The organism is Streptomyces sp. MBT65 (assembly GCF_016612545.1).
Classification (GTDB): Bacteria; Actinomycetota; Actinomycetes; order Streptomycetales; family Streptomycetaceae; genus Streptomyces.
Genome location: NZ_JAENRY010000012.1, coordinates 1 through 56,264, shown reverse-complemented (window position 1 = coordinate 56,264; position 56,264 = coordinate 1). Strand labels below are relative to the sequence as shown.

Below are 56,264 nucleotides of genomic sequence, written 5' to 3'. Positions count from 1 at the left end.
CGTGGCCTCGGCGACCTGTGCCTTCTCGGCGGCGTCGGTGTCGTCGAGACCCCAGTACTGGGCGAAGGCGCCCTTGACGGGGTGGGCGCCGGTGATCTGGTGCCAGGCGATCACCGTCTTGCCGTACTTGGTGACGATCGGCTGCACCCGGTCCATGAACTTGACGTAGTCCTCATGGCTGGTGGAGTGCGCCTCGTCGCCGCCGATGTGCAGATAGCGGCCCGGGGTCAGCGCGGCCAGCTCGCGGATCACGTCGTCCACGAAGCCGTACGTGAGGTCCTTGCCGACGCACAGCGAGCTGAAGCCGACGTCCGTGCCCGTGTAGAGCGGGGGTGCCACGCCGTCGCAGTTCAGGTCGGCGTAGGAGGCGAGGGCCGCGTTGGTGTGGCCGGGCATGTCGATCTCGGGTACGACCTCCAGGAAGCGGGAGGAGGCGTAGCGGACGATCTCCTTGTAGTCGGCCTTCGTGTAGTGGCCGCCCGCGCCGCCGTCGACCTGGGTCGAGCCGCCGTAGGTCGCCAGGCGGGGCCAGGAGTTGATGGCGATGCGCCAGCCCTGGTCGTCGCTGAGGTGCAGGTGCAGTTCGTTGATCTTGTAGAGCGCCAACTCGTCGATGTAGCGCTTGACCTGATCGACCGTGAAGAAGTGCCGGGACACGTCGAGCATCGCGCCGCGGTAGGCGTAGCGCGGGGAGTCCTCGATGGTGCCGCCCGCGATCCGCCAGGGGCCGCGCTGCACGGAGTTCTTCTCGACGGCGGCGGGCAGGAGTTGGCGCAGGGTCTGGACGCCGTGGAAGAGTCCGGCGGGCCTGCTCGCGGTGATGGTGACACCGGAGGTCCCGCTGACGAGCCGATAGCCCTCGGCCCCGAACACGCCCTTGGCCAGCCGGAGTTGGATACCCCCCTTGCCCCGCGAGGTGATCGGCAGCCGGTAGCCGGTGGAGGGGCGCAGGATGCCCGCGAGGTACTCGCCGATCCGGCGTGACTCCCGGGTGTCGTCGACCCGGATCCGGGTGCTGCTCGTGATCGTGTACGGGTGTCCCGCGGGGGTGACCTTGGCGGGCGCCGGGACGACCCGGCCCAGCGGGGTGACGGCGGCGGGCCCGGCAGCGGGTGCGGCGCCGACGACGGACACGCTCGCGGCGGCGACGAGCAGCAGCGAACCGAGGAGGCGGGTCGTTCTGTGGCGCTGTCTCACAAGGTGTCTCACAAGCGGTGCCTTCCTTCGAACTTCCCTTGAGCCAGGACAGGTACAGACCATTCTGTCGTCAGACCGGTGGAACAATCCCTCCTATGGCGGAAATCATCCAGAAGGACGGCACCTGGATCTTCGACGGCGACGCCCTGCGGCTGACTCCCGGGCGGGACAAGAACGTCGGCCTGTTCCGCCGGACCCTGGGCGAACTCGTCGTCCCGCTGGGCGCGTTGGCGGGCGTCTCGTTCGAGCAGGGCCGGAGGTCGGGGCGGCTGAGACTGCGGCTGCGCGACGGCGCCGACCCCCTGCTGCACGCCACCGGCGGCCGGCTCGCCGAGGGCGACGACCCCTATCAGCTCCCGGTCGAGTCGGACCGGTACGGCGTCGCCGAGTACTTTGTGGACGAGGTGCGGAGCGCCCTGCTGCTCGACGAGGTCCCGGCCGATCCGGTGGACGCGTATCTGCTGCCGGGCCCCGCAGTACCGCTGTCGGTCTCCGCCGGGGACGGCACGGCGAGCTTCGACGGCGAGCACGTACGGCTGGAGTGGAACTGGAAGACCGAGGACGCCAAGTCCGCCGCCGGCGCCCGCACGCTCGCCGTCACGGACCTCGTCGGCGTGGAGTGGCGTCCGTCGGCCGGTCTGGAGAACGGCTACATCCGCTTCTCGGTGCGCAGCGCGCCGACCAAGGCGCCGCCCAAGTACGACCCGAACTCGGTGGAGTTGTGGGGCTTCAAGAAGGACCCGCTGATGGCCCTGGTCGCCGCGGCCGTACAGGCGCGCCTTCCGCACCCCGCCGCCGAGACCGACGTACGAACCGAACAGGCCCAGCCCGCGCGGCAGTTGACGGCCGCGGCGGAGGACGGCCACGACGCGCTGCTGCGGCGGTTGCGCGAACTGGGTGAGCTGCACCGGGACGGGGTGCTCACGGACGAGGAGTTCGCGATGGCCAAACAGGCGGTCCTCAAACGCATGTGAGGACCGCCCGCCGGATGAGTCGCGCCCTGCCTTCCGGGCGTAACTCGGGCTGTTTCAGGGCTACTTGGCCTTGCGGGCGACCGTGAAGCGGTCGACCTCGGCGCCGGTCTCGGCGATGCCGCGGACCGTCAGGGTGGTCGTACGGCCCTTGTGGGCGGGCTGGACGTCCACGCGCAGGAACGAGTAGTTGAGGTAGCGCACGCGCGACCAGGCGACCGTCTCGTTGACCTTGCCGTCCTTCGTGTTGACGAAGGCGGCGACCGAGTCGACGTCGGCGACGTGACCCTCGTAGGAGTCGGGGGCGGAGAACGCGTACAGGCTGCGGCCGGCCGCGCCCGCCGTCACGTAGACGACACCCTCGGTCTCCGGGTACGCCGTGCCGCCGATCGGGAGCTTCTTGACGACGGCGTTCTTCTTGATGACGTCGGTGCGCTCGTACTGGTGGTTGTGGCCGTTGATGACCAGGTCCACCGTGTACTTCTCGAACAGCGGCACCCACTCGTTGCGCACTCCCCCCTCCGAGGAGTGCGCGGTGGAGGTGCAGTACGCGCAGTGGTGGAAGAAGATCACCACGAAGTCGATGTCCCTGGACGCGCGGAACTTCTTGAGCTGCGCCTCCAGCCACTTGGTCTGGGTGCCGCCGGAGATGCCGAGGTTGGCCGGGATCTCGAAGGACACGTCGTTGGCGTCGAGCGAGATGATCGCCGTGTTGCCGTAGACGAAGGAGTAGACGCCCGGCAGGTTCGTCTTGTCGGGGCCGTTGTCCGGCAGGTTCCAGCGGGCGTCCTCGCCGCCGTAGCCGTTGGGCGAGTACCAGGCCTCCATGTCGTGGTTGCCGTAGGCCGGCATCCACGGCACGGACTTGGCGACCGACTCGGTCTGCGCGAGGAACAGGTCCCAGGTGCGCGAGTCGAAACCGGCGTCGGCGGTCTGGCCGGCGCCCGCGGGGTCGGCGTAGCAGATGTCGCCGGCGTGCAGGTGGAAGGCCGGGTTCTGGCCGAGCAGCAGGCTGTTGTTGGCCAGGCCGTGGTAGCCGACGCCCTCGTCGCCGAAGGCCGTGAAGGTGAACGGCACGGCGCGGTCGGGGGCGGTGGTGAAGGTGCCCAGCGTGCCGAGCAGGTGGGCCTCGGCCGGGTCGAAGCCCGCGTGGCCGACGCCGTAGTAGTACGTCCTGCCCGGACGCAGGTGGGTCAGCTTGGCGTGCAGGTAGTACTGGGTGTGGTCGCCGCTCGCACCGACGCCCGCCGGGGTGTAGAGCGTGCGCACCTCGGCCTCGATCTTGCGGGAGAGGTCCCAGGGGTGCGCGCCGATCCGGACGAACGGCTTCTTGACGTTGGTCGGGACCTGCCAGGAGACCGTGACCTCGGTGCTCGGGTCGTTGCCGAACGCGAGGTGACGGCCGAACGGGGCGACGAGGGCCCCGTCGACCGAGGACGCCGTGGAGGTGGCGGCGTAGGTGGCGGAGGCCTGGCTGGGGACGGCCGCCTGGGCGACCGCGCCCGGGACGAACACGCCGCCGGCGACGGCGCCGAGGGTCACGGCGCCGCCTCTGATCATCGTGCGCCGCGAGAATTTCGAGCGTAGGTACTCGTGCTGCTCAGCCATGCTCATGCGCTCGGCGAGCTCTTCGGGTACTCCCATACGAGGAATGTCCATGGCGTCTGAAACTCGTCCATATGAGCGACGTAACACAAGACACAGGATGGACAGCTTGCGAACAGAGTCCCATAAGACATTCAACAGGCCGCTGCCCGATATCGGGCAGGATTCTTGCAAACCTTCCCTCGGTACCCCAGGATCTACCGGGTGCACGACGAACTCGTTGATCATCTGACGCGCTCCTCACCCCTCAGCCGGGGCGAGGCACTGCGGGTGATCCAGGACGTGCTCGCCTACTTCGACGAGACGACCGAGGACTACGTCCGTCGCCGCCACCGCGAGCTCCAGGCCCAGGGCCTGGTGAACGCGACGATCTTCGACCGGATCGACGCGGACCTGAAATACCGGGCGGTCGCACCACCGGAGCTCACACTCCGGCAGTTGCGCCGCATCGTCTACGGCTAGGAATGCTTATACATGTGCGGAATCGTCGGATACATCGGCAAGCGTGACGTTGCTCCCCTTCTGCTGGAGGGGCTGCAGCGGCTGGAGTACCGCGGCTACGACTCGGCGGGCATCGTCGTGACGACCCCGAAGACGTCCGGCCTGAAGATGGTCAAGGCCAAGGGCCGGGTCCGTGACCTGGAGGCGAAGGTTCCGGCGCGCTTCAAGGGCACCACCGGAATCGCCCACACCCGCTGGGCCACGCACGGCGCCCCCTCCGACGTGAACGCCCACCCGCACCTGTCGGCCGACAACAAGGTCGCCGTCGTGCACAACGGCATCATCGACAACGCGTCCGACCTGAGGAAGAAGCTCGAGGCGGACGGCGTCGAGTTCCTCTCCGAGACCGACACCGAGGTCCTCACCCACCTCATCGCCCGCTCCCAGGCGGACACCCTGGAGGAGAAGGTCCGCCAGGCCCTCCGGGTGATCGAGGGGACGTACGGCATCGCCGTGCTGCACGCCGACTTCCCCGACCGCATCGTGGTGGCTCGAAACGGCTCCCCGGTGGTCCTCGGGATCGGCGAGAAGGAGATGTTCGTCGCCTCGGACATCGCCGCGCTGGTGACGCACACGCGCCAGATAGTGACCCTCGACGACGGCGAGATGGCGACCCTCAAGGCCGACGACTTCCGGACATACACCACCGAGGGCACCCGCACCACGTCCGAGCCGACCACCGTCGAGTGGGAGGCCGCCTCCTACGACATGGGCGGCCACGACACCTACATGCACAAGGAGATCTTCGAGCAGGCCGACGCCGTGGACCGCGTGCTGCGCGGCCGCATCGACGACCGCTTCTCCACCGTGCACCTCGGCGGCCTGAACCTGGACGCCCGCGAGGCCCGGCAGATCCGCCGGGTGAAGATCCTCGGCTGCGGCACCTCGTACCACGCGGGAATGATCGGCGCCCAGATGATCGAGGAGCTGGCGCGCATCCCCGCGGACGCCGAGCCGGCCTCCGAATTCCGGTACCGCAACGCGGTGGTCGACCCCGACACCCTGTACATCGCGGTCTCGCAGTCCGGTGAGACCTACGACGTCCTCGCCGCGGTCCAGGAGTTGAAGCGCAAGGGCGCCCGCGTCCTCGGTGTGGTGAACGTCGTCGGCTCGGCGATCGCGCGCGAGGCGGACGGCGGCATGTACGTCCACGCGGGCCCCGAGGTCTGTGTCGTCTCGACCAAGTGCTTCACCAACACCACAGTGGCGTTCGCCCTGTTGGCGCTCCACCTCGGCCGCACCCGTGACCTCTCGGTCCGCGACGGCAAGCGCATCATCGAGGGCCTGCGCAAGCTGCCCGGCCAGATCTCCGAGATCCTCGACCGCGAGGACGAGATCAAGAAGCTGGCGGCCGAGTACGCCGAGGCCCGCTCGATGCTCTTCATCGGCCGCGTCCGGGGTTACCCGGTCGCCCGTGAGGCCTCCCTCAAGCTCAAGGAGGTCTCGTACATCCACGCCGAGGCCTACCCCGCCTCGGAGTTGAAGCACGGCCCCCTCGCCCTGATCGAGCCCGCCCTCCCCACGGTCGCGATCGTCCCCGACGACGACCTCCTGGAGAAGAACCGCGCCGCCCTGGAGGAGATCAAGGCCCGCAGCGGCCGCATCCTCGCGGTCGCCCACCAGCACCAGGAGAAGGCCGACCAGACGATCGTGGTCCCGAAGAACGAGGACGAACTGGATCCGATCCTGATGGGGATCCCGCTCCAACTCCTCGCCTACCACACGGCGTTGGTGCTGGGCCGGGACATCGACAAGCCGAGGAACCTCGCGAAGTCGGTGACGGTGGAGTAACCGGAAAGGCCCCCCACGTGTGCCTCGTACACGTGGGGGGCCGCTCTGCTGCCGGTCAGCCGGTGGCCGTCACGCCCCGACCCGCAGCCCGACGAGGAAGAACCGTCGGCCAGTGTGCGAGCGCCGCCGTCGCCGAGTACCAGGCGACGGCCCCCGCGGCGACACCGAACCACCCTCCGACCTTGCCCAGCCCGTCGTTGCCGGCGAACTGCGCGATGGCGAGCAGCACGAGGGAGAGGAAGAACAACCCGTATGTCCCCTGGGTGAGTTGGTCCCCGCCCGCGAGAGTCACCGAGAGAGCGACCAGGGCGAACAGGACCAGGAACAGCCCCGCCGCGTTGTCCGACACGGAGTTCCCCGCGCTGACGGCCCAGGTGAACCAGAGCGCGCCGAAGGCGGAGAACGCCGTACCGTTCGCCGTGTCGCCGTCGCGGAACGCGAGCAGTCCGACGACGAAGAGCGCAACTCCGCCTACATAGTGGGCCAGTGACACGGCGTCAGCCGTGGAGACCCCGTCGATGACATTCGTGTAGCCGAGGCCGAAGGCCAACAGGGTGATTCCCAGGGCGAGTCGGCCGACGATCGAGGTGGTGCTTCCCGCAGAGACGTCATTGTCCACGGCGGGCTCCCTTCATGCATGTGCGGTTGTGCGGTGTGACCGATATATGCCCTTCACAAGGACACAAACACCTCTGCACAACGCCCAATCGGGGAGCCGACCTGTGAGTTCGCCCGCGGCCTACGGGATGACGACGACCGGCCGCTTCGCCCGCTTCGCGAGCCGTCCCGCGACGGAGCCGAAGATGCGCCCGACGATGCCGTGGGTCGAGCCCACGACGATCGCGTCCGCCTCGTACTCCCGCCCCACCTCTTCGAGTTCATGGCAGATGTCGCCACCGCGCTCGACCAGGATCCAGGGCACTTCGGCCAGGTACTCGGCGCACGCCAGCTCAAGACCCAGCACCTCGGTGCGGTGGTCCGGCACATCGACGAAGACCGGTGGCTCGCAGCCCGCCCACACCGTGGTGGGCAGCCGGTTGGCGACATGGACGATGACCAGGCCCGAGCCCGAGCGATGGGCCATGCCGATCGCGTAGGCGAGGGCACGCTCACTGGACGTGGACCCGTCGAAGCCGACGACCACGCCGTGCTTGAAGGCTGGATCGCAGGAATGACGTGGCTGTTCCGCCGCCAGGGGCTCGGCCGCCGTGGGATCGGCGACAGGGCGCTTGCGGTCCGCTGGTTCGAAAGATTCGTGACCGGCCATGGGTGTCTCGGCTTTTTGATCCTCTTGGGAGGGGACAACAGGGTGCGCGGAGCTGTGTCCGGGAATCATCTTCCCAACCCCATACCCCCAAGGGTACGGCGGCACTCCTCCTTAGCCCATATCCCGCACATGCTCCGGCGGAGTTCCCCGGAGCATGCACGAGGGGGCGCCCGTAACGCAATGGTTGCTGCCCCGTACAGGCGGTTTGCACAGGATTCACTTACCGACGGACTGCCCTACAGTGACCGACGCATCGAACACGCGTTGAACCCGGCGAGCCGCCGCCCCAGGGAGCACGCCATGTCCGGACACCGCACGACCTCCGAAGGACACCCCCACTCCGACAGCGCGACCGATGTGGTCCGCTGGGCGGTCTTCAGCTGCGTCCTCGTCCCCGTCGTCCTCCTCTGGTACGGCGGCTCGCTCGCCGGCGCCGCCGGTACGGCGCTGGGCCTCGCGGCCGTCACCGCCGCCTGCCGGGTGCTGCTGCGCCGGTCCGAGCGGAGCACGGTCCCGCTGTTGGCCGAAGAACATGCCCCGCCGCCGGCCGCGGAAGAGGCCCCGCACCGCGGCCACCGCCACCGGGCCGGGGCGGGGGCGCACAGGGGCGGGCGGCATGCCGGGGGAAGTACACCGGTCGACTGACCGGTTTCCGCGCACGCGCCCGACGCTTTTCAGCCAACTTCCGGCCACTGTGCATCTGTTGTCCGAACCACCCCCCAACCCCCGTTCCACCTGCACCGAAAGGGTCTGGGGGGCCTTGCGCACCCTACGGGGATTGGCCACTACGACGAGGCGCACTTCCCTGCACGCCCCACGAGTGCAACGCTTCGTGATCGAATGCTTCACGCCAAGTTGCCATGTCGACAATGTGCCGGTTGCCGAACTGGTCACCCCGGCACCACTGGACACAGTAGATTCGATCTTGACGTCTTACGGCGGGGGACTCGTGCAGGACCGAGGGGAAACGTGCAGGAGCGACACAACCGAGGAGCCGCGACCACCGAGGGGGGCTTAGCAGTATGAGCCACGACTCCACTGCCGCGCCGGAAGCCGCGGCCCGGAAGCTTTCCGGGCGACGCCGCAAGGAGATCGTCGCGGTGCTGCTGTTCAGCGGCGGCCCCATCTTCGAGAGTTCCATACCGCTGTCGGTGTTCGGAATCGACCGGCAGGACGCCGGAGTTCCGCGCTACCGCCTCCTTGTGTGCGGCGGCGAAGAAGGTCCGCTGCGCACCACCGGAGGGCTGGAACTCACCACACCGCACGGCTTGGAAGCGATCTCGCGGGCGGGCACCGTCGTCGTGCCGGCCTGGCGGTCGATCACCTCGCCACCGCCGGAGGAGGCACTCGACGCGATCCGCCGGGCGCACGAGGAAGGGGCCCGTATCGTCGGCCTCTGCACCGGTGCCTTCGTGCTGGCCGCGGCGGGCCTGCTGGACGGCCGTCCGGCCACCACCCACTGGATGTACGCGCCGACGCTGGCCAAGCGCTATCCGTCGGTGCACGTCGATCCGAGGGAACTCTTCGTCGACGACGGGGACGTGCTCACGTCCGCCGGTACGGCGGCCGGAATCGATCTCTGTCTCCATATCGTGCGGACGGACCACGGCAACGAGGCGGCCGGCGCGCTCGCCCGGCGCCTGGTGGTCCCCCCGCGCCGAAGCGGCGGTCAGGAGCGCTACCTCGATCGGTCTTTACCAGAGGAGATCGGCGCCGACCCGCTCGCGGAGGTCGTCGCCTGGGCGCTGGAGCACCTCCACGAACAGTTCGACGTGGAGACGCTGGCGGCACGCGCGTACATGAGCAGGCGTACGTTCGACCGCCGCTTCCGCTCGCTCACCGGGAGCGCTCCCCTGCAGTGGCTGATCACGCAGCGGGTGCTCCAGGCACAGCGTCTGCTGGAGACGTCGGACTACTCGGTGGACGAGGTCGCGGGGCGCTGCGGCTTCCGTTCGCCGGTGGCTCTGCGCGGCCATTTCCGGCGCCAGTTGGGCTCGTCGCCGGCCGCCTACCGGGCCGCGTACCGGGCCCGCAGGCCGCAGGGCGACAAGCAGGTGGACGGCGACGGCGCTCCGGGGCAGCCCGGTGGTCCGGGGTCCCTGGGTCCGGCCGGGCTGCCGCCCGCGCTGCACCCGGACGGCCCGGTCCCGATGCAGACCCGGCGTACGGCGGCCAGCGCGCTGTCCTCGGCGTCGGCCGCCTCGGCGGAGAACGGCCGTGAGGCGTACGCCACAAGTCGGGCGGCGAGCCTGCCCGGCCAGCGCAGCGCGCCGTAGGGCCGCAGTACCCGCGACGCAGGAGCGGTAAGGCTCCCGGAGGTTTCCGTCAGGGGATCTCCGGGGGTTTCCGCATGCCCGGGACCACAAGGTCACCGCACGGTCGGCTCACCTGAGCGGCGCGCACCTTAAGGTTAGACACATGAACGATCGCATGGTGTGGATCGACTGCGAGATGACCGGCCTCTCGCTGTCGGATGACGCTCTCATCGAGGTGGCCGCCCTCGTCACCGACTCCGAGCTGAACGTGCTCGGCGAAGGGGTGGACATCGTCATCCGCCCGCCGGACCAGGCGCTGGAGACGATGCCGGACGTAGTACGCCAGATGCACACCGCATCCGGCCTGCTCGACGAGCTGGCCGGCGGTACGACGCTCGCCGACGCCGAGGAGCTGGTCCTGGCGTACATCCGGGAGCACGTCAAGGAGCCGCGCAAGGCCCCGCTGTGCGGCAACTCGGTCGGCACCGACCGCGGGTTCCTCCTCCGTGACATGCCGACCCTGGAGGAGTACCTCCACTACCGCATCGTGGACGTGTCCTCGGTGAAGGAGCTGGCCCGCCGCTGGTACCCCCGGGCGTACTTCAACAGCCCCGAGAAGAAGGGCAATCACCGCGCCCTCGCCGACATCCGCGAATCCATCGCCGAGCTGCGCTACTACCGCGAGGCGATCTTCGTCCCGCAGCCCGGACCGGACTCGGAGACGGCCCGCACGATCGCCGCGAAGCACGTCCTGCCCACCTCGTAAAAGGCGTGCGCGAGCACCCCTTCGGACCCTGTACACTTTTTCTCGGCCGGTCGGAAACTCGCAGAGTGAACGACCGGGCATGGTGGGTGTAGCTCAGCTGGTAGAGCACCTGGTTGTGGTCCAGGAAGTCGCGGGTTCAAGTCCCGTCACTCACCCTCTTCTGAGAGGCCGTTGACCTGCGATTGGCAGGTTGGCGGCCTCTTTTGGCTCCTCTGTGGCCACACCGGTGGCCACCCGGGATCTTGAGAAGGGTCCTAACTTCTCACTCATGGCAAGCATTCGTAAGCGCGTCCGCAGGGACGGCAGCACCGCGCATCAGGTCCGGTGGCGTGAGGGTGGCGCCAGGGACGGCGCCCCTCAGTCCGAGGTCTTCGACTCCGAGCCGGAGGCGAAGCAGTTCCAGAGTCTCGTGGACGCCCCCGGGCAGCACTGGCCGCCGGGGTGGGTCAAGGGCGAGGGCTTCGTCCAGCCGGGCGAGGACGGCGAGAACAAGAGCGTCGTCTCCTTCGCCACGTGGGCCGAACACTTCGTGGAGACCCTCACCGGTGTGGAGATCCGCACCCGGTTCGACTATCGCCGGGACATACGCAACCACTTCATCCCCTTCTTCGGGGACAAGGACATCTGCGACGCCGAGGCCATCACCTCCAGTGACATCCGGCGCTGGGTGAACGCCCTGGAGTCCGGGGAGCGGGACAAGAAGAACAAGGAGGAGTGGGTCCGCAAGCCGCTGAGCCCGAAGACCCTCGCCAACCTCCACGGGACCCTGTACTCGATCTTCCAGTCCGCCGTGGAGGCACAGCCGCAGCTCCGTGCCGCCAACCCCTGTGCCCGGACCCGCCTCCCCCGCGTGGACAGCGGCATCGAGGACGAGATGGTCTTCCTGGAGCGCGAGGAGTTCGAGCGGGTCAAGGCCGCCATGGCCGGAATCTGCAAGGGGGACGCGGTCGACCTGATCGACCTCATGGCGGGAACCGGCCTGCGCTGGGGCGAGGTCTCCGCCCTCCAGGTCCGCGACATCACGGTCCGGGGCCAGCACAGCGTCCTGCGGGTCCAGCGGGCGTGGAAGCGCCAGGACGACAACACCTTCCTGCTGGGCAAGCCCAAGACCAAGAAGTCCCGCCGGACCGTCGTCCTCTCCCCCGCCCTGGTCGAGATCCTCCAGCGCAACACCGAGGGCAAGAAGGCCGAGGACTTCGTCTTCGCCACAGCATGGGGCAAGGCGTGGCGGCACTCGAACTTCTACTACCGCCGGTGGCAGCCCGCCGTGGCCCAGGCCCAGACGGACGGCCTCATGAAGAAGCCCCGTCCGCACGACCTCCGCCACACCCACGTGGCCTGGCTGATTGCCGCCAACGTCCCGCTGCCCGCCATCCAGGCCCGCTTGGGCCACGAGTCCATCACCACAACCGTGGACCGCTACGGACACCTGATCCAGCAGCTCGACGACGAGGTGGCCGCCGCAGTGGAGGCCGCCATCGGGCAAGCGCCAGAGCCTCCGCCTGGCCTCCTGAACACAGCGAAGCCCCTGACCGAATCTCGCCGGTCAGGGGCTTCGTCATGCGGTCAGCTCGTCTTGCGGCGCCGGGCCCGGGAGGGGACCAGACCCGGCAGGGGGACCACCGGTGCGGGGGCAGGGAGAGCCTCGGGGGTGGAGACGGGCGCCGACCGGACCCGGCAGATCTTGAGGATCACGGCTAGGTCGTCGTCCGTGAAGAGGACCCGGCGGCCGATCTTCACGTGAGGGAGGCGGGAGATGTTGCGGCGCAGCCACCAGTCTGAGGGCTGCCGCAGGATCTCGGCGGCCTCCTCGTAGGTGTGCAGCGCGGGCCCTTCGGTCATCACACGAACTCCGGCTCGCACGGGACGTACGTGGACTCGCCCGCGTGGTTGGTCCCCGGGACGTTGCACCGAGGTACTGGCGGCCTTCCTGCGGGGAGACCTGATTCCTGCGCCCTCCTCCTGGTTCGTTCAGAGCCAGCGGAAGGTACAGGAAGCTGACGCGACGAGAGCAGCTCGCGCCCGAGCAGCAGAGGCCAGCAACGCAGGGGCAGCCCCGTCATAACAGGAGCTTGACGGGTAAACGGCCATGACCGCATAATCGCGATCAGCAGGACCGCTGTGTCCGCGTGCAGGCCCCGACTCCCCAGGAGGACGGGGCCTTTTCGTTTTTCAGGGAGGCCGTCATGGAGGACGAGACCTGGCTGACGGTCAAGGAGGCCGCACTCTTCGTGGCCGTGGACGTCCAGACCGTCTACTCCTGGGTCCGTCGAGGCCACCTAAAGGTCACCGGGCTCGACGACCGAGGCCGGAAGCTCTTCCGTCACCTGGACGTCGCTCAGGCCGAGTTGGCCACGAGGGCCAAAGCCCAGCGCGTGTTGACGATCGGCGCTTGACCCCAAGCGCATCAGAGAGCGAGAAGCTCTCGCCACCACATCGGGTGCTCCGACGTGATCAGGCGCATCGAGGGACTGTGGTCCAGCATGAACTGGCAGAAGTCTCGCCAGTCCTCATAGGACTCCGATTCAGGAATGCGACGAGTGGACATAAGGCCGCATTCCAGCGCATCTGCGAGGAGTTCCGCGAGAATCAAGACGCGCTCACGCTCCGGACCGTGGTCGGGCAACGGCTTGGCTTCATAGAAGTAGGCACGCATGCCGGGGTACTCCAGCATCTTGAAGTAGATGTCCCGAAGGTTGGCAATCGCCACGTCCAGCGCGTTGTTGCCCGCCATCGTGTTGCTGGTGTGTACCTGGGCGACGGCGGCTTTGGTCTGTTTGGCCAAGTACAGCAACGAGACGATCAACCCCGCTAACCCGCCGATGGCGGTCACCAACGTCACCACGGTTATCACGACTACCCCCGCACTCAAGCCGACTGTGGAATCAGCGACGCCCCAATACGCGTAACGGTTCCTGATGACCGTCAGCTCACGTGTCGTCCCACGCACACAACCGCCTCGTAACCGTCTGACGCCCCTTCCGGAGCGCCAGACGGCCGGCTCGCTCAGCTCTCGTCCTCGACCTCCTCGGACACCTGAGACCTACGCTGTTCCCGGCGGTCACGAAGGAAGCGGAATATCTCGGCTCCGAGCGCAAGGGCTGCTGCGGCTGCCCCGAGGGCCGCATTGAGGGTATTCACTGCGGTGGTCCCTTTCTCCGGGACCTGGGCCGCTTCAGGCGTGCCAAGGTCCCGGCACGCCTGTACATGCCTGGGTTCTTGGTCACGCCCGCCGACTGGGACCTCCGCCTTGCGAAGAATCCGGATCAGTCGTTGCTTATAGCGAGTCGCGTTTTCGGACTACCGGCGCTTACGCCTTCTCCGTGGAAGCCCTTCCGTTGCTGTTCTACCCACGCCTGCGCACCCACATTCCTTGGATTGAGGCCCCTTGACGGCCGTCAGGAAGTCGGTGACTCCGGCTGCTGGTGCGGAACCGCCCCGTTGACGCTGGGTTCCTGAAGGGCCTCGGCCGACTTCAGGACGCCATTCAGCTCGGGGAGCGTCGCTGCGGAGAACTTCAGGATCAACGCCGCCTGGAGATGGGCCTTGAGCGCGGAGTCCGTGACGTCCTCCAGCAGCTTGATGGCCTGACCGGCGTCCCGCTCGATCTTCATGTCCTGGCGGAGCGACTGGGTCTGAGACTCCATGTGCTTCAGCGCCAGGTCCGCCCTGCGATGGAACAAGGTGCCAATGACCGTCATCACGAGGCCCGCCACGCTCGCCGTGACGGAGGCGTACTGGTCCCCGGTGCTCTCGGCCTTGAAGATCGCCATGCCGACACCAGAGATCAAAACTAGGCCGCCCAGGATGGAGCAGGACAAGCTAACGCTGAAGCTGCGGCTCGCCTGCGTCAGGCCATAGGCGTAGTACTCGATCAGGAGTCGCGCGAAACGCGTGTCTACGATGCCGTGAGATGAATCGGCAAACGCTCTTGCCGACGTTGCCTCGTCTGCGCCGTCATCCTCTGACTCCCCAAGAACCTCAGCACGAAGTCGGCGGCGCTCATTGTCGACGTTCCGCCCCATGAACTTGCGCCCCAACACCCATGCTACGTAGGGCAAAGCAAGGCCGGACAGCGTGCTCAGCAGGCTTAGGAAGATTGACAGTGCGCTCACCAAGTCCACCAGCCAACTGTCTCAGAAGCCAGGTTCGCCCGACAGCACAACACCCGACCGCTCCAGTTGACCGGTCACCCGTCACAGCACGCACGTGAGGGGGTGAGCCGGCCGTGGCCCGCACCTTCTCCTCCGAGGACGAGGAAACGCTTCGTCAGCTCCACGCTGACGGCGTCAGCCGCAACGAGATCGCCCGTCAGATGGAGTGGTCCGTCGGCACCATCACGAACCACGCTCAGCGTCTCGGACTGTCCTTCGCGCGGGAGGGCGTCAGGGCCGCGACGGAGGCCCGTCAGCTCGACCTGAAGGACCGACGGCAGCGGATCCAGGGACAGCTTCTCGACCTCGCCGAGCGGGCGATCGAGCGGACCCGGAGCGAGTACGTCATGACGGCCTTCGATCATCTCGGCGTGCCCGTCCACGAGTTGATGGCCCAGCCTCCGGCCAAGGAGACCAAGGACCTGACGACCGCCGCGACTTCCGCCTTGGCCCGGTTCGACCAGAGGGCCAAGGAAGAGAGCGGGGACGTCGAACAGGAACAGGCCGCGGGCCTCCTCCAGAGCCTCAGTGACGCCATGGCCTCTGCTGCCCGGGAACTTGGGGGCGACGATGCCGACGAGTACGGCTCGTAGCACCCAGTTCCTCCTGGAGCACTTCAGCCCGAAGCAGATCCGGAGCATCGCGGCGGCCAACCGCTGGATCAACGTCTGGGAGGGCGCGGTCTCCTCCGGGAAGACCATCGCCGCGGCGTGGGCCTGGTTGCTGTTCGTCCCCCAGGCGTCCACGGCGGGCGAGCTGGTGATGATCGTCAAGACCCGGGACGCCGTGTACCGCAACGTCCTCCAGCCGATGATGAACCCAGAGATCTTCGGGGAGTTGGCCGCCCAGATCGACTACACACCTGGCGCCCCGACGTGCCGGATCTTCGGACGCCTCGTCCACGTGATCGGCGCGAACGACGTCAAGTCCGAGAACAAGATCCGGGGCATAACGTGTGCCGGGGCGTACGTGGACGAGGCCACACTTCTCCTGGAGCCGTTCTGGGACATGCTCCTGACGCGCATGCGCGCCCCCGGAGCGAGGATCTACGCGTCGACCAACCCCGACAGCCCGGCTCACTGGCTGAAGGCCGAGTTCATCGACAACACGGTCCGCCGGGCGTCGATGAAGGTCTTCAGCTTCGAGCTGGAGGAAAACGTCCATCTGGGCGCCGAATACATCGAGCGCACCAAGCAGATGTACTCCGGGCTGTTCTACAAGCGCTTCATCCTCGGCGAGTGGTGCGTGGCCGAGGGCGCGATCTACAGCATGTTCGACGACTCCCGTCACGTCGTGGACATCGTCCCGACGATCGCGCAGTGGATCGCGCTGGGCGTCGATTACGGCACAGCGAATCCTCTGCACGCGATCCTCGTGGGCCTGGGGACGGACGGCCGGCTGTACGTCACGAGCGAGTGGCGGTACGACGGCCGGGCCTCGATGCACCAGCTCACGGACACGGAGTACTCCGAGCAGATACGCGGGTGGCTCTCCGCCCTGCGGCCTCCCGGAGCCCTGACGACCGGCGTGCACCCCGACTACGTGGTGGTGGACCCCAGCGCCGCGAGTTTCATACAGCAGCTCCACCGCGACCGGCTCACGCCGTATCCGGCCGACAACAGCGTCCTCGACGGCATCCGCACGGTCAGCTCCCTGCTGGCCACAGGGCGGCTCCTGATCCACCGCTCGTGCACCGAGCTGATCAAGGAGATCCAGGGCTACGTCTGGGACCCCAAGGCCGCCCTGCTGGGCGAGGACAAGCCCCTCAAACTCAACGACCACGGCGTGGATGCCCTGCGGTACGCGCTTCAGACCACCGAGTCCTTGTGGCGCTACCGGATCGAGGAGGTGGCCTGATGCCACTGCCGCTGAACGACATCGCATGGCCGCCCGTCGACCCGTGCGTACAGACGGCGCTGGCCGACTGGGACGCCTGGTACTCCAGCGACCCTGACCGCCTCGAAGCCCGCTACGCGGGTCGCGGCTACCGCAAAGCCGTCGACCGTCCCTCTCAGTACCGTGGCGGGGTCGTCGGGAAGGTCGCCCGCTGGTTCTGGGGCAACCCGACCCCCGAGGGCGAGAAGCGCGACAAGCTCCACGTCCCGCTCGCCAGGGACATCGCCCGGACGTCCTCGGAGCTGCTGTTCGCCGAGCCCCCAAAGCTCCTCGCCGCCGAAGGTGCCAGCGAGGCCACTCAGAAGGCCCTCGACGCCCTCATGGAGGACGGCCTTCAGGCCACGCTCCTGGAGGCCGGGGAGATCTGTGCGGCGCTCGGTGGCGCGTATCTGCGGGTCGTCTGGGACGACACCGCGTCCGACCGCCCCTGGATCGACACCGTGGCGGCAGACCGCGCAGTCCCCGAGTTCCGGTACGGCCGCCTCGTCGCCGTGACCTTCTGGACCGTGCTGGAGAGCGAAGGCACCAGCGACAAGCGGGTGTTCAGGCACCTGGAGCGCCACGAGAAGGGCCGTATCTACCACGGCCTCTATGAGGGCTCCACGACGAGCCTCGGCGCCGTACGGCCGCTCGCCGACCACCCTCAGACGGCCCCGCTCGCCGCTGAGGTCGACGCGTACGGCGGTCTCGACACGGGCGCCCCCGACCACCTCACCGCTGCGTACGTGCCCAACCTGCGTCCCGCGCGCGCCTGGAGGCATATCCCCACGGCCGCCTACTGGGGTCAGTCCGACTTCCAGGGCATCGAGGGCCTCATGGATCAGCTCGACGAGACGTACAGCTCGTGGATGCGGGACGTCCAGAACGGCAAGGGACGCATGGTCGTACCTCAGTCGATTCTGGAGTCCTTCGGCCCCGGTCAGGGCGCTGCCTGGAACGAGGAACGCCGCATCTACACCGGGCTGAGCATCCTTCCTCAGCCCGGTGACCCCAACACCATCAAGGTCGTCCAGTTCGAGATCCGAGTCGCCGAGCACCGCGACACCTGCCAGGCCCTGATCAAGCAGGCAGTACGTCAGGCCGGATACTCCGCGGGCTCGTTCGGCGAGTCAGACGGGCAGCCTGTCACCGCGACCGAGGTGAAGGCCCGCAACCGCCGTTCCTTGGGTACGGCGGGCCGGAAGGGCTTGTACTGGACCCCGGGCATCGCGGACATCAGCGGCGCCTATCTGGCCGTACTGGCCGGGTTCAGGTTCCGCGTCTCCGGCCTCGACCTGGAACAGCCCCATGTGGACCTCCAGGACGGCATCAGCGAGAGCCCGACAGAGCTGGCGACCACTGCTGAGCTGCTGAACAGGGCAGAGGCGGCTTCCCGGGAGACTCTCGTACGGATGCTGAACCCCGAGTGGGACGACATCCGGGTGCGCCAGGAGGTCGACGCGATCCTCAAGGAGACCAGTCGCGACGCGGTCGCGGATCCGGGCGTCACCGGGCCGGCCGAAGCGGGCGCACCGAATGACAGTTCCCCCGGCGACGGCCCGCCCGCACCGCCGCCCGGTAGCTCAACTGACTGAGGACCCGATGGTCGACAGGATGAGGCCCACTACAGCGAAGGCCAGTCCCCAGGCTTCCAGCCCGAGGCCATCAACCTTCGCTTCCCGCACAGCGTTCTGCGCCTTGTTCACCTGGTCCGTCACTTCCTCAGAAAGCCCACGGACTGCGGACTGGCGCTCGTCTCGCTCACGCGTTTGACCGGCCTCGATTTGCCGGACCTTGCCGTCCAACTTCGCGATCAGTTTGAAGAGATGGGCGTCGCGTTCTTCGGGACTGGTCTTCATGTTGGGCCCCTTGAGAACGGCCGCCTCCTCGCGGCTGCCAACGAAGTCGGCGCCCATCTTCGGCAGTTGTCCGGCCATGGTGGCAGTGACTCCGCGATCACGTCGAAACAGACCGCATGCCTCGGTCCACAAAGTGAGGGCCGTCTGCTTCACCTGCCCAACTGCTCCACGCTTCTCCGGGGCGTACTGCTGCCGGGTTTTCCTCACACCAAGGGCGGCCATCGTCAAGCCGCCCAGTTGCAGGACGCCGCCCAAAATCACCAATCCGACCATAAAGCGGAACGTACGCACCTCACGGTCAGTCGGATAGCTCCTGCGGCTCGGATTGACACGAACGACCCATCGCTTGGCACGTCCCATAGCTTCCTGGCACCCGCCGCACGGCGAACGCCAAACAATCCCGCACGGGAGATCAACATGCAGATCCCTTTCAAGCACCCGCTCGCGACCCATGCGGCGGGAACGGTCCTCGGCAGGCGCCGCGACGGCTCGCCGATCTACGCAATCGCCGAGGGCAGTGGCGAGGCCGAAGGCGGCTCAGGATCTGGCGAGAGCAATGCTGGTGAGGGCAATCAGGGCAGCACCGGTGACGGTGGTACGTCTGGCGGCAACTCCGGTCAGCAGAACGGCGCTGAAGGTCAGGGCGGTACCGGATCGGGCACCGAGCCCGACTGGAAGAGCGAGTCCCGCAAGTGGGAGAAGCGCGCCAAGGACAACAGCGACGCCGCCGACGAACTCGCCCGTCTCAAGGCCTCCCAGATGAACGACCAGGAGAAGGCCGTCTCCGCAGCCAAGAAGCGGGGCCGCACGGCCGCCGCCATCGAGCACGGCAAGGAACTCGCCTCCGCCCGCTTCGAAGCCGCCGTCACGCGGGCTGGCGTCGACCTGGGCGAGGCCGCCGAACTGATCGACACCGCACGGTTCGTCGACAAGGACGGCAAGGTCGACAGCGACGCCATCACGGCCGCCGTGAAGAAGCTCTCCAAGCTCGCCCCGAAGGGCGCTGGGCGCTCCGGCGGGGACATGGGCGGCGGTGGCGGCTCCGGTGACCAGGCGGCCTCTCTCGACAAGCAGATCGAGGACGCCACGAAGGCCCGGAACTTCGCCGAAGTCGTCCGACTCAAGCGGCTCAAGTCCGCACAGACCACATGATCTAAGGAGGCACCATGGCCGGCATCACCGGAATGGGCAGCACCTTCAACCTGCCCAACTACGCGGGCGAACTCTTCGCGGTCACGCCCGACGACACCCCGCTGCTGTCTGCCATCGGCGGCCTCACCGGCGATGGCCAGACCACGTCGACCGAGTTCGAGTGGTCCACGTACGACCTGCGCGACCCGGCGCAGCGCACCAAGGTGGAGGGCGCCACCGCGCCGACCGCCGAGGAGCGGGCGCGCGGGAACGTGCGGAACGTCTGCCAGATCCACCAGGAGAAGGTCAGCGTCTCGTACACCAAGCAGGCCGCCGTGGGGCAGATGGCGACTCCGCAGTCCGCGCCCTTCAACGGGGTGAACGGGTCCAACGCGGTCACCAACGAGCTGGACTGGCAGACAGTGCAGGCCCTGAAGTCGGTCGCGCTCGACGTGAACTTCTCGTTCATCAACGGGACATACGTCAACCCGACCTCCAACGCGACCGCGCGGCAGACCCGCGGCCTTCTCCAGGCGATCACCACGAACCGGATCGCGAAGGGCACTTCGGTGACCGGTGCGACCTCGGCGACGGACACGATCACCTCGACCGGCCACGGCATGTCCGACGGCAACAAGATCGTGTTCACGGCGGTCGGTGCTGCGACGAGCATCATCGCGGGCCGCGTGTACTACGTCGACGCGATCGACGCGAACACCTTCAAGGTGGCCACCACCAACGGAGGCACCGCCCTCACCCTGGGCACCGCAACCGGCATCGCCTTCACCAAGCCGTGGGCGACGACCCTGTCCGGCGATCACGTCAACGACCTGCTCCAGCTCGCCTACGACAACGGCGGCATCAGCGAGCAGTTCACCGGCACCCTGCTGTGCGGCAGCATCCAGAAGCGCGCGATCACCAAGGCGCTGGCCTCGCAGTACGGCCAGTACCAGGAGACCAGCCGGAACGTCGGCGGCGTCAACGTCACCACCGTCGTGACGGACTTCGGCACGCTCAACGTGATGATGGACCGGCACATGCCGCAGGACACCATCGCGGCGCTGTCGCTGGAGCAGTTGACTCCGGTCTTCCTGAACATCCCCGGCAAGGGCGTGTTCTTCGACGAGCCGCTCGCCAAGACCGGCGCCTCCGACGAGCGTCAGCTCTACGGCGAGATCGGCCTCAAGTACGGCCTGGAGCGCGCCCACGCCGTCATGACGGGTCTGGTGATCTGACCATGGCGACCTACCAGCGCGGAGCAGGCTCTCACGTGGCCGAGCGGGTCCAGCCCGAACCGGGCGGTCCCGAGGCGAAGCGCCTGGAAGCACTGGTCGAGCAGGGCGTTGACGGCTGGCACCGCATCGACGACACCGAGCCCGAGGCCGCTGAGCCGGCCAGCCCCCAGGAGCCTTCGAAGAAGCCCAACAAGGCGTCTTCGAAGGCCGATTGGGTGGCGTGGGCCGTCCATCGGGGAGCGGACGCGGCAGAGGCCGAGGGCCTCACGCTCGCCGCTCTGATCGAGCGCTACCACGGCGCCGAGTAGTCCAGGAGGACCACCATGGCGCGTACCGCGCTCCCCGCCCAGAAGTTCGCCACGCTGGGCCTCGCCCCGACGTACGTCAGCCCCGATGCTGCCGGAGTCTCGCTCCGCTCCAGCGGCAAGCAGGTGCTCCACGTCAAGAACGGTTCGGGCGCTTCGATCACCGTCACGCTGAAGATCGCGAAGACGATCGAGGGCCAAGCCGTCACCAACCCCACCGCCACGGTGGGCGCCGGGGCGGACAAGTTCTTCGGGCCGTTCAGCGACAACTACGAGCAGCTCGACGGCACCGACACCGTGTTCGTCGACCTCAGCTCCGTGACCACGGTGACGGTCGCCTGCCTGACTCTCTGACAGGAGGCAGCCATGGCGTACGCCACCGTCGAGGAGTTCACGGACTACCTCGATCCGGATCCTGTCCCCGACAACGCGGCCCGGCTCCTGAACCGGGCGTCCGAGCGGCTCGACAGCGTCCTGATCGGCGCCGTGTACGAGACGGACGAGAACGGCCTCCCCACGGATCCCGACCTGGTCGAGATCTTCCGGGAGGCCGTCTGCATCCAGGCCCAGTACATCGCCGCCCTCGGGGACGAGACGGGGGCCATGGCCAACGTCTCCCAGATGTCCCTGGGCAACCAGCAGATCGTCCGGGCCATCTCGGTCGTCGGCAGCGGAACACCCCGGGTCTCCCCGGACATGCTCGAACTGCTCCAGGTCGAGGGCCTCTGGCCGGTGTACCCGTACACCTGGGGGTGAGCCGTGCTGCTCCTCCCCACGCACACGGTCACCGTGCTGACCAAGCCGGAGCCCACGAGGGACCGGCAGAACAACCGGATCGTCGACTGGTCCACGGCTGCGAGGACGGCGTACAAGGGCCGCACGGAGCCGCTTAGTTCCTCCGAGACGGTCCAGCAGAACGATCAGGTCATCACGTACCTGACGTGCTTCCTGCCCCCGTCAGCGGCCGTCACGGAGTACGACCGGGCCGAGGTCGACGGCGTCACGTACGAGGTCGACGGCAAGCCCGAAGTCCAGTCCGGATACGGGCCGTTGGCCGTCCTCGCGTACAAGCGGGTAGTCCTCAAGGAGATGACGGGCTGATGGGCGCCTTCCAGCCCGACCACGCCGCCATCGCCTCACTGGTCCACGAGGACTTCGTCCAGGCCGATCTGCACGAGCGGGCCGCTCGGGTGGTGAACGTCGCACAGGGCAACGCGCCTGTGAAGACGGGCCGTTACCGCGACTCCATCCATGCCGAGGACGGCCCGGACGGCGAGGTCCTGATCGCCTCGGACGTCGAGTACGCGGCGGTGATCGAACTCGGCACGCGGGATGCAGGTCATCCCGCTCACCACACCATCGCCAACGCACTCGATGCAGCAAGGGGCTGATCATGGCCACGCTCAAGCTCGCCTTCGCCTATCAGGGCCACCAGCCCGGTGACGTCGTGGACGTGCCGGACGAGGCTGTCAAGGACCTCGTGAGGGCCGGTGTCGGTCACCTGGAGGGCGCTGAGCCGGTACTCCGGTTCGGTCGCCTCCCCGAGGTCGCCGAGCCCGTCCAGACCACTCCTGAGGCGGCTCCCCCGAAGCCCTCCAAGGCCAAGGCCCCGGAGACTCCGGCCGAGTAGGAGGCCGCGGTGACCACTCCCCTTACCGCCCTGATCTTTCCGGACGTCGAGGAGATGGTCATCAACCAGATCCTGGACGTCCTGACGTACGAGGCCGCCACGGTGCGGCCCGAGGGCGATGCCTTCACCGAGTCGCTCCCCTTCGTCCAGGTCGCCCGGATCGGTGGCGTACGCGTCACCGGGACCCTCGAAGGCCGCCGACTGCACGACGACGCGCGCATCTCGCTCGACGTGTACGCGCCCTCCCGCGTGGAGGCAACCGACGCCATGGCCCGGGTCAGGGCCGCCGTCGAGCAGATGCAAGGCATCTCCCGGAACGGCGGCTACGTGCTGCGCACCTGGGAGGAGACCGGGCCGGCCGTCCGCCCCGAGGAGCCCAACTCCAACGTCACGCGCATCGGTTACACGGCCGGGCTGCGCGTTCGACCTGCCTGACCCGCGATCCGCCTGGGCCTCTCCAGGCTCCACTTCCAGCCGTTCGGAGGGGCTTGTCATGCCCGTCTTCGTCCAGGCGTCAACTCCAACAGGAGGATCAATGGCTGACGACACTCAGGTGGAGATGGGCGTCAAGGGCACGTTCTACGTGGCTCCCGTCGGCACCACCGCCCCGACCGACCCGTACTCCTCGTGGGGTGCTGGCTGGATCGACCTCGGATACGTGGCCGAGGACGGCCTGACCGAGTCCCTCAACGAGAACCGCACGGAACTCAAGGCGTGGGGGTACAGCGGCGCTGTGCGGACCCAGGTCACCGACCGTGCCGCCACCTTCAAGATCACCTTCATGCAGACCAGCGCCTGGACGCTCGCTCTGTACTACGGCGTCGACATCGGTGACATGACCTCCTCGGGCACCGGCTCCACCCAGTTCCTCGCGTTCGAGGAGCCGCAGACCCCCGAGCCGCTCTACTACGCGCTCGGCATGGACGTCATCGACAACGACAGGCCGAACCGCATCGTCGTCGCTCGCGCCGAGGTCACCACGAAGGGTGACCGGACGTACAAGTCCGACACCAACCAGGCGTTCGAGCTGACCTTCTCGTCCCTGACGGCACCGAACGGCGGCAGCTCGATCACCCGCCAGTTCGGCAAGGTCCCCCTGCCGTCCTGACGTGCAGTGGTTCACCGCCTACGCGGTGAAGACCGCATTCATCCCATGACCACTGGCCGGAGAGTCCTTCGCGGGTCTGCTCTCCGGCCAGTGCTGTGACCCGCACAGAACCGCGAGAACGTGGAGTACGACCATGAGCAAGCCGAACCGCAAGCGCCTCCACCTGGAGACCCTCCGCGCCCAGCGTCTGGAGGCCAAGGGCGCCAAGGAGATCGAAGTCGAGCTGGGGGACGAAACGTTCGTCTTCCCGCTCTCCGCCTGGTGGCCGATGACGGTCGTCAAGAAGATCCGCGCCCTCAAGGAGGGCGACGCGGACGTCACCCAGGTCCTTTCGCTGATCTCCAGCAAGAAGCAGGTGGACCGCCTCCTGGAACTGGGCCTCACCCTCGGTGACTTCACCGACATCATGGAGGCCCTGAACGAGGACGCGGGCGTGGGGCCGGGGGAATCGACCAGCTCCTCGAACTGATCGAGGAGCACCCCTCCGAGCTGCGGGCCGACATCGCCCGGTACTTCCCCGGCCGCTCCCTGAACGAGTTCCACTGCAACGAGTTCGGTACGGGCTCCATGACGTGGCTGGAGCTATGGGAGTTCCTCCTCGCTCTGCCGTCGGACTCCATGACCTACTCGGCCATGTCCGGTGATCGCTTCCGACGGCGGTGGACGGAGCGAGACGAAATGCAGGCCCTCGCGCTCGACCTGCTTCAGGAGCAGATCAGGGCCTTGCTCTTGGTCAACGAGGTCAGCCCGAGCAACGTCCCGAAGACGATCCCTTGGCCTCGCCCTGATCGGCGAACCCCCGAGCAGATCGCCGAGGACGAGGCCCGTGCAGAACGTGCCGCCAGGTTCCTGGCCTCGCTGAGGCCCCCCGCTCCAGACCCCGAAGTCGAGCGGCGGTTGCGCGAGGCCGTCGAAGCAGCGGCGAAAGCGGCTCAGCAAGCCGTGTGACACACAACTGAACAGGGGGCGCGATGCCCACCAACGTCGGTTCCGTCGTTGCCTCCATCGTCCCCGACGTCTCGGACTTCGCCTCCAGGGCGGACGCGGCGCTGACCCCCTCGGTCGAGCGGCTGGGTCGGAGCCTGGGGCAGACGCTGTCCCAGTCCATCACCCGGTCGTTCGACTTCTCGGGGATCGAGAGCGCGCTCCGCCGCTCCCTGGACGTGGCCGAGGCGTCCGCCGTCTCCAAGGGCCGCGAGATCGGCAGGCGTTACGGGCAGGCCATGCGAGCCGGCCTGGACTCCGAGCTGCGTGGGCTCAACGGGACGCTGGACGTCACGATCCGGCCCGTCATCGACCGCTCGGCCTACCGGGCCGTCATGGCCGACCTGGACGTCCTCACGAGGACGCGCACGGTCGTCATCCACACCGACGTCAACACCCGTACGGGAGCCGACGACCTGGCGCTCCTGACGCGCGCCCGTACGGTCACGATCAACGCCAACGCGGACACGGCGGCGGCAGCGGCTCAGCTCGCGCTGCTCGCCCGCAACCGCACGGCGACGATCAACGCGAACATCAACAGCTCCCAGGTGGCGCGGGCTTCGTCCCTGATCTCACGGATCACGGGCATCGCCTCGTCAGCCGGTGGGGCGATCGGAGGCGTGGCCTCCAAGGTCGCGCTCCTCGGCGCCGGTGCTCCGGTCGTCGGATCCCTCGTCAACGTGCTCGCGGCCATCGCTCCGGCGGCGGCCCTGGCCGTACCGGCGGTCGCCACCCTCGGCTCGGTCTTCGGTGCCCTCAAGCTCGGCACGAGCGGGCTCGGGGACGCCTTCAAGGAGGCGTTCGGCACAGGTGCCTCAGCGGCCTCTGGAGCCGCTTCCGGCACCCGTCAGGTCGAGCAGGCCCAGCGGCAACTGGCAGACGCACAGCGGGCTGTTGGTGACGCCCAGAGGCAGGCGGCCGAGCAGGTGGCCCAGGCCCAGGAGGCCGTTGCCAACGCCCAGAAGGACCTGACCTCCGCTCAGAAGGACGCCAAGCAGGCCCAGCAGGACCTGACCCAGGCGTACGAGGACGGCCGCCGGGCCCTCCAGGACATGAAGCTCCAGCTCTCGGGCTCCAAGCTCGACGAGAAGGAGGCGATCCTCCGGGTCAAGGAAGCCCAGGAGGACCTGGACAAGACCCTCGCCAACCCGAAGGCCAGCCAGCTCGACCGCGAGGAGGCACAGCTCCGTCTCGACGAGGCGAAGCAGGGCCTCAAGGAACAGCAGGTCGAGACCCAGCGGCTCGAAGAGGACACCAAGAAGGCCAACAAGGCCGGTGTCGACGGCACGCAGCAGGTCAAGTCCGCCAAGGACCGCCTCGCCCAGGCCAACCAGGACGTCGCCGACAAGACCAAGGGCGTCAAGGACGCGGAATCCGCGGTGGCCAAGGCACAGGCCGACGGGGCCCGTCAGGTCGCCGACGCCCAGCGCGCGGTGGCCGACGCCTCCCGGTCCCTGGCCGATGCCCAGACGGCCTCTGCGGCCCAGACGGCCAAGCTCTCGGAGAACTTCTCCAAGCTCAGCCCGAACGCCCAGGGGTTCGTCAGCGCGGTCAAGGGTCTGAAGCCCGCGTGGGACGGCATGCAACTCGGCGTCCAGGACCGTCTGTTCGCCGGGATAGGCGGCCGGCTCACGGACGTGGGCCGCCGGGTCATCCCGATCGTCCGGGGCGGCCTGGAGGGCACGGCCGGTGTCCTGAACACCGTCGGCAAGAACGCGCTGACGGCGGTGGACAACCTCGCCCGGACGGGGACGCTCAAGAAGGTCTTCGACGGCGCGACGTCCTCCCTGAGGCCGCTCTCGCGGATCCCGGGTCAGCTCGTCACCGGCTTCGGCCAGATCGCCGTTGCTGCCCAGCCCGCCTTCCAGCGGGTCACCACAGCGGCGGGCGGGGTCGTCGACCGCCTGGCGGCCAAGCTCTCCGGCGCCTTCAAGTCGGGCGGCCTGGAGAAGGCCATCAACACGGCCGTCGATCTGATCGGCGACCTGGGAGACGTCGGCAAGAACGTCCTCTCCACCCTCGGTTCGGTCTTCGAAGCTGGAGCCGATACCGGTGGCGGCACCATCGGGATGCTCAAGACGATCACGGCGGAAATCGCCAAGATCGCTTCGAGCCCCGAGGTACAGGGCGGCCTGAAGGCGCTCTTCGGCGTCATGGGCACGCTGGCCTCAACAGCGGCCCCGCTCCTCGGCAAGGCGCTGATGGGCGTCGGCATCGTCTTCACCCATCTCGGCCCGCCCGTACAGGAGTTGATCCGGGGACTGGGTGTGGCCCTACCCGGGGTCCTCACCAAGCTCCAGCCGCTGTTGCCGCCGCTGGCCGATGCGGGACGCCAGATCTGGCGGTCGCTGAAGCCGCTCGCGCCGCTCCTGCTCGACATCGGCTCGTACGTCCTGAAGGACCTGGTCGGCGGGTTCAGTGCCGTAACTCCGGTCGCGGCTGACCTGATCAGCACCGCGCTGGTACCGATCACGGGCTTCCTCGGGTTCCTCGACCGCCACAAGGTGGTCTTCGGATCGGTTGCCACGGGGATCCTCGCGATCGTCCTGGCGATCAAGCTGTGGCAGCTCTGGCAGAAGCTCGTCATCATCACCACCACTGCGTGGACGGTGGTTCAGGCGGCTTTCAACGCCGTCCTGAGCGCGAACCCGATCGCCCTGGTCATCCTCGCCATTGCGGGGCTGGCCGCCGGGATCATCTATGCGTACAAGCACAGCGAAACGTTCCGGCGGATCGTCAACGGGGCCTGGACTGCCATCAAGGACACGGCCCTCGGGGTCGTCCACTGGTTCACGGGCAGCTTCATCCCGTTCTTCACCAAGACGATCCCCGGGACCTTCTCGTCCACGGTGCAGTGGGTCAAGGACCACTGGCCGCTGATCCTCTCGATCATCACCGGACCCATCGGCGCGGCCACCATCTACGTGGTTCGCCACTGGGACCAGATCCGGGGCGGGATCTCCGACGCGTGGACGGCGATCAAGAGCCACACGCTCACGCCGATGAAGACCTTCTTCACCGACACCATCCCGGGCTGGGCCAAGAGCTTCAAGGACGGTGTGGTCGGCTTCTTCAAGTCGGCCGTCAGCGGCATCGACACCGCTTGGAGCAAACTCCAGGACGTCGCCAAGCACCCGGTGAAGTTCTTGATCCAGACCGTCTTCAACGATGGTCTGCGCAAGGTCTGGAACAACACGGCGGCGAAGCTCCCGGGCATCAAGACCATCCCCGAGATGGCGGTCCCCAAGGGCTTTGCAAGCGGCGGCATCCTGCCGGGCTACACGCCGGGCAAGGACGTCCACCGCTTCTTCTCGCCGACGGGCGGTCGGCTCGACCTCTCGGGCGGCGAGAGCATCATGCGGCCCGAGGTCACCCGGGCCGTGGGACGGGGCGGCATCAACGCCCTGAACGCGGCGGCCCGTTCGGGCGGCGTGGCCGGGGTCCAGGCTCTCCTGGGCAACGGGCTCCCGCACCGCGCCTTCTGGGGCGGCGGCATCTGGGACGACCTCACCGACAACCCCGTGACGAACTCGCTGAAGAACGTGGTCGGCGACGGCATCGACCTCCTCAAGAAGGGGGCCGACTGGGCACGGGGCGGCGTCGCCGACCTGGCTGAGAAGACCCTCAAGAAGCTCCTGGGCGTCACGTCCCTGACGGTCGACACGAAGAACCAGATCTGGTCCAAGCTCGTCGGCAACGTGCCGGTGGTGCTGGCCGCGAAGATCGTGGATCTCATCCGGGGCAAGGAGGACAGCGGGGCCGGGAGTTCGGCGTCCATCAAGGGCTACAAGCCCTCGGCGGGCGTGGCCCAGTGGGCCGGTGTCGTGCTCCAGGCCCTGAAGGAAGTGGGCCAGCCCGCCTCCCTCAAGAACGACACGCTCCGGCGGATGCAGCAGGAGTCCGGCGGCAATCCCACGATCGTCAACAAGTGGGACAGCAACTGGATCGCGGGGCATCCGTCGGTCGGCCTGATGCAGGTCATCGGCCCGACCTTCAAGGCCTACGCGGGCAAGTACCGGAACAAGGGGCCGTTCTCCTACGGCGTCTCGGTCGACCCGCTGGCCAACGTCTACTCGTCGATGGAGTACGCCCTCGGGGCGTACGGCTCGCTGTCCCGCGCGTACAACCGGGCGGGCGGCTACGCCAAGGGCGGCTCCCCCAGCGTGGGCGAGTGGGCCTGGGTCGGCGAGGAGGGCCCGGAGTTGCTCCGCTTCAAACGGCCGGCTCAGGTCTATCCGCACCAGGAATCCATGCGGATCGCCCAGCAGATGGCCGTCACGGGCCAGGGACTTCCGAGCCCCGCCGACCGTGACGAACGCGGCCAGCCTCAGGTGACCTTCCTCGCCAACGTCACGGACAAGCCGACCAGGCAGACGGTGATGGACGCCATGCGCGACTTCACAGCACTGCACAGTCCGCTCGTCATCGCCTGATCCGGGACGGGAGGTGCGGCAGTGCCGATCTTTGTACATCCCTCCGGGACTCTCCCGGGCGGCATCAACCCGCCACCGATCGGCCCGCTGGAGGTGCCCAGCCTCTCCTGGACGGACGCACGGGGGCGCACGACGCTCCTATCCGACTGGGAGAACGGCTGGCTCCTCCAGCCCGGGATCCGGGGCCTGGACATGCCCGGGTACGACTTCTACACCGACAGCTCACCGCAGATCGACGGCACAGCTCTGCGGGGGCTTCGGGTACAGGCCCGGGAGGTCTTCCTCCCGGTCGCCTTCTTCGACACCGACCGGGCGGCCTTCATGGCCCGCAAGCGGTCGTTCCTGCGCACGCTCAACCCCGCCCTGGGGCTGGGCACCCTGACGCTCACCGAGGCGGACGGCTCGTTCCGCACGATCGAGGCGTACTACGGCTCCGGCGCCGAGGGCGACTTCGGCGACACCGTCTCCGGCCTGCACTGGCAGGTGATCGGCCTGACGTTCTCGTGCCCCAGCCCGTACTGGCTCGGGGCGTCGATCCACCAGGAGTACGGCTCGGCGGCGACCGGGAGCTTCTTCCCGGTACTGCCTCTGACGGTCAGGGACTCCCAGGTCCTGGGAGACGCCACGATCGACAACCCCGGGGACGCCACGAGTTACCCGGTGTGGACGATCCACGGCCCGACCACCTCGGCGGTCTTCACGAACAGCACGACGGGGCTGAGCTTCTCCGTGACGGCCTCTCTCGGCTCCTCGGACGTCCTGGTCGTCGACACCCGCGAACGCGTCCAGACGGCCGTCCTGAACGGCACGGACAACTGGTGGCCCAACCTCGCCACGGACTCGGACCTGTGGGGTCTGGAGCCCGGCGAGAACGACGTCTCCATGGCCCTCGTCGGCACGGACAGCGACACCGTGGTCCAACTCGACTACCAGCCCCGCTTCCTGACCGCGTAGGGGGTGGGCATGGCCTTCGACCAGCCACGGGTCACGGTCCAGGTCCGGGACAACAGCACCCTGGATGTCCTGGAAGTCGTCAGCGACTACACCTCGCTGACCATCACGCCGCGCTTCAACGCGGTCGGGGCGTTCGTCCTGAACATCGCTGCGGATTCCCCCAAGGCCGATCTGCTCATCCCGGGCAACGGCCTGGTGATCCGCAAGGGCTCCACCGTGCTCATGTCCGGTCCGATCCGGGAGCCCAACTGGCAGTCGGGGGACGGCGGCAAGGGCACGCTCACGGTCAACGGGGTCGACGACATGACCCTCCTGGCCGGTACGACCTGCTGGCCCAACCCCGCCTCCGCGCCGGGCTCCCAGACGGACCCGGTGTACAAGATCTCCGGGGTTGTGGCCGAGACGGCCATGCGGTCCCTGGTCAACCGCAACATCGGCCCCGGCGCCCAGGCGAGCCGCAAGGTCTCCAACCTGACGCTGGCCGCCAACGGCCTCCACGGGCCGAGCATCACCAAGCAGCTCACCCAGTTCGACACCCTCCTGACGGTCCTCCAGGACATCGCCAAGACGGCGGGCCTCGGCTTCCGGATCGTCCAGGTCGGCGGCAACCTCCAGTTCCAGGTCTACGAGCCGGCCGACCGCTCGGCCTCGGCGAAGTTCTCCTTCGGCTTCAGGAACCTCACGGACGCCTCGTACTCCGTGACCGCCCCGACCTGCACCAAGGCCATCGTCGTGGCCGGAGGGAACACCAGCCCCCGCGTGATCACCATTTCGACCCGGGCGGACCCCGCCTTCCCCGGTCCGTGGATCGAGCAGTTCGTGGACAAGACCGACGTCGACACCACGGCCATCGACCTGATTGCCCAGGTGTCGCAGGCCGCCGAAGAAGCGCTCACCGCCGGAGCGGCCCAGGGCAACCTGACCATGACGCCCATCGACACACCGCGCCTCCAGTTCGGGATCGACTACACGGTGGGCGATCAGGTCGCGTGCCAGGTCCGGGACGACTTCATCACCGACGTGGTCCGCGAGGTCGGCATCACCTTCGACGCGCAGGGCGGATACACCGCCAAGGCCGTCATCGGCTCCTCGGACTCCACGAACAACCAGGACGTCCTGGCCCGTCAGTTCGCGTACATCGCCCGCATCTTCACCCGGCTGAGGCGACTGGAGACGCGGAAGCCTTCGTGACCTCCAGGAGACATCCATGACCCAGAGCAGCTTCCCCTTCGGCTCCTCGTCGATCAGCACCGAGGACCAGTCGTCCAGCTATATGCGGATGGCCCAGGTGGACGGCGTCTTCGCGACCAGCGAGACCGGCACGGACCTGAAGGTCACCGCCTCGAACGCATCCACCGTCTCGGTCGCGGCCGGAGAGGCGTGGGTGCAGGGGACGTACTACGCGAACAGCGCGGCCCTGAACGTCAGCGTCCCCACCAACTCCGGTGGCGGGTCGGCCCGCAACGACCTGATCGTCCTGCGGCGGGACCCATCGGCGGACGCGACCACCGTGCAGTACCGGACGGGCGGCACGAGTTTCCCGACGCTGACGCAGACGCTCAACGGCACCTGGGAGATCCCCCTCGCGCGGGTCACCGTGGCCGCTGGAGCCTCTGTCGTGGCCCCGGCGGGAGTCGCGGACGTCCGATGGTTCGTAGGCCGCCCTGCGGTCTTCGGCAGCACCGCGTACCGCCGTCCCCCGGTGCGGGGTCAGCTCCACATCGACAACGGCACGGACATCTACGTCGGCGACGGTACGACCTGGAACCTCCTCGGCCGGGCCGAGCCCCCGGCGGCCAAGACCTACGTCCCGGTCTGGAGCAACCAGAGCGGGACCGCGATCAACTGGGGCACCGGCACGACCAACATCGGCCGGTACAAGCTGGCCTTTGGCAACCTCTGCTGGATCAAGATCCAGCTCCAGGTGGGCGGCAACGCCTCCGCATATGACGACCTGCCGATCGGCGTGACGCTGCCGTTCGCCGTGCAGGGGTCGACCCGCGAGAACTTCCTCGTCAACTTCACCTCGGCCAACAGCGAGGGGTCGGGTGTGGGCCTCGCCATGGTCTTCCCCACCGAGGGCACCAACCGCATCTCCCGCATTCGCTTCCCGGTCAGTGACACCGCCAGCGGTACCCCTGACGTGGGCGACGTGAACTCGGCAAACATGCTGACCAACCGGCCGTTCAACATCCGGACCGGAGACATCATCACGATCACCGGCTGGTACGAGATCGCCTGACCCCACTGATCCAAAGGAGGGGCCATGGCCCGTCATCTCTTCGGTCTCTCCCCGGCCGATGTCACCGTGTCGCAGTCGGGCACCTCTCTGGTCCTGGAGCCCGGTTCGACCGGTACCGCCTGGGACTCGCTCACCGGCGGTACCCAGATCACCGATCTGACCGACCTGGCCGGTACGCCGATCGCTTCGGTCACCTCGGACACCTACTCGATCATCGGGTTCTACGGGCCGGACGGTATCTCCACGCTGTACCTGGACTTCGGCTTCACCGGTGGCCGGGTCCTGATGCAGGCGAGCGACCTGGGCGCCCAGGTGGACAGCCTCCAGGCCAACAAGCTCGACGCCTCGGGCGACACCGTCACGGGTCTCCTGGAGCTGGACGGCGGAGCCACCGCGACCGACTTGGACGTCACCGGCCGGCTCACGGCTCGGGGCTTCACGATGCCCATGCTGCCCCGGCAGGGGCGCCTCCCGGTTCGCCGGAAGGCCACCTGGTCCCAGCTCTTCCAGACGGGCCACGGCTGGGCACCGGGCGGGTCCGGAGTGTCCTCGTCCAACGCCAACGACACCTCGGACTTCGCCAAGGGCACCCAGGCCGTCCGGGTCACTACGAACGGCACCGGACTTCAGTCCAACATCCGCAAGACCGGGATGACGGCCATGGACCTCACCGGCAAGATGATGCGGCTGACCTTCAAGGTCGACGACGTAACCAACCTGGACCGGATCGTCTTCTACGTCGGCACGTCGAACCTGGTGAACTACTTCCAGTTCAACTTCCACACCCACAGCACCACGGCCTCCTCGAACTACGTGCAGAGCGGCGAGTGGGTCACGGTCCACGTCTCGTGGGCTGACCTCGGCGGTGCGTCAGGGTCGTACTCGGTCAACGCGAACGGCACGCCCAGCACCACCACGGGGTTCACGGACATGTCCTTCGCCTTGTACGACAAGGCGCCCACGGCCGGTCTGACCTTCCACCTCCAGTCCATCGAGCTGGTCCCGGACACCGCCACGACCTTCCCCAACGGAGTCGTGAGCATCACGTTCGACGACTCCTGGCAGTCGGTGTACGACCTGGCCCGCCCGAAGATGGACGCCCTGGGCTTCGCCGGGACGATCTACAACATCGTCGAGTACATCGACTCCGGCTCGACTCGGCTCTCCCTGTCGGAGATGCGGAGCCTCCAGAACGTCTCGGGCTGGGAGATGGGCGGCCACAGCTTCTCGGCGGCCAACCACGGCGTGGGCTTCCAGGCACTGACGGCCGACGTGGTGGCCAAGGACTTCCAGCTCATGCGGGCCTGGCTGGTGGACAAGGGCTTCACGAGTGAGCACTTCGCGTACCCACACGGCGCGTTCGGCCTCACGTCGGACGGTGTCCCGGTGGACCAGCTCGCGGCCCAGTACTTCACGTCAGCCCGGTCGATCATCTCCGAGACAATCGAGACCTTCGCTCCGGCCATTCCTCACCGGCTCAAGTCGCCCACGGGCATCAACGACGGCACCGGTCTGGGTGGCATTCCGCTGACGAGCATGACCAGCACCGGAGGAAAGCTCGACCGGTGCGCGAACAGCGGCGACTGGCTGATCCTCGCCATGCACGAGATCAAGTCCTCGGTCGGCGCGGTGACTGACGCAACCCACATCAGCCAGGCGGGCTTCAACACGCTCATGGACGGCATCGCAGCTCGGGGCATTCCCGTACTGCCGGTGGGCGACGTCCTGCGCTACTACAGCTAGGAGGCTCCGTGCTCCAGGACATCGACCTCAAGTACCAGGGCGGCCGGCTCAGCTCCACCAAGGGCCTCGACATCAAGGGCGGCAAGGTCACTCCGCTCGCCTGGATCAACGTCCGCGAACTGGGCGCCGTGGGCGACGGAAGTACGGACGACACCACCGTGATCCAGTCCGCGATCGACACGGTGAACGCGGCGGGCGGTGGCACCGTCTACATCCCGCGCGGCACGTACAAGCTCACGGACGCGCTGACCACCAAGGACAACGTCTGGCTGAAGGGCGACGGCATCGCGGCCACCGTGCTCACCCAGACCGCCACGAACAAGCACGGCATCCAGGGCTCGAACCTCGAACTCGTCGGCTTCGAGGGCCTGATGGTGGACGGGCCGGGCTCAGGTACGGGCACGGGGATCCACCTCGACGGCACCGCGATCATCTACTCGTTCTACGTGACGATGCGGAACGTCATGGTGCGCCAGTTCGGCGACACCGGTGTCCTCATCGACGACCCGGTGACCACGGACCTGTACAACGTGACGTCCAAGGAGAACGGCGCCGAGGGGTTCTACATAACCTGCTCGGACACGGGCGCCGTGGGAACCTCCACCTCCCTGATCTCCTGCTACGCCCACAACAACGCGGGCAACGGCTTCCGGCTGTACAACATGGCCTACTCGACGTTCACCGGCTGCGCGTCCGACAACAACGTCAACGGGTACAAGATCGAGGCCTGCGAGTCCGTCACCCTCACCGGGTGCGGAGCCGAGCAGAACTCCGGCGACTCGATCCAGATCTCCGGCGGCAACTGCATCTCGGTCTTCGGGGCCTGGCTCTCGGAGTCGGGTACCAACGGCGTGCACGTCACGGGCTCGGCCCACGTGGTGACGTTGAAGGGGATCAAGGAGTTCAGCTCCGCCAGCACCCCGACCTTCATCAAGGTCGACTCCGGGTCCACGGTCACCGTGGAGAACTGCAAGAGCGACACCCGCTCGAACAGCTTCGCTGCGGGGACCACGATGGTCCTCTCCGACACCTCGCTGAACCAGACGATCCCCGGCACGCTGACCGTGAGCGGCAACGTCAACGGCCAAGCGGGCGTGGCGGCCAACGGCATCGACATCAGCTCGGTCCAGGCCGGTGACTACGGCCTTCTCTGCTGGTCGTACGACCCCACGAGCACGACCTCCACGACCACGACCGTGGCCAACACTAACTACTTGAGCGCGCTGTACGTACGGCGGTCGGTGACCGTCTCCAAGCTCTGGTTCATCGTCAACGTGCTCGGAGCCACTGCCACGGCCGGCGCGAACAACGTGGGTCTCTACAACTCGGCGGGAACGCTGCTGAGTTCGGTCAACGTCGATTCGCTCGTCACCACGACGGGTCCGAAGTCGGCGACGCTGGGCACGCCGGTCTCAATCACCCCGGGCCTGTACTGGGTGGCCATGCAGTTCCAGGCGGCCACTCAGCCGGGCATCGGCCGCTCCAACGCGGCGATCCTGTCGACGCTCACACTGAACCAGAGCGCCGCCACATACAGGTTCGCCACCAACGGCACTGGTACCACCCTGCCCTCCACGATCACCCCGGCCAGCAACTCCACCACGGGCTCCGCTGCCTTGTGGGCCGGGATCAGCTAGCAACGGGCCCCCGACCTCGGGGAGTTCCTGGGTGTGGTTCGCCCCCAAGGCCCGCTCCAACAATTCTGAACTGCGATCACCCGGGTAAGGTTATCGTCACCGCATGGCCCGTTCCTGCGTGTTCTGCGGCGGTATGCCCGTTACTAATGAACATGTCTATCCTCGATGGGTGGCACAAGGGTTCCCCGAGGTCCCGCCCACCGAGCGCGCGATCATGGTCGCCCACTCGGATCACGGCGGTCTGCGACGCCACTCCGGCCGCCTACTCACAACACAGGTCAAGGCCGTGTGTGAGCCATGCAACAGCGGCTGGATGAGCGCACTCGAAGGGCGCGTGCAGCCTTACCTGCTCCCCATGGTCAAGGGAGAGATCACAGAGCTACCACCCGAGGCTCAAGAGGTACTGGCGACCTGGACTGTCAAGACCGCCCTGATGTGCCAGGTCTTGCATGCTCAGAAACCACCCCTTGTACCCGCCGAACTCTTCACGGACCTGTACCGGGATCGGGTGCCTGCCGACGAGATGAAGGTGTTCTGCGCCTACATGATGCAGCCCCAGTACCTCAACGGCCCGAGCCCCATCGAGCACCGCTCCATGCCGAGCAGGAACCGAGACCGCACAGACGACGGGCAGGAGTTCGAACGATGGGTCACTGTGGTGACCATGCGGATCGGCTTCGCGGTGCTTCAGCTCATGGCCGCTGGTCCCAAGGGACTACGGTACGAAATCGGGCACGGGGACTTCACCCCCTACGTGCAGACGCTTTGGCCCGTACGGGAGATGTTCTCCTGGCCTCCGCTCGCGATGAAGAGGACCACGGAGTTCGACGCCTTCGCCGACCCCCTCAGCGAGGTGAAGCGGCCGTTCCCACGACTGTGAGTCCTACTGAAGCGCCAGTGGAACGAGCGGGCCCTTTTAATCCCAGCGCCCTGTAGTACAGGGCCGACTATCGTCCTATTCATGAACGATTCGCTCTCCGCCGAGAGCTTCTACCAGGGCGCCAAGAAGGCAGCCCACAAGGCCATGGATGACCATGGTCGCCCGGAGTACGACGAGTTCGCGCTCCACGCCGGTGTCGCGATCGAGAAGCTCGCCAAGGCAGCCCTCGCCGCGAAGAACCCTACCTACGTCGCCGAGATCCGCAACAACAGTGCGGACATGGTGATGTTCCTCGGCGGACACCTCCCGCTGGACGAGGAGAAGGTCCGTACCGTCGGTGCCATGGAAGCCATCAAGCGGCTCCGGAAGATCGGTGTTCTCAAGGCCGATCCCGACCTCGACACGCTGATCGACATGCGCAACGGCGCCGCCCACGCCGCCCCGGACAGCGCCCTGGCCAAGGGGATGATTTCTCCTCTCGCCGCGACGATCGAGACTCTCCTCAACGATCTCGGCAAGCCGCTGGACGAGTTCTGGGAGCGGTGGACGGACCCGCTCAAGAACGCAGTGAACGAGCAGGAGGACCAGGTCTTCCGCGACGTCCAGCTCCGGATCACACAGGCGCGGCACGCATTCGAGGACCGGTTCGTAGGCCTTCCGGCACAGGCTAAGGAAGGTGCCCTCAATGCGCCCCAGCCCCGCGAGGAGGAGCCATACGCCAAGCCGATGACTGTTCTCCTGAACGGGGAGATCGTGCTGAGGGCTCTCGGCGGCAAGTGTCCGGCTTGCGGCGGGAAGGGCCTCGTCACCTTCACTCCTGACGGCCGGACGGCGAACGGTAACCAGTGGAGCGCGAGCGGCTTCGGCTGCTACGTGTGCAGTTTCGAGGTCTCTGGCCGCGAAGAGATGGCCGCCTTGCACAAGACCGACACCCCGCTGGACGTAACCGGAGTGAAAGAAATATCCGTCGATCACGATCCCGCGCTCACCCCGGACCAAGTCCTCGCGAAGCTCGCGGCCATGTAAGCCTGATCCACCCGCAGAAGTCCCGGCTCCTAGAGCCGGGACTTCTAAATTCCATCGCCCTGTACTACAGGGCCGGTTACCGTCCATCCATGGATGATTCGCTCTCCTACGAGAGTCTGCTTCGCGGCGCTGGCAAGTTCGCGTTGTCGGCGCTGGAGGCGCACGGCGCGGAGGACGAGGAAGTCTTCCTCCTCCACGCAGGGGTGAGCATCGAGCGACTGGCCAAAGCCGCACTTGTACAGAAAAGCCCGTTCCTCCTGATGGAGATGAAGGGCAAGGACGACACTCTCCTTCACCTGACCGGTGTTCGGCAGACGGGCAAGCTCAGAACAATCGGGGCAGGACAGGCCATCAGTCGTCTCAGGGACATGACCGTCCTGCCGCAGCGTGACCCTGATCTGGATGAGCTAATCGAGCTGCGGAACGGCGTTGCGCACCTGATGGCTTCGGTCAATGACGAGTTCGACGGACTCGCCGTCTTCTGCCGGGTGACCAACCAGCTACTGGATCACCTGGGTGTGGAGCGACGGAATTACTGGCGATCTTGGTCCACCCTCGTCGACATCACGCTCAATGAGCTGCAAGAGAAGGTAGAACGGGACGTTGCGCGGCGGATGGAACAGGCCCGTCGGCGGCTCAACAACCGGTTCAAGGACCTCCCGAAGGAAGCCCTGGACAGCTACGTCGCGACGCGACCCAAGTTGCATTTTGGGTTTCAAGCATCCTCCAGCAAGGTCTTCGTACCTTGGACATGTCCCGCCTGTGGAAACTGGGCCCTCATCACAACTGGCCCTCCGGCTCTCTTCATGGAAGGGGAGCCTGGAAAGTCCGTCCCCGAGAGCTTCCTCTGCTTCGTGTGCCAGTTCACGTTGAAGGCCCACGAGATGCAAGCAGTACAGATACCGGGCCATATCTCGCTGGTGGATCAGTACGGCGAGCGGTTGATGGATGAATTTGATGAGATGTTCTGGGATTTCACTTTCTTCCCAGACGCCCCAAACGAGGACTGATTCCAGCCCCACCGCAGAGCCCCGGCATCTCGCCGGGGCTTCTGCATGTCCCCACAGCGCTGGACCTTCCTGCGCACACCCCGCAGGGAGGTCCCCTTGTTGATCCCTGACCTGGTCTGGGTTATGGCCGCAGCCGAGGACACGGGCGGAAGTCCCGACATCGGCAAGATCCTCAACCAGTTCGGCCAGTACGGCATCGTCGGCCTGGTCGTCGTCCTGCTGATCGTCGGCGTCATCGTCCCGAGGTACGTCATGAACAACCTCTTGGCGGAGAAGGACAGTTGGCGCGAGGCGTTCGAGAAGGAACGCGCGGCTCATGAGCTGTCCCGGCTACAGCTCGCCAAGGCCGAGGAGCGCGGGGACGTCGCCATCGAGCAGGGCAGGACACTCACCGCGCTGCTCCAAACGCTCGGACACGACCCCGAACTCCCCAGGAGCGCCTGAGATGTGGCCCTTCACCCGCCAGCCGCAGGTGTCTCCTGAGGCGGAGACCGCGAAGAGGGCCGCCGAGAAGTCCCTCCAGCAGGCCCAGGCCCGGATGCCCGAGGCACAGGCCCGACTGACCGAGAGCCGCCGGGTGACGGAACAACTCCAGGCCCACAACCGAGCGACGTACGAGGGCTTCGTCGATGGCCTCGTCCTCCGCCATAGGTCCACCGCGGCCTCCTGAGCCCCCTTCTCCGACCCCTCCGGGTAACGCGTAACGGCACCGGAGGGGCTTCTTCATGCCCGCCAGCCCCTCTTGGAGGCACCATGTCCGACCTCTGGCTCCCCGGCGCCGAGAGACTCCCGATCGGCAACACCGCGCCCACCGACGGCGGTCCGGCCAAGGCGATCGGTCATATCACCTGGGACGAGAACGCGACCAAGGCCAAGCCCCTGGACCTCGTCCCGTACGCCAACCTCCGGAAGTACTTCGGCTCGAACGCGGCCGGACGAGCCGTGGCGCCCCACATCCTCTGGGACCCGTTCACCGGGAAGACCGTCCAGTTCTTCCCTGCCAACTCCCGCTCCCTGTCGCTGAAGGACCTCTCCGGCGGCACGCGGACCAACAGGGCCGGCGCCGTGGTGCTCCAGATCGAGGCGCTCTTCTTCCCTTGGTGCAGGGTCGGCGGCAAGGTCTACGAGTCGCTCGACGACACCCCGGGCAAGGGGTGGGACGAGCTGCACGCCTGGGTGAAGAGCTGGGGCGTCCCGGACGTCTGGCCCAACGGACGGCCCGAGAGCTGCACCCGCAACGAGCAGATCTGGGAGACCAAGGCAGGCTGGTACCCGCACAAGGGCGTCCCGGAGAACGACCACACGGACCCCGGGAGTTGGTTCGCCTTCCCGGTCTCCACGAAGCCCTCCACGGGTACCTCCGGGACGAAGACGTATGAGCCCTTCCCGGGGGCCTCTTGGTTCTCCATCGGCCGTACGAGCCCGATCGTGGACCGCATGCACGACCGCCTCGTGGCGGAGGGCTGCGGGAAGTACCAGAGCAGCGCGAACAAGAACACCATGGGCTCCGGCGACGTCGCCTCGTACGAGGCATGGCAGCGGAAGCTGAAGTACACCGGCACGGCGGCCACCTGGCCTCCGGGCAAGAAGAGCTGGGACGCGCTCCGTGCCCCGAAGGGCTGACGCCAGAGTCCCTATTGCCGTTTGCCGAGACCCGGCAGTCCAGAAGGTATGTCCCTGACACTACGGCTGGGGCCGGTCCACCGCGTCGGATCGGCGGGCTCTGAAGTCCAGCCGTCGTCTTCCTCAGCCACGTCCCGCGCGTCGGACTCCTGTGGTGGTGGAACCTGCGGGCGCTCCTTCCTAGGGCGCTCAGGCTCTACGGAGGGTGTCCAGACCCGCTCAGCCGGTCGAGCCCTCTCTGCCGCGATCTGTTCCGGCCGCGTCCCAACTCTTCTGTGTCTCATCACAAGGCACCCCCACCGTGCTGCGTGACCACCGCATGCTGTCGCGCAGCCATGCTCCAGCGACCACACCCGAGAATCAAGGGACAGTGACCATGGCCCCTCGCCTCCTTCGGGAGACGAGGGGCGCTCTCCTCGTTTCCCTGCGATGATCGGCCTGACCGGTGAGAATCCCCCTGTGGATGCAGGAGTTGCGGCCGTCGTGGGTGCGGCCATCGGTGGTGGTCTCGCAGGCCTGACGGCGGTTGGTACGAGCTGGTTCGGGCTCCGGACGACTCATCTTCAGGTCAAGTTCTCGGAGTCTGAGGCCGCTCGTCAACGGCGCTTTGAGAGCCTCCAGGAGAGGCGTGGCCCCCGCTCAGCGGCATACGCAGACTTCATCGCCGCTGGACAGGAGCTGATCGACTCGCTCTACGGGCGGCAGCCGCAAGATTTCCTCCTCCAGTTCGAAGCCCTTCAGGCAAACGTCCGCAAGCGCCGATCGAACGTCGCCATCGCAGGACCAGACGCCGTAGTTGCGGCTGCGGGCGTGTTCGCTGACGAGGTCAGGGTGTTCAGGAACGAACTGGCACACGGTGGGATTACTGGTCACCCCTTCAATCAGAAGCACAGACTAGAACGCCCGCTTGACGCGTTCGCCAAGGCGGCCCGGACCGCCTTGGAAGACGAGGGCCACCAGACACCGCATCGACGAACTGCGTAGGAACGTCAACGCCCCCGATCTCCCTCGTGGAGATCGGGGGCGCTTTCGTGCGTTCAATCTCCGGGCTCGCCGGAGGTCCTCATCCCGTGCAAATTCGTGCAAGTCAGTGTGATGGACGGGTGACTTGGAGCAAGCTCGTAGAGACAGTTCGCACACGAACTACGTGGAGGGGATCATGACGCTGCACAAGCTGGGCAAGGACCCGGACAGCCCGGAGGGCAAGTCCCCCACCGTCTATTACGACGACGCGACGGACAACTACCTGTTGCAGGGATGGAAGGTGTTGGACGACGACCGCCTCGGACAGATGGACATCCCCGAGCATGAGACCGTGATCGAATTCCCGAAGCGCATGATGCAGTTCTTCCCGGAGGTCAACGGCAGTGGCGGCACCGGCACCGACTCTTGAGGATCGTCTCCGCGCCTGCACCCGCACCGCTGTGCACCTGGAGATGCGGGACGGGTACATGCGATCCGATCCCCGCTTCGTGGCCTGGCAGGACGGAGTCCGGGACGGCTTGGCCGTGGCCGGTCCGTGGCTGACGCTGATCTCGGACGTCACCTCGCGAGGCGTACTCGTACGCCGGGCACGCATCGTGTCCGAGCCCGTTAGCGACTACGTCAGGTTCGAGCACCACCTGACCGGTGCCAACATCGCTGCGGGCGAGGAGGTCCGCTGGCTGCCCCGGCGGAGGGCATCGGATCTGGCGTTGCCGGGGAACGACTTCTGGCTCTTCGACGACGAAGTTGCCGTCTTCCACCACTTCGACGGGGACGGAGAGCTGGCCCCCGACGACGAGGAAGTACGTACGGACGGCGCGGCCGTGAAGCTGTGTGCAGAAGCGTTCGCCGCTGTGTGGGCGCGCGCAGTCGCCCACGGCGATTACAAGGTCGCCTGAGGGCGAGCACAAGGACAGTGGCGTCCCCGTCCTCCAGCATCCAGGAAGCACGTCGTGCGCTTGGCCAGCGTCTCCGTGAGATCCGGAAGGACTCGGGGCTCACCGGCAGAGAGCTGGCCAAGCGCGCCGGCTGGCACGAGTCGAAGACCTCGCGCCTGGAGCACGGCAGAACGCCTCCCTCCGATGGGGACATCCGCGCGTGGACGCTGATCTGCGGGGCGACCGATCGGGCGCCGGACCTCATCGCCACCGCGCGGGGCATCGACGGGCAGTACGTCGAATGGCGCCGCATGGAACAGGCCGGGCTCAAGCGCGCGCAGGAGTCGGTGCGTCCCCTGTTCGATCGCACGCGCCGCTTCCGTACGTACCAGTCGTGGGTGATTCCCGGCCTGCTCCAAACAAGCGCCTACACACGTGCGGTGCTCAGCACAGTCAGCGAACTCCGGGACGTGCCGGATGACATCGACGAGGCCGTGGCAGTGCGGATGGACCGTCAGCGGATCCTTCATTCAGGCAACCACCGCTTCGCCATGCTGATCGAGGAGTGGGTACTCCGTACGGTCATCGGAGACGCGGAGACCACGGCTGGGCAACTGGGGCACCTCATTGCCGTCGCCTCACTGCCGTCGGTAAGTCTGGGGATCATCCCGCTGGGTCTGCCTCGCGGCGTCGGGTGGCCTGTCGAGTCCTTCACCATGTACGACGAAGCACAGGTGAATGTGGAGCTTGTGTCGGCTCATCTGACCGTGACGCAGCCACGGGAGATCGAGGAGTACGCACGGGCCTTCACCGAACTGGCCGCAATCGCGGTGTACGGCGCCCCCGCGAGATCCCTCATCACCGCTGCCATCAACGCGCTCGGGTGAATCCGTGCAAGTCTGCGCAAGCTCGTTGAGCGGTTCACTGGCGCCTCCCTACGGTCAACAGGCATCGCCAGGCGTTGGCGCACGAGCACTACAGCGACAGCGACAGCGCGGAGGTGACGCCCAGCTCGACCTACACCGACCGAGGTCCTGATGCCTGTGAGCAGCGTCGTACGCCCTACGGGGCACCCTGGGTACTCCGAGACGTTCCCTGCCGTGGAGGAGAGCGCCGAGGCAGCCCGCAAGCTCGTCAGGATCGCGCTGGCCACGTGGCACCTGGACGATCTTGAGGACTCCGGGGTCCTCATCGTCACCGAGCTGGTGGCCAACGCGGTCAAGCACACGAACACCCGGAGCATCCGGGTCGTGATCTCCAGACCGAGCGAGCGCTTCGTCCGGATCGGTGTCGTCGACAAGGCCCGCGTGATACCGGAGATGGTCAAGTCCGGTGACGACGACCTGCTCGCCAGCGGCCGGGGATTCGTCCTGATCGACGCCCTGGCCGAGCGCTGGGGAACGGACATGCACCGATGGGGCAAGCAGGTCTGGGCCGAGTTGCACCGCGAGCCGGCCGCATGACCGAGGAGGGGCCCCGGGTGGGGATCGGTGATCAGGTGTGGGACGACGACGCGGGCAGGGAGGGCATCGTCACCGACATACAGGGCGGGACGTACGTCATCGGCCCCGTCTACATGTGGGCGGCCACCTGGACGGCGGCCAGTGACGAGAAGCTGAAGGTCGTCCCCTCCCGCGAGGAACGCCTCAAGCGGAAGCAGGAGCAGGGTTGGTGACCCACTCCCCCAGAGACCCTCGCGAGGTAGAGGCCACCTGATCCAGATGGCTCCCCCCTACCCGTGAGGAGAGAGGCCTCGACTGTCTGGGGACGGTCGGGGCCTCTTCGCGTCCCCGCACCTGGACAGGTACCGTCACCGGACCAACGGTGGCCTGTACTACAGGAGTTGAACGTACAGAGTGATCACCCCATGAGCGTGTGGACGCGGCCACACGCGTGGCCACACAGACGGCATCGAACGCAATCGACGGGACGTCCACTGCAACCCGGATGTCCGCTTTTGCAGATAACCCCAGGTCAAGCCTTCCTAAAGGATTGGGTTCAAGTCCCGTCACTCACCCTGAGTAATCAGCCGGTGACTTCGGAAACGAAGTCACCGGCTGATTCGTTTTCCGGAAACGGGGACCCGACCGCAGTGGACTTCGCACCCGAACTCATCAGTACCGCCCGGCTGGATCTCGTGCCCCTGAGCCCGGCGCACGCGGAGGAAATGGCCACGGTCCTGTCCTCCCCCGCCCTGCACACCTTCACCGGTGGCGAACCGCTGACTCCGGACGCCCTGCGGACCCGCTACGAGCGCCTCGCCGCGGGCTCCCCCGACCCGGCCGCCGTCTGGTGCAACTGGGTACTGCGCCTGCGGGCGGAGGACTGCCTGGTCGGCACGGTCCAGGCCACGATCACCGAGGCGGGGTCGGTCGCGGAGATCGCCTGGGTGGTCGGGGCGCCCTGGCAAGGACGGGGCATCGCCTCGGAGGCGGCGCGGGGGCTGGTGTCGTGGCTCGCCGCGCGGCCCGCCGTCCGTACGGTCGTGGCGCACATCCACCCGGACCATCGGGCGTCCGCGGCGGTCGCTACGGCCGCCGGGCTGGCGCCGACCCAGGAGTGGCAGGACGGCGAGGTCAGGTGGCGGCGCGCCACGCGTCCGTGAACTCCCGTACGCCCGCGAACCGTTCGGCGGGATCGGCGCGGGTGGCCCTTTCCAGCACGGCGAGTTGAGCCGCCGTACCCCGCCAGGCCCGTTCGCCCTCACCCGCGTCGAGGAGGAGGCGGGCGGTGCGGGCGAGGGCGTAGACCGTCGTGCGGATGTCGATGCGGGCGCCGTGGTGCCACTCCTCGGGGGCCATGAAGCGGGCCGAGCCCGGGAGGCGGTCGCCCTGGAGGACGAAGGGGCCGGGGCGGTACTCGTCGAGGTCGACGAGGTGGAGCGCGTCGCCGTAGAAGTCGTAGAGGAACGCGCCGTCGTAGAGGTCGACCGCCACCATGCCCGCCGTCTCCACCGCGAGATGGGCGTCCAGGACGCGGTCGATCGCGCGGTGGACGGAGGCGAGGGGCAGGGCGCGGAAGCGGGCGCGGGCCGGGCCGTAGAGGGACTCGCCGGGACGCCACGGCATGACGGCCGCCGTACGGCCGCTGTCCGTCACGGTGACGCGGTGCAGCTGGGGGACGATCGCCGGGTGGCGTACCGCGCGGTGGAAGGCCCAGGCGCGGTCAAGTGAGGCCTGGGCGGCGGGTGTTGTCGCCGCCTTCACGAACCAGCGTTCGCCGTCCGGGAGTTGGACCGCGTAGCCGACGCATCCGGAGTCCTGGTCGCCGAAGCTGCGGAAGATCTCGCCCACGGTGCGGAGGTACGGCTCGGTCGCGGGGATCTCGTCGACGGACAGGAGTGGATGGGGCAAAGGAATGCTCCTTTCGCGGCACCGTCGAGAAGGAAAAGCGCGCTCGACAAACGAGCCCAGGAGAGACTCGGTAAACAGGCTCGGTAAGTAAATACAACGGGTCAACTTTTTAAGCAAGCCAACCGAGAGTTATGCTGCGAGGCATGACCGATACGCCGATCATCGGCCGCCGCGAACGCAAGAAGGCCGCCACCCGGCAGGCCCTGGCCGACGCGGCGCTGGAGCTCTTCCTGGCGCACGGCTACGACCAGGTGAGCATCCGGGATGTCGCCGAGGCCGCGGACGTCTCCACCACGACCCTCTTCAAGCACTTCCCCAGCAAGGAGGCGCTGGTCTTCGACCTGGACGCGGACCAGGAGGCCGCCCTGGTCGCGGCGGTCCGCGACCGGTCTCCGGGAACATCGATCCCGCGGGCGCTGCGGGACCATCTGCTGGACGCCCGCTTCTTCGCTCCCGACGACGGCGACCAGCTCACCGCGTTCCACCAACTCGTCCGCGCCACACCGGCGTTGACCGAGTACCACCGCCGCATGTGGATGCGTCACCAGCAAGCGGTGGCACGCGCGATCGCGGAATCCGTGAACGCCCCCGCGGACGACCCCCGTTGCACCTCCCTGGCCCACTTCGCCCTGGACGCCCGCACCCTCGCGGAGGCCTCGGCGGACCCGAGGGCGACGATGTGCGCGGCGTTCGACCTGCTGGAGCGGGGCTGGGGAGCCGTAGGGTCCGAGTGATCCCGCGGGCGCGGACGGGACGCTCCTAGGACGACGCCCGCGTCACCAACTCCGTTGCCAGGACCACCTGTCGACGCTCAGGGCCCCGGGACGTGGCCGGACGGCGGTCCGCGATCTCGGCGAGGAGGAGGTCGATCATCGAGCGGCCCATTTCCTCGATCGGCTGGCGGACGCTGGTGAGGGGCGGGTCCATGTGGCGGGCGATGGCCGAGTCGTCGTAGCCGACGAGGGCGATGTCGTCCGGGATACGGCGGCCTTCCTCGCGGAGGACCTGGCGGGCGCCCGCCGCCATGACGTCCGAGCCGGCGAAGACCGCGTCCACGTCGGGGCGGCGGGCCAGCAGTTCCTTCATCGCCCGGCGGCCGCCCTCCTCCGTGAAGTCGCCCGGCTGGATCAGGTGTTCGTCCACCTCGTGGCCCGCGTCGAGCAGTGCCTCGCGGTAGCCGTCCACGCGGCGCTGGGCGCCGTAGACGTCGAGGCGGCCGGTGATGTGGGCGATGCGGGTGCGGCCGCGGGTGATCAGGTGCTCCACCGCCGAGCGGGCTCCGCCGTAGTTGTCCGAGTCGACCGAGGTCAGGGTCTCCGCCGCCGAGCGCGGGCCGCTGATCACCGCCGGGATCTCCAACTGCGCGAGCAGGTCCGGGAGCGGGTCGTCCGCGTGGACCGAGACCAGCAGGACGCCGTCGACCCGGTGCGCGGCCAAGTACTGGGCCAGGCGCTGCCGTTCGCGGTCGTTGCCCGCGAAGATCAGCAGCAACTGCATCTCGGTCTCGGAGAGTTCGGCGCCGACGCCCTTGAGCATGTCGGAGAAGTACGGCTCCGCGAAGAAGCGGGTCTCCGGCTCGGGGACGACGAGGGCGATGGCGTCCGTGCGGTTCGCGGCCAGGGCACGTGCAGCCGTGTTGGGGACGTAGCCCAGTTCCGCCACGGCCGCCTCGACGGCCGCCCGCGTCGCGTCGCTCACCCGCGGCGAGCTGTTGATCACCCGGGAGACCGTGCCGCGGCCCACACCGGCACGGGCGGCGACCTCCTCCAGGGTCGGCCGCCGACCGCCCCGGTTCCGCCCACCGCTGACCGTCATGGTCGCCGCCTTCCGTTCGCAGCTTTCAGGCCAGGAATGTAACAGCCGGGCCCGAACACCCCGCTTCCATCCTCTCCCCTCAAGTGGGGCTTTCGCCCGCCGAGCCGGGCCTCACCCGTGTTCACCGGCTTCACCGGCGGACGGCAGCGCGTTCCCCTGGATCACCCCTGCGTACCAGTGGGCGCTCGCCTTGGGGATACGGCGCTGGGTGGAGTAGTCGACGTAGACGGCGCCGAAACGCTTCGAATAGCCGTAGGACCACTCGAAGTTGTCGAGGAGCGACCAGAGGAAGTAGCCACGCACGTCCGCTCCGTCGGTGATGGCCCGGCGGACGGCGTCCAGGTGGGAGTGCAGGTAGGCGATCCGCTGCGGGTCGTTCACCCGGCCCTCGGGAGAGACGTAGTCGTCGAACGCGGCGCCGTTCTCGGTGACCATCAGCGGCAGCCGCGGGTGCGAGGCGGCCAGGTCGGTCAGCAGGGTGTGCAGTCCGCTGGGGTCGATGGCCCAGTTCATCGCGGTGAGCCGGTCGTTGGCGAGGTGGAAGTCCACGTGCTCGGAGCCGGTCCACGGGGAGTGTTCGCTGGCGCCGTGGCCGTCGTTCTTGGTGGTGCCGGAGCCGTCGCCGGCCGAGACCACGGTCGGGGCGTAGTAGTTGACGCCGAGCACGTCGATGGGCCGGGAGATCTCGGCGAGGTCGCCGTCCCGCACCAGTTCCGTCCAGTCGACGAGGTGCGCGGTGTCGGTGAGCAGGTCCTCGGGGTAGGCGCCGTCCAGGACCGGTCCGGTGAAGATCCTGTTGCCGACCGCGTCGATCCGGCGGGCGGCCTCCGTGTCCTCGGCGCTGCCGGTGAGCGGGCGCACCTGGTGCAGGTTGAGGGTGAGGGAGGTCTGCGCGGACGCCGGCAGGACCTCGCGCAGTGCCCCGACCGCTCGGCCGTGGCCCAGGTTGAGGTGATGGGCGGCGCGCAGGGTGGCCGCCGGGTCGGTGCGGCCGGGGGCGTGCACACCGGAGCCGTAGCCCAGGAACGCGCTGCACCACGGCTCGTTGAGGGTGGTCCACAGGCCGACGCGGTCCCCGAGGGCCCGGCCCATGATCTCGGCGTAGTCGGCGAAACGGTGTGCGGTGTCGCGCTGCGGCCAGCCGCCCGCGTCCTCCAACTCCTGCGGCAGGTCCCAGTGGTAGAGAGTGGCGACGGGGGTGATGCCCGCCGCGAGCAGTTCGTCGGCGAGCTTGCGGTAGAAGTCGAGACCCCGCTCCACGGCGGGTCCGCGTCCGGTGGGCTGCACCCGGGACCAGGAGATGGAGAACCGGTACGCCTTCAGGCCGAGGTCCTTCATCAACGCCACGTCGTCGCGGTACCGGTGGTAGTGGTCGGCGGCGATGTCACCGGTGTCGCCGTTGCGCACCTTCCCGGGCGTGTGACTGAAGGTGTCCCAGATGGAAGGGGTCCGGCCGTCCTCGGCGGCGGCGCCCTCCACCTGGTAGGCGGCGGTGGCCGCACCCCAGACGAAGCCCGGGGGGAAGGAGGTGACGGAGGCCGACGCGGCCTTGGTCTCGTGTCGTACGGCAGTCATGTGAGCGCTCCCGGAGTGGAGTGAGTGAGGGCCGGAAGGCGATCCGGCGGTGAGGGGAAGCGGACGGGGCACGACGACGGGCGCCCGGCCGGGTACGGCCCGCGTGCTGAGCGGGCCGTACGGGACGGTGAACTGGGCCTGCGCGAGCGGCAGTCGGCGGCTCGGCGTCAGCCCTTGACGGCGCCCGCCATGATGCCTCCGATGATCTGCTTGCCGAAGATCACGAACACCAGCAGCAGCGGCAGGGTACTGATCAGCGCCCCGGCCATGACGATGCTCTGGTCGGGGGTGTAGGAGGCGCTGAGCTGGCCGAGCGCCACCTGGATGGTGGGGTTGTCCTGGTTCAGGGCGAGGAAGGGCCAGAAGAAGTCGTTCCACGCCTGGACGAAGGTGAGCATCCCGAGCACCATCATCGCGGGCCTCGCGGCGGGCAGGACCACGTTCCAGACGATGCGGATGTTGGACGCCCCGTCCACCTTGGCCGCCTCGATGAGTTCGTACGGCAGGGCCTCCGACAGGTACTGGCGCATGAAGAAGACACCGAAGGCGCCGACGAGGGTCGGGAAGATCACCGACTCCAGTTTTCCGCCCCAGCCGATGTCCGCCATCATCATGAACAGCGGTACGACGCTGAGTTGGGGCGGGATCGTCAGGGTGGCGATGACCGCGGTCATCAGGACGCTACGGCCGCGGAAACGCATCTTGGAGAAGGCGTAGCCGGCGAGGGTGCAGAAGAACAGCGTGGCGGCGGTGATACAGCCCGCCACGATCACGGTGTTGACGATCGCCTTCCCCAAGTGGGCCTGTTCCCAGGCCGCCTGGAGGTTGCTCCACAGCCGGCCGCCCGGCAGGAACGGCGGCGGGCTGTCGAGGACCCGCTGCTGGTCGTGCGAGGCGGCCACCAACGTCCAGTACAGCGGGAAGATCGAGAACAGGCCTACGACGATCAGGGTGGCGTAGGTGAACGGGCCGCCCTTGAGCTGCTGGCCGGCGCCGATCTTGAAGCGTCGGCGGCCCTTGCCCGGGGTGACGGGAAGCGGCGCCGGGTCGAGGTCCGGCGCGGTCTGGGTGGGGCTGGTCGTGGTCATCGATATCGCTCCCGTCAGGCCGCGCTGTTGCGCACGAACCGGCCGACGATCCAGTTGATCAGGGCAATGAGCAGGAGCAGGACGAGCATGGCCCAGGCCACGGCCGCGGCCGGGCCCAAGTGCCCCAGCTTCCAGCCGTAGTTGAAGAGATAGATGCTGAGCGTCTCGTACTGGTGCTCGCTCCCCCCGGTGGAGCCCAGCGTGCCGCCCTGCAACAGCAGCGGCTCACCGAACAGCTGCATGGAACCGATGGTCGAGATGACGATGGTGAACAGGATCGTCGGCCGCAGCGAGGGAACGGTCACCTTGCGGAACTGCTGCCAGCGCGTCGCTCCGTCGATCGAGGCCGCTTCGTACAGGTCGGCGGGCACGGCCTGCATGGCCGCCAGGTAGATCAGGGTGTTGTAGCCGGTCCAGCGCCAGATCACGATGATCGAGATGGCGATCTTGGACGTCCACTCCCCGTTGCCCCAGTCGGTGTTGCCGATGCCGACGAAGTGCAGCACCCAGTTGAGCAGACCTCCGTCGGCCCGGAAGACCAGGGCGAAGACGAGGGCCGCGGTCGCCACCGAGGTGGCGTACGGGGTGAGGATCACCGTCCGCCAGACCGTGCTGGCGCGCAGCTTGTAGTTGAGCAGGTGCGCCAGGCCCAGGGCCATCAGGAGCTGCGGGACGGTCGAAATGACGCCGATGACAAAGGTGTTGGTGACGGCGGTCCAGAACTCGGAGTCCTGGAGGATCGTGGCGAAGTTGTGCCAGCCGACCCACTCGGACTGGTCCAGGCTCGTCATCTCCACCCGGTGCAGGGCTATCCAGCCCGTGTACAGCATCGGGTAGAGGCCGAAGGCACCGAAGATGAGGAAGAAGGGGGCGATGTACGCGTACGGCGACGCCTTGTCGTCGAAGCGCCACAGCCGGGTGCGCCACACGCTGGGCGGGTTCGACGCGGTGCCGGAGCCGCCGGGTGGCGGGGCGGGGGCACCCCGTGTGGGGGTTGTGGTTGCCACGGAGGAAGTCCTTCCCTGGATCTCGGCCGGGGTACGGGCGGGGCGAGGACCGGAGATCCGGTCTGGGGCACGTCGTCGAACTCGGGTCGCCGGTCCCGGCGGACACGGTGCGGCGGTGTCCGGTGAGTGTGCGCCGAACACCGCTGAAAGGACCGGCACTTGACGACCGGGGCCGATGCGGGGCACCGAGGCCGTCCGGGCCCCGCGCCTACGGCAGGAGCCGCCGCACGGTCCCACGCACGTGACGCGGTGCGGGCGCCCGCCGGGTCGCCCGCACCGCGGCCTGTGTCAGCCGATCACCTTGTCGATCGACTCGGTCGCGGCCTTCCACGCCTTGGCGGGCGCGGTGCCCCGCTCCTCCATGTTGTTGATCTGCGTGGAGATCGTGTCCTTGATCGTGCCGTCCTTCGCGCCGAGCACGGCCTCGGGGATGGCCTTCGCCTCGTCGGCGTAGATCTGGCCGATCGGGGCGTTGTTGAAGTACGGCAGCGTCGCGTTCTTCACGCTGGCGAGTTCGTAGGCGCCCTTGTTCGACGGGAAGACACCGATCGCCTTGAACACGGCGGCCTGCTGCTCGGGAGCGGTCAGCCACTTGACCAGGTCGGTGGCTTCCTTGACGTGCTTGCCGCTCTTGGGCACGGCCAGGAAGGAGCCGCCCCAGTTGGCCGCGCTGGTGCCGGGCGCACGGGCGATGTCCCACTTGCCCTTGTAGGCGTCACCGGAGTTGATGGAGATCTGGCCGGCCATCCAGGCGGGGCACGCCACGGTGGCGATGGTGCCCTTGCGCAGCGCGGCCTTCCAGGCGTCGCCGAACTGGGGCAGACCCTCGGTCAGCTTCTTGGACGCGGCTTCCGCGGCCAGGTCCCAGCCCTGCTGCACGGCGGGGCTGTTCTTGTAGATCGCCTTGCCTGAAGCGTCGTAGTACTGCTGCGCGGAGGAACCCACGACCGCGTTGTACATGGCGCTCGCGGAGTCCATGAAGTACGTGCCCTTGGGGGCCTTCGCCTTGAACTTCTCGCCGAGCTTGAGGTAGTCCTCCCAGCCGCCCGCGACGGCCTTGGCGACGGAGTCACGGTCGCTCGCGAGGCCCGCCGCCTTGAAGAGGTCCGAGCGGTAGCACAGGGACATCGGGCCGATGTCGGTGCCGGCGCCGATGACCGAACCGTCCGACGCGGTGGCCTGCTTCTCCTTCCAGGAGACCCAGTCGCTCACGTTGATCGTCTTGCTCAGGTCGGCGAACTTGGCCGCCTGGGTGTCGACGACCTCCTTGATGCGGCCGACCTCGATGCCCGTGACATCGCCCAGGCCACTGCCCGTGTTCAGCTGCTGAAGAAGCTTCGGGTAGTAGTCCTGCTCGTTGGCGGTGGTGTTCTCCTTGACCGTGATGTTCGGGTGCAGCTTGTGGTACTGGGCGAACAGGCCGGCTTCCTTGTAGCCGAACTGCCCGAAGTCGTCCACCGTGAGAGTGATGTTCCCGTTCGAGTCCTTGGCGTCCGAGGAGCTGTCGTCGCTGCTGCAGCCGGTCAGCAACAGGGCGGAGGCCGTCAGGACCGTCGTGGTCACGGCCGCCACTCTGCGGCCGCGGCCGCCGGCGGTACGGGTGATGCTCATTCCACTACTCCTTGTTCCAGTGGGGAACGGGATCTCAGGAATCGGACCGCCGAGGCTCGACGATCCGGACCTGCCCTCTCGTTTCGAGCAGCGGCCAGCCCACAGCACTGGGCGTGCGGTGAAAAGGTGCTGGTCAACGGTGTTTCATACGAGATAGAGGGACGGGCCGTTGGTGGTTCGGTGCACACGGGAGGGAGCCCCCGAGGTTCCGTGGGACCGCTCCCACGCGGCATGCCGGAAGACTCCTTCGTGCTGGGCCGGGTGTCAAGACTTGAAAACGGCGTTGTTGCGTAAGCGTGTTCCGTACGTCACGTGAATGTGTCGCTCCACCAGGCGTCACCGACCGGACACGGACCGGTCCCGCACAGGATTCACGCAGGTCGTTCAAGGGTCCGTGGCGCGGACGGGGAGCCGGCACCGTCCGTCCGGGCCTTCGCCCGAATTTCTGGGCCAGAATGAGGCCAGCCCCCACTGATCGCCGGAAGGTGAACAATGACCCCTGCCGAGCAGCCGCCTCCGCGCGCGGAAGTCCGGCGCCCGACCCTGAACGCCGTGGCCGCCCTCGCCGGCGTCGGCCGCGGCACGGTCTCCCGGGTCATCAACGGCTCCCCCAAGGTGAGTGCCCCCACCCGCGCGGCCGTGGAGCGGGCGATCGCCGAACTCGGCTACGTCCCCAACCCGGCCGCCCGCTCGCTGGCCAGCCGCCGTACCGACTCGGTCGCCGTGGTCGTTCCCGAGGGCGAGGCCCGGCTCTTCTCCGAGCCCTACTTCTCGGAGATCATCCGCGGCGTCTCCGCCGAACTGGCGAGCGCCGGAATGCAGTTGCTGCTGGTCCTGGTGCCGGACGAGAAGGAGTACGCGCGACTCGCCACGTACCTGTCCGCCCATCGGGTGGACGGCGTGCTGATGCTCTCGGTCCACAGCGGCGACACGCTGCCCGACCGGCTGCGGGAACTCTCCGTTCCGACGGTGCTCGCCGGCCGGCGCGGCCCGGGAGAGCCGCTCGGACACGTCCGCGCGGACAACGGCGGTGGCGCCAGAAGCGCCGTCGAGCATCTGCTGGCGAAGGGGCGCCGGACCATCGGCACCATCACGGGCCCGCTGGACATGGACGCGGCCCAGGCCCGACTCGACGGCTACCGCGAGGCGTTGGAGGGCGCGGGCATGGTCGTCGACGAGGAGCTGATCGCGTACGGCGACTTCCGGGAGGAGGGCGGACGTGCGGCCATGCGGGAGCTGCTGCGCCGACGACCCGGTCTCGACGCGGTCTTCGCCGCGTCCGACGTGATGGCGTCGGGCGCCGTGCTGGAACTACGCGCGTCAGGCCTGCGGGTGCCCCACGACGTCGCCGTCGTCGGCTTCGACGACTCGATCGTGGCCCGGCACATCGATCCGCCGCTGACCAGCGTCCGCCAGCCGCTGGAGGAGATGGGCCGGACCATGGCGAGCCTCCTGCTGCACGAGATCGCCCACCGCGGCGACGATCACCGCGAAGTGGTCCTGCCGACGCGGTTGGTGGTGCGGGAATCCGCGTGAGTGGTTGTGCCGGGGAGCCAGGTGCGCGGTGTGCCGGGGGTCCGTGCGAGCGGTGTGCGGGGATCGGGGATCCACGTGAGCGGTGCGCCGGGAGGGCCTGGGTGATTTCCAGGGAGGGACGGACCACCCTTTGCACGTGGGAGCGCTCCCATGCATAATGGGCGCCACCCGACCCCATGGGAGCGATTCCATGTCCGACCTGACGACCGCGGCCTTTCCTCCTGGCTTCCTCTGGGGGGCCGCGACCTCGGCCTACCAGATCGAGGGGGCGGTGCGGGAGGGCGGCCGTACGCCCTCGATCTGGGACACGTTCAGTCATACGCCGGGCCGTACGGCCGGTGGTGAGCACGGTGACATCGCTGTCGACCACTATCACCGCTACCGCGACGACGTGGCCCTGATGGCGGACCTGGGCCTGACGGCGTACCGCTTCTCGGTCTCCTGGCCGCGGGTGCAGCCGACCGGGCGGGGTCCGGCGGTGCAGGTGGGCCTGGACTTCTACCGCCGTCTGGTGGACGAGCTGCTCGCGGTGGGCATCAAGCCGGCGCTCACCCTCTACCACTGGGATCTGCCGCAGGAGTTGGAGGACGCGGGCGGCTGGCCGGAGCGCGACACGGCGTACCGCTTCGCCGAGTACGCGCAGATCGTGGGCGAGGCGCTGGGCGACCGCGTGGAGCAGTGGATCACGCTCAACGAGCCGTGGTGCAGCGCGTTCCTGGGCTATGGCTCGGGGGTGCACGCGCCGGGCCGTACGGACACGGCGGCGTCGCTACGAGCGGCTCACCACCTGAACTTGGCGCACGGGCTGGCGACTTCGGCTCTGCGGTCCGCGATACCGGCCCGCGACTCGATCGCGGTGAGCCTCAACTCCGCGGTGGTCAGGCCCGCTTCCCTGTCCCCGGAGGACATGGCGGCGGCCCGGAAGATCGACGACCTGGCCAACGGGGTGTTCCACGGGCCGATGCTGCACGGCTCGTATCCGCAGTCTCTTCTCGACGCGACGAGGTCGATCACGGACTGGTCGTACGTCCGGGGCGGCGATCTGACGCTCATTCACCAGCCGTTGGACGCACTGGGGTTGAACTACTACACGCCGACGTCGGTGGAGGCGGCGGCCTCGACGTCGGTGGGCCCGCGCGCGGACGGCCACGGCCTGAGCGCGTTCACCCCCTGGCCGGGCGCGGACGACGTGGCGTTCCTCCAAACGCCCGGCGAGCGCACGGAGATGGGCTGGACGATCGACCCGACGGGCCTCCACGAGCTGATCATGCGCTACACGAGGGAGGCCCCGGGCCTGCCGTTGTACGTCACGGAGAACGGCGCGGCGTACGACGACAAGCCGGATCCGGAGGGCAAGGTCCACGACCCCGAGCGGATCGCGTACCTGCACGGCCACCTGTCGGCGGTAGGGCGCGCGATCGCGGACGGCGCGGACGTACGGGGCTATTACCTGTGGTCGCTCATGGACAACTTCGAGTGGGCGTACGGGTACCAGAAGCGCTTCGGGGCGGTGTACGTGGACTACGCGACGCTGGAGCGGACGCCGAAGTCGAGCGCGCGGTGGTACGGGGAAGCGGCTCGGACGGGCGTACTGCCGACGGTGAGCGAAGCCTGACCGACGGGGGACACCGGGGACGGGGCGCGGCACGCCCAGGGGACGGGGCGCGCCCCGGCGGGGTTATGGCGAGGGGCGACTCGCGCTCGCGCCGGAGTGTGGCCGCCGCCGGTACTCCTTGTCCAGCAACAGGTCGAAGTCGCCGGAGTCCGCGCGAGCCGCGAGACGGGCCAGGGCGCGCTTCCCGCGTTCGGCGGCTTCATCAGGCGTGGGGGTTGTCCCGACCGACAGGTCCTCGCCCATGTCATCGGTTCCCCAGCTCGAACCAGGTCGCCTTGCCCCGGCCGGGGCCGTGGGTGCACACGCCCCAGGCGTCGGCGCCGTGCGCGATGAGGTGGATGCCTCGGCCGTCCTCGTCGGTGGGGGTGGGGGTGCGGGTCCTCGGGATGCCCGGTGCCTCGTCGTGGATGAGGACTCGGAAACGGTGGGGGCTGGACCAACCTGCGTGGAGGGTTACGGGGGTTAGGTGGCCCTCCAGCTTGCAGGCGTTGATGGCGTTGGTGACGGCTTCCGAGGTCAACAGGATTGCCGTGTCCGTGAGTTCGGGGCGGCCGGAGGTGGCGAGGAGGGTCCGCACCGCCCGCGAAACGGTCCGCACCCTCCTCGCCACCTCCGGCCGC

59 protein-coding genes and 1 tRNA gene (1 of these 60 running past the window's edge) are annotated in these 56,264 nt (G+C 67.8%); 45 read left to right on the top strand and 15 right to left on the bottom strand.

All coding sequences use genetic code 11. The annotated features are described in order from the left end of the window. Positions 1-1,197: the 5' portion of a beta-N-acetylhexosaminidase gene (locus JHN63_RS05055; RefSeq protein WP_200677472.1), read on the bottom strand. The gene continues 393 nt to the left of window position 1, outside the view; 1,197 of the gene's 1,590 nt are visible here — the first part of the coding sequence; the start codon lies at positions 1,195-1,197; its stop codon lies beyond the left edge, outside the window. A 95-nt stretch (positions 1,198-1,292) separates the two neighbouring features. Here JHN63_RS05055 and JHN63_RS05050 point away from each other — a divergent pair, with 95 nt between their 5' ends. Continuing rightward, positions 1,293-2,171, top strand: coding sequence for a DUF4429 domain-containing protein (locus JHN63_RS05050; RefSeq protein ID WP_200677455.1), 879 nt, complete (start codon positions 1,293-1,295; stop codon positions 2,169-2,171). 60 nt (positions 2,172-2,231) lie between these two features. Here the strand turns inward: JHN63_RS05050 and JHN63_RS05045 are convergent, their stop codons facing one another. Next, positions 2,232-3,812, bottom strand: a complete 1,581-nt coding sequence (locus JHN63_RS05045) for a metallophosphoesterase family protein (RefSeq protein WP_200677454.1) — start codon at positions 3,810-3,812, stop codon at positions 2,232-2,234. 165 nt (positions 3,813-3,977) lie between these two features. Between JHN63_RS05045 and JHN63_RS05040 the strand changes: the two genes are divergently transcribed. Together JHN63_RS05040 and glmS are read left to right on the top strand one after the other, a co-directional pair. After that, positions 3,978-4,235: a hypothetical protein gene (locus tag JHN63_RS05040; protein ID WP_200677453.1), complete on the top strand. Its 258-nt coding sequence runs from the start codon at positions 3,978-3,980 to the stop codon at positions 4,233-4,235. A 12-nt stretch (positions 4,236-4,247) separates the two neighbouring features. After that, entirely contained in the window at positions 4,248-6,065 is a 1,818-nt protein-coding gene (glmS, locus tag JHN63_RS05035) for a glutamine--fructose-6-phosphate transaminase (isomerizing) (RefSeq protein ID WP_200677452.1), read from the top strand. A 55-nt stretch (positions 6,066-6,120) separates the two neighbouring features. Here glmS and JHN63_RS05030 read toward each other — a convergent pair whose 3' ends face one another. Beyond that, positions 6,121-6,684: a GPR1/FUN34/YaaH family transporter gene (locus tag JHN63_RS05030; RefSeq protein ID WP_200677451.1), complete on the bottom strand. Its 564-nt coding sequence runs from the start codon at positions 6,682-6,684 to the stop codon at positions 6,121-6,123. A gap of 120 nt (positions 6,685-6,804) precedes the next feature. Then, positions 6,805-7,332 (bottom strand): universal stress protein, encoded by a 528-nt coding sequence (locus JHN63_RS05025; RefSeq protein WP_200677450.1) that lies wholly within the window; start codon positions 7,330-7,332, stop codon positions 6,805-6,807. A 300-nt stretch (positions 7,333-7,632) separates the two neighbouring features. Between JHN63_RS05025 and JHN63_RS05020 the strand changes: the two genes are divergently transcribed. The 6 genes from JHN63_RS05020 (at position 7,633) to JHN63_RS04995 (ending at position 12,749) form a co-directional block, all read left to right on the top strand. After that, positions 7,633-7,977 carry a hypothetical protein gene (locus JHN63_RS05020; RefSeq protein WP_200677449.1) on the top strand — a complete coding sequence of 115 codons (345 nt, stop codon included), beginning with the start codon at positions 7,633-7,635 and terminating at the stop codon, positions 7,975-7,977. 377 nt (positions 7,978-8,354) lie between these two features. Beyond that, on the top strand, positions 8,355-9,608 hold the full coding sequence (locus tag JHN63_RS05015) for a helix-turn-helix domain-containing protein (protein WP_200677448.1): 1,254 nt from the start codon (positions 8,355-8,357) through the stop codon (positions 9,606-9,608). Between the two features lie 142 nt (positions 9,609-9,750). Next, on the top strand, positions 9,751-10,353 hold the full coding sequence (gene orn, locus JHN63_RS05010) for an oligoribonuclease (RefSeq protein ID WP_200677447.1): 603 nt from the start codon (positions 9,751-9,753) through the stop codon (positions 10,351-10,353). Positions 10,354-10,435: 82 nt separating this feature from the next. Further along, positions 10,436-10,508 (top strand) — tRNA-His (locus JHN63_RS05005). 113 nt (positions 10,509-10,621) lie between these two features. Then, positions 10,622-12,097: a site-specific integrase gene (locus JHN63_RS05000; RefSeq protein WP_200677446.1), complete on the top strand. Its 1,476-nt coding sequence runs from the start codon at positions 10,622-10,624 to the stop codon at positions 12,095-12,097. Between the two features lie 442 nt (positions 12,098-12,539). After that, positions 12,540-12,749: a helix-turn-helix domain-containing protein gene (locus JHN63_RS04995; RefSeq protein ID WP_200677445.1), complete on the top strand. Its 210-nt coding sequence runs from the start codon at positions 12,540-12,542 to the stop codon at positions 12,747-12,749. A gap of 11 nt (positions 12,750-12,760) precedes the next feature. Here JHN63_RS04995 and JHN63_RS04990 read toward each other — a convergent pair whose 3' ends face one another. Both JHN63_RS04990 and JHN63_RS04985 read right to left on the bottom strand, forming a co-directional pair. Beyond that, on the bottom strand, positions 12,761-13,186 hold the full coding sequence (locus tag JHN63_RS04990; RefSeq protein WP_200677444.1) for a hypothetical protein: 426 nt from the start codon (positions 13,184-13,186) through the stop codon (positions 12,761-12,763). Between the two features lie 565 nt (positions 13,187-13,751). After that, positions 13,752-14,477, bottom strand: coding sequence for a hypothetical protein (locus tag JHN63_RS04985; protein WP_200677443.1), 726 nt, complete (start codon positions 14,475-14,477; stop codon positions 13,752-13,754). 104 nt (positions 14,478-14,581) lie between these two features. Here JHN63_RS04985 and JHN63_RS04980 point away from each other — a divergent pair, with 104 nt between their 5' ends. From JHN63_RS04980 to JHN63_RS04970, 3 genes are read left to right on the top strand one after another with little or no spacing between them, the layout of a single operon-like run. Next, the gene (locus tag JHN63_RS04980; RefSeq protein ID WP_200677442.1) at positions 14,582-15,100 is read left to right on the top strand and encodes a hypothetical protein; all 519 of its coding nucleotides are present in this window, start codon (positions 14,582-14,584) and stop codon (positions 15,098-15,100) included. After that, positions 15,078-16,364, top strand: a complete 1,287-nt coding sequence (locus tag JHN63_RS04975; protein WP_200677441.1) for a PBSX family phage terminase large subunit — start codon at positions 15,078-15,080, stop codon at positions 16,362-16,364. The genes JHN63_RS04980 and JHN63_RS04975 overlap by 23 nt, the downstream gene beginning before the upstream one ends. Further along, positions 16,364-17,977: a phage portal protein gene (locus JHN63_RS04970; protein ID WP_200677440.1), complete on the top strand. Its 1,614-nt coding sequence runs from the start codon at positions 16,364-16,366 to the stop codon at positions 17,975-17,977. The genes JHN63_RS04975 and JHN63_RS04970 overlap by 1 nt, the downstream gene beginning before the upstream one ends. Here the strand turns inward: JHN63_RS04970 and JHN63_RS04965 are convergent. Then, positions 17,966-18,514 carry a hypothetical protein gene (locus JHN63_RS04965; RefSeq protein ID WP_200677439.1) on the bottom strand — a complete coding sequence of 183 codons (549 nt, stop codon included), beginning with the start codon at positions 18,512-18,514 and terminating at the stop codon, positions 17,966-17,968. The two genes, JHN63_RS04970 and JHN63_RS04965, sit on opposite strands and share 12 nt — an antisense overlap. Positions 18,515-18,658: 144 nt before the next feature. Here JHN63_RS04965 and JHN63_RS04960 point away from each other — a divergent pair, with 144 nt between their 5' ends. The 30 genes from JHN63_RS04960 to JHN63_RS52415 all read left to right on the top strand — a co-directional run bounded on the left by JHN63_RS04960 (position 18,659) and on the right by JHN63_RS52415 (position 44,649). After that, positions 18,659-19,393, top strand: a complete 735-nt coding sequence (locus JHN63_RS04960) for a hypothetical protein (RefSeq protein WP_200677438.1) — start codon at positions 18,659-18,661, stop codon at positions 19,391-19,393. A 14-nt stretch (positions 19,394-19,407) separates the two neighbouring features. Next, positions 19,408-20,607 carry a DUF5309 family protein gene (locus tag JHN63_RS04955; protein ID WP_200677437.1) on the top strand — a complete coding sequence of 400 codons (1,200 nt, stop codon included), beginning with the start codon at positions 19,408-19,410 and terminating at the stop codon, positions 20,605-20,607. A 2-nt stretch (positions 20,608-20,609) separates the two neighbouring features. After that, a complete protein-coding gene (locus tag JHN63_RS04950; RefSeq protein ID WP_200677436.1) occupies positions 20,610-20,915 on the top strand; it encodes a hypothetical protein in 306 nt (101 codons plus the stop codon). A 15-nt stretch (positions 20,916-20,930) separates the two neighbouring features. Continuing rightward, positions 20,931-21,266: a hypothetical protein gene (locus JHN63_RS04945; protein WP_200677435.1), complete on the top strand. Its 336-nt coding sequence runs from the start codon at positions 20,931-20,933 to the stop codon at positions 21,264-21,266. Between the two features lie 12 nt (positions 21,267-21,278). Continuing rightward, on the top strand, positions 21,279-21,668 hold the full coding sequence (locus JHN63_RS04940; RefSeq protein ID WP_200677434.1) for a hypothetical protein: 390 nt from the start codon (positions 21,279-21,281) through the stop codon (positions 21,666-21,668). Positions 21,669-21,671: 3 nt separating this feature from the next. Then, positions 21,672-22,013 (top strand): hypothetical protein, encoded by a 342-nt coding sequence (locus tag JHN63_RS04935; protein WP_200677433.1) that lies wholly within the window; start codon positions 21,672-21,674, stop codon positions 22,011-22,013. Further along, positions 22,013-22,303 carry an HK97 gp10 family phage protein gene (locus tag JHN63_RS04930; RefSeq protein WP_200677432.1) on the top strand — a complete coding sequence of 97 codons (291 nt, stop codon included), beginning with the start codon at positions 22,013-22,015 and terminating at the stop codon, positions 22,301-22,303. The genes JHN63_RS04935 and JHN63_RS04930 overlap by 1 nt, the downstream gene beginning before the upstream one ends. 2 nt (positions 22,304-22,305) lie before the next feature. Further along, positions 22,306-22,542, top strand: coding sequence for a hypothetical protein (locus JHN63_RS04925; protein ID WP_200677431.1), 237 nt, complete (start codon positions 22,306-22,308; stop codon positions 22,540-22,542). Between the two features lie 9 nt (positions 22,543-22,551). Continuing rightward, complete coding sequence (locus JHN63_RS04920; RefSeq protein ID WP_200677430.1) at positions 22,552-22,977, top strand: hypothetical protein; 426 nt, start codon at positions 22,552-22,554, stop codon at positions 22,975-22,977. A 100-nt stretch (positions 22,978-23,077) separates the two neighbouring features. Then, entirely contained in the window at positions 23,078-23,650 is a 573-nt protein-coding gene (locus tag JHN63_RS04915; RefSeq protein ID WP_200677429.1) for a hypothetical protein, read from the top strand. Between the two features lie 133 nt (positions 23,651-23,783). Next, a complete protein-coding gene (locus JHN63_RS04910; RefSeq protein WP_200677428.1) occupies positions 23,784-24,119 on the top strand; it encodes a hypothetical protein in 336 nt (111 codons plus the stop codon). 98 nt (positions 24,120-24,217) lie between these two features. Beyond that, a complete protein-coding gene (locus JHN63_RS04905; RefSeq protein WP_200677427.1) occupies positions 24,218-24,598 on the top strand; it encodes a hypothetical protein in 381 nt (126 codons plus the stop codon). A 23-nt stretch (positions 24,599-24,621) separates the two neighbouring features. Continuing rightward, the gene (locus JHN63_RS52420) at positions 24,622-29,067 is read left to right on the top strand and encodes a transglycosylase SLT domain-containing protein (protein WP_234476151.1); all 4,446 of its coding nucleotides are present in this window, start codon (positions 24,622-24,624) and stop codon (positions 29,065-29,067) included. Positions 29,068-29,088: 21 nt separating this feature from the next. Beyond that, positions 29,089-30,021, top strand: a complete 933-nt coding sequence (locus JHN63_RS04895) for a phage tail domain-containing protein (RefSeq protein ID WP_200677426.1) — start codon at positions 29,089-29,091, stop codon at positions 30,019-30,021. 9 nt (positions 30,022-30,030) lie between these two features. Next, the gene (locus JHN63_RS04890; RefSeq protein ID WP_200677425.1) at positions 30,031-31,212 is read left to right on the top strand and encodes a siphovirus ReqiPepy6 Gp37-like family protein; all 1,182 of its coding nucleotides are present in this window, start codon (positions 30,031-30,033) and stop codon (positions 31,210-31,212) included. Positions 31,213-31,228: 16 nt separating this feature from the next. Then, a complete protein-coding gene (locus JHN63_RS04885; RefSeq protein WP_200677424.1) occupies positions 31,229-32,263 on the top strand; it encodes a hypothetical protein in 1,035 nt (344 codons plus the stop codon). Positions 32,264-32,287: 24 nt separating this feature from the next. Next, entirely contained in the window at positions 32,288-34,006 is a 1,719-nt protein-coding gene (locus JHN63_RS04880; protein ID WP_234476150.1) for a polysaccharide deacetylase family protein, read from the top strand. An 8-nt stretch (positions 34,007-34,014) separates the two neighbouring features. Further along, positions 34,015-35,643 (top strand): right-handed parallel beta-helix repeat-containing protein, encoded by a 1,629-nt coding sequence (locus tag JHN63_RS04875; RefSeq protein WP_200677423.1) that lies wholly within the window; start codon positions 34,015-34,017, stop codon positions 35,641-35,643. A 169-nt stretch (positions 35,644-35,812) separates the two neighbouring features. Further along, positions 35,813-36,523 (top strand): hypothetical protein, encoded by a 711-nt coding sequence (locus JHN63_RS04870; protein ID WP_200677422.1) that lies wholly within the window; start codon positions 35,813-35,815, stop codon positions 36,521-36,523. An 81-nt stretch (positions 36,524-36,604) separates the two neighbouring features. Beyond that, the gene (locus JHN63_RS04865; protein WP_200677421.1) at positions 36,605-37,549 is read left to right on the top strand and encodes a hypothetical protein; all 945 of its coding nucleotides are present in this window, start codon (positions 36,605-36,607) and stop codon (positions 37,547-37,549) included. Between the two features lie 89 nt (positions 37,550-37,638). Continuing rightward, on the top strand, positions 37,639-38,559 hold the full coding sequence (locus JHN63_RS04860; protein WP_200677420.1) for a hypothetical protein: 921 nt from the start codon (positions 37,639-37,641) through the stop codon (positions 38,557-38,559). 123 nt (positions 38,560-38,682) lie between these two features. Then, positions 38,683-39,003 (top strand): hypothetical protein, encoded by a 321-nt coding sequence (locus JHN63_RS04855; RefSeq protein ID WP_200677419.1) that lies wholly within the window; start codon positions 38,683-38,685, stop codon positions 39,001-39,003. 309 nt (positions 39,004-39,312) lie between these two features. Beyond that, positions 39,313-40,182, top strand: coding sequence for a peptidoglycan-binding protein (locus JHN63_RS04850; RefSeq protein WP_200677418.1), 870 nt, complete (start codon positions 39,313-39,315; stop codon positions 40,180-40,182). A 429-nt stretch (positions 40,183-40,611) separates the two neighbouring features. Further along, a complete protein-coding gene (locus tag JHN63_RS04845; RefSeq protein ID WP_200677417.1) occupies positions 40,612-41,166 on the top strand; it encodes a hypothetical protein in 555 nt (184 codons plus the stop codon). Positions 41,167-41,341: 175 nt separating this feature from the next. Continuing rightward, positions 41,342-41,575, top strand: coding sequence for a hypothetical protein (locus JHN63_RS04840; protein ID WP_200677416.1), 234 nt, complete (start codon positions 41,342-41,344; stop codon positions 41,573-41,575). Positions 41,576-41,618: 43 nt separating this feature from the next. Then, on the top strand, positions 41,619-42,065 hold the full coding sequence (locus tag JHN63_RS04835; RefSeq protein WP_374222896.1) for a DUF6879 family protein: 447 nt from the start codon (positions 41,619-41,621) through the stop codon (positions 42,063-42,065). A 17-nt stretch (positions 42,066-42,082) separates the two neighbouring features. Then, entirely contained in the window at positions 42,083-42,931 is an 849-nt protein-coding gene (locus tag JHN63_RS04830; RefSeq protein ID WP_200677469.1) for a helix-turn-helix transcriptional regulator, read from the top strand. Between the two features lie 213 nt (positions 42,932-43,144). Beyond that, the gene (locus JHN63_RS04825; RefSeq protein WP_307781819.1) at positions 43,145-43,507 is read left to right on the top strand and encodes an ATP-binding protein; all 363 of its coding nucleotides are present in this window, start codon (positions 43,145-43,147) and stop codon (positions 43,505-43,507) included. A 17-nt stretch (positions 43,508-43,524) separates the two neighbouring features. Beyond that, positions 43,525-43,719, top strand: a complete 195-nt coding sequence (locus JHN63_RS04820) for a hypothetical protein (RefSeq protein ID WP_200677413.1) — start codon at positions 43,525-43,527, stop codon at positions 43,717-43,719. Positions 43,720-44,136: 417 nt separating this feature from the next. Beyond that, positions 44,137-44,649: a GNAT family N-acetyltransferase gene (locus JHN63_RS52415; RefSeq protein WP_307781818.1), complete on the top strand. Its 513-nt coding sequence runs from the start codon at positions 44,137-44,139 to the stop codon at positions 44,647-44,649. Here the strand turns inward: JHN63_RS52415 and JHN63_RS04810 are convergent. Further along, positions 44,621-45,397, bottom strand: a complete 777-nt coding sequence (locus JHN63_RS04810) for a serine/threonine protein kinase (protein WP_234476148.1) — start codon at positions 45,395-45,397, stop codon at positions 44,621-44,623. The genes JHN63_RS52415 and JHN63_RS04810 overlap by 29 nt on opposite strands. A gap of 143 nt (positions 45,398-45,540) precedes the next feature. Here JHN63_RS04810 and JHN63_RS04805 point away from each other — a divergent pair, with 143 nt between their 5' ends. Then, a complete protein-coding gene (locus JHN63_RS04805; RefSeq protein ID WP_200677411.1) occupies positions 45,541-46,131 on the top strand; it encodes a TetR/AcrR family transcriptional regulator in 591 nt (196 codons plus the stop codon). A 25-nt stretch (positions 46,132-46,156) separates the two neighbouring features. Here JHN63_RS04805 and JHN63_RS04800 read toward each other — a convergent pair whose 3' ends face one another. From JHN63_RS04800 to JHN63_RS04780, 5 genes are all read right to left on the bottom strand, one after another. Further along, complete coding sequence (locus JHN63_RS04800; RefSeq protein WP_200677410.1) at positions 46,157-47,212, bottom strand: LacI family DNA-binding transcriptional regulator; 1,056 nt, start codon at positions 47,210-47,212, stop codon at positions 46,157-46,159. Positions 47,213-47,323: 111 nt separating this feature from the next. After that, entirely contained in the window at positions 47,324-48,787 is a 1,464-nt protein-coding gene (locus JHN63_RS04795; RefSeq protein WP_200677409.1) for a GH1 family beta-glucosidase, read from the bottom strand. A gap of 167 nt (positions 48,788-48,954) precedes the next feature. Further along, on the bottom strand, positions 48,955-49,875 hold the full coding sequence (locus tag JHN63_RS04790) for a carbohydrate ABC transporter permease (protein ID WP_200677408.1): 921 nt from the start codon (positions 49,873-49,875) through the stop codon (positions 48,955-48,957). A 14-nt stretch (positions 49,876-49,889) separates the two neighbouring features. Further along, positions 49,890-50,882 carry a carbohydrate ABC transporter permease gene (locus JHN63_RS04785; protein ID WP_200677407.1) on the bottom strand — a complete coding sequence of 331 codons (993 nt, stop codon included), beginning with the start codon at positions 50,880-50,882 and terminating at the stop codon, positions 49,890-49,892. A gap of 288 nt (positions 50,883-51,170) precedes the next feature. Continuing rightward, on the bottom strand, positions 51,171-52,493 hold the full coding sequence (locus JHN63_RS04780) for an ABC transporter substrate-binding protein (protein WP_200677406.1): 1,323 nt from the start codon (positions 52,491-52,493) through the stop codon (positions 51,171-51,173). 492 nt (positions 52,494-52,985) lie between these two features. Between JHN63_RS04780 and JHN63_RS04775 the strand changes: the two genes are divergently transcribed. After that, positions 52,986-54,029: a LacI family DNA-binding transcriptional regulator gene (locus JHN63_RS04775; RefSeq protein ID WP_200677405.1), complete on the top strand. Its 1,044-nt coding sequence runs from the start codon at positions 52,986-52,988 to the stop codon at positions 54,027-54,029. A gap of 190 nt (positions 54,030-54,219) precedes the next feature. Next, on the top strand, positions 54,220-55,644 hold the full coding sequence (locus JHN63_RS04770; protein ID WP_200677404.1) for a GH1 family beta-glucosidase: 1,425 nt from the start codon (positions 54,220-54,222) through the stop codon (positions 55,642-55,644). A gap of 63 nt (positions 55,645-55,707) precedes the next feature. Here the strand turns inward: JHN63_RS04770 and JHN63_RS04765 are convergent, their stop codons facing one another. Together JHN63_RS04765 and JHN63_RS04760 are read right to left on the bottom strand one after the other, a co-directional pair. Further along, on the bottom strand, positions 55,708-55,887 hold the full coding sequence (locus JHN63_RS04765) for a hypothetical protein (protein WP_200677474.1): 180 nt from the start codon (positions 55,885-55,887) through the stop codon (positions 55,708-55,710). Position 55,888: 1 nt separating this feature from the next. Continuing rightward, positions 55,889-56,242: an ATP-binding protein gene (locus JHN63_RS04760; RefSeq protein ID WP_374222895.1), complete on the bottom strand. Its 354-nt coding sequence runs from the start codon at positions 56,240-56,242 to the stop codon at positions 55,889-55,891. Positions 56,243-56,264: the final 22 nt, after the last annotated feature.

Bases quoted from the DNA above. Each gene is read 5' to 3' on its own strand.
- JHN63_RS05050 (WP_200677455.1), top strand. From the start codon at position 1,293: ATGGCGGAAATCATCCAGAAGGACGGCACCTGGATCTTCGACGGCGAC.
- JHN63_RS05045 (WP_200677454.1), bottom strand. From the start codon at position 3,812: ATGGGAGTACCCGAAGAGCTCGCCGAGCGCATGAGCATGGCTGAGCAG.
- glmS (WP_200677452.1), top strand. From the start codon at position 4,248: ATGTGCGGAATCGTCGGATACATCGGCAAGCGTGACGTTGCTCCCCTT.
- JHN63_RS05025 (WP_200677450.1), bottom strand. From the start codon at position 7,332: ATGGCCGGTCACGAATCTTTCGAACCAGCGGACCGCAAGCGCCCTGTC.
- JHN63_RS05020 (WP_200677449.1), top strand. From the start codon at position 7,633: ATGTCCGGACACCGCACGACCTCCGAAGGACACCCCCACTCCGACAGC.
- JHN63_RS05015 (WP_200677448.1), top strand. From the start codon at position 8,355: ATGAGCCACGACTCCACTGCCGCGCCGGAAGCCGCGGCCCGGAAGCTT.
- orn (WP_200677447.1), top strand. From the start codon at position 9,751: ATGAACGATCGCATGGTGTGGATCGACTGCGAGATGACCGGCCTCTCG.
- JHN63_RS05000 (WP_200677446.1), top strand. From the start codon at position 10,622: ATGGCAAGCATTCGTAAGCGCGTCCGCAGGGACGGCAGCACCGCGCAT.
- JHN63_RS04995 (WP_200677445.1), top strand. From the start codon at position 12,540: ATGGAGGACGAGACCTGGCTGACGGTCAAGGAGGCCGCACTCTTCGTG.
- JHN63_RS04975 (WP_200677441.1), top strand. From the start codon at position 15,078: ATGCCGACGAGTACGGCTCGTAGCACCCAGTTCCTCCTGGAGCACTTC.
- JHN63_RS04970 (WP_200677440.1), top strand. From the start codon at position 16,364: ATGCCACTGCCGCTGAACGACATCGCATGGCCGCCCGTCGACCCGTGC.
- JHN63_RS04965 (WP_200677439.1), bottom strand. From the start codon at position 18,514: ATGGTCGGATTGGTGATTTTGGGCGGCGTCCTGCAACTGGGCGGCTTG.
- JHN63_RS04960 (WP_200677438.1), top strand. From the start codon at position 18,659: ATGCAGATCCCTTTCAAGCACCCGCTCGCGACCCATGCGGCGGGAACG.
- JHN63_RS04955 (WP_200677437.1), top strand. From the start codon at position 19,408: ATGGCCGGCATCACCGGAATGGGCAGCACCTTCAACCTGCCCAACTAC.
- JHN63_RS04950 (WP_200677436.1), top strand. From the start codon at position 20,610: ATGGCGACCTACCAGCGCGGAGCAGGCTCTCACGTGGCCGAGCGGGTC.
- JHN63_RS04945 (WP_200677435.1), top strand. From the start codon at position 20,931: ATGGCGCGTACCGCGCTCCCCGCCCAGAAGTTCGCCACGCTGGGCCTC.
- JHN63_RS04940 (WP_200677434.1), top strand. From the start codon at position 21,279: ATGGCGTACGCCACCGTCGAGGAGTTCACGGACTACCTCGATCCGGAT.
- JHN63_RS04930 (WP_200677432.1), top strand. From the start codon at position 22,013: ATGGGCGCCTTCCAGCCCGACCACGCCGCCATCGCCTCACTGGTCCAC.
- JHN63_RS04925 (WP_200677431.1), top strand. From the start codon at position 22,306: ATGGCCACGCTCAAGCTCGCCTTCGCCTATCAGGGCCACCAGCCCGGT.
- JHN63_RS04915 (WP_200677429.1), top strand. From the start codon at position 23,078: ATGGCTGACGACACTCAGGTGGAGATGGGCGTCAAGGGCACGTTCTAC.
- JHN63_RS04910 (WP_200677428.1), top strand. From the start codon at position 23,784: ATGAGCAAGCCGAACCGCAAGCGCCTCCACCTGGAGACCCTCCGCGCC.
- JHN63_RS04905 (WP_200677427.1), top strand. From the start codon at position 24,218: ATGACGTGGCTGGAGCTATGGGAGTTCCTCCTCGCTCTGCCGTCGGAC.
- JHN63_RS52420 (WP_234476151.1), top strand. From the start codon at position 24,622: ATGCCCACCAACGTCGGTTCCGTCGTTGCCTCCATCGTCCCCGACGTC.
- JHN63_RS04890 (WP_200677425.1), top strand. From the start codon at position 30,031: ATGGCCTTCGACCAGCCACGGGTCACGGTCCAGGTCCGGGACAACAGC.
- JHN63_RS04885 (WP_200677424.1), top strand. From the start codon at position 31,229: ATGACCCAGAGCAGCTTCCCCTTCGGCTCCTCGTCGATCAGCACCGAG.
- JHN63_RS04880 (WP_234476150.1), top strand. From the start codon at position 32,288: ATGGCCCGTCATCTCTTCGGTCTCTCCCCGGCCGATGTCACCGTGTCG.
- JHN63_RS04865 (WP_200677421.1), top strand. From the start codon at position 36,605: ATGAACGATTCGCTCTCCGCCGAGAGCTTCTACCAGGGCGCCAAGAAG.
- JHN63_RS04860 (WP_200677420.1), top strand. From the start codon at position 37,639: ATGGATGATTCGCTCTCCTACGAGAGTCTGCTTCGCGGCGCTGGCAAG.
- JHN63_RS04855 (WP_200677419.1), top strand. From the start codon at position 38,683: ATGGCCGCAGCCGAGGACACGGGCGGAAGTCCCGACATCGGCAAGATC.
- JHN63_RS04850 (WP_200677418.1), top strand. From the start codon at position 39,313: ATGTCCGACCTCTGGCTCCCCGGCGCCGAGAGACTCCCGATCGGCAAC.
- JHN63_RS04845 (WP_200677417.1), top strand. From the start codon at position 40,612: ATGATCGGCCTGACCGGTGAGAATCCCCCTGTGGATGCAGGAGTTGCG.
- JHN63_RS04840 (WP_200677416.1), top strand. From the start codon at position 41,342: ATGACGCTGCACAAGCTGGGCAAGGACCCGGACAGCCCGGAGGGCAAG.
- JHN63_RS04835 (WP_374222896.1), top strand. From the start codon at position 41,619: ATGCGGGACGGGTACATGCGATCCGATCCCCGCTTCGTGGCCTGGCAG.
- JHN63_RS04805 (WP_200677411.1), top strand. From the start codon at position 45,541: ATGACCGATACGCCGATCATCGGCCGCCGCGAACGCAAGAAGGCCGCC.
- JHN63_RS04800 (WP_200677410.1), bottom strand. From the start codon at position 47,212: ATGACGGTCAGCGGTGGGCGGAACCGGGGCGGTCGGCGGCCGACCCTG.
- JHN63_RS04795 (WP_200677409.1), bottom strand. From the start codon at position 48,787: ATGACTGCCGTACGACACGAGACCAAGGCCGCGTCGGCCTCCGTCACC.
- JHN63_RS04790 (WP_200677408.1), bottom strand. From the start codon at position 49,875: ATGACCACGACCAGCCCCACCCAGACCGCGCCGGACCTCGACCCGGCG.
- JHN63_RS04780 (WP_200677406.1), bottom strand. From the start codon at position 52,493: ATGAGCATCACCCGTACCGCCGGCGGCCGCGGCCGCAGAGTGGCGGCC.
- JHN63_RS04775 (WP_200677405.1), top strand. From the start codon at position 52,986: ATGACCCCTGCCGAGCAGCCGCCTCCGCGCGCGGAAGTCCGGCGCCCG.
- JHN63_RS04770 (WP_200677404.1), top strand. From the start codon at position 54,220: ATGTCCGACCTGACGACCGCGGCCTTTCCTCCTGGCTTCCTCTGGGGG.
- JHN63_RS04765 (WP_200677474.1), bottom strand. From the start codon at position 55,887: ATGGGCGAGGACCTGTCGGTCGGGACAACCCCCACGCCTGATGAAGCC.